This is a genomic window from Paenibacillus sp. FSL H3-0333 (assembly GCF_038002805.1).
Taxonomy (GTDB): Bacteria; Bacillota; Bacilli; order Paenibacillales; family Paenibacillaceae; genus Paenibacillus_AQ; species Paenibacillus_AQ silagei.
Window position 1 is genome coordinate 7,426,693 of sequence record NZ_JBBODG010000001.1, and the last position, 57,671, is coordinate 7,484,363.

Consider the following 57,671-nt stretch of genomic DNA (forward strand, 5'->3'; position numbering starts at 1 on the left):
CTCCGCCGCATGACGGAAGGTCTTGGCGATATCCGTACGGCCGCTCTGCTCACAAATATCCGCCCAGACCATACACGCATACGCGGTAGCGATGGTCAGCCAGCCGGACACGCCTTGCCCCCGGTACCCTACCATATTCATCGGGTCGCACCAGTCCCCCTGATTGATATAGTTCAGGCCGCGCTCGTCCCGCTCATGCAGCAGCCACTGCACCGCCCGGTCGATATGCTCATGCACAGGTCCTGTCTCCAGGCCGCCCGCATACGATACTTCCTCATCCAGAATGCTGTAATCATCGGTCTCATCCAGATAGGTACTGAGGCAAATCGGCAGCCAGACACAATGGTCGGTATGCGGAACCTGATTGATATATTTCAGTTCAGCCGCTTCATGCAAAATAATGCCGTCCGGCATCGCTCCGCTGGCCTCCTGCTGGCTTAAGGCCGTCAGGAACGCTTCTCTTGCCGTCTGCGGCTTAAGATAGCTCATCCCCATATTATCCTGCAGATAATTCCGGGTCTGCGGGTCGGTGGTCAGGCGGTTGGTCTGCCCGTGATAGTACATCTGCCGGGGCAGCCAGTGGTTGACCAGATTGTCGAGGTCCGCATCCGGGGTGGAGATCTCAATGCTCCCTCTGCCTTCCGCAATGTACTGCGCATATTCCCGCTCGGCGCGCACGAATCCGTCCTCGCCCGCCGCATTGGTATCCAGGAACAGCTTCCGGCGGATCTCCGCAATCTCCTGCTCACTACGGGCCGGGCCGAAGATGAAGCGGTATTCACGCTCTTCCCCTGCAGCCAGATCCAGACTGTATTGCAGGGCGGCAACCGGGGTCTCATAACGGGCTTCGCCTTGCGCCAGCCGTTCGCTCTTAAGCGCTGACGGCAAGCCGATTCCGCCTTCGCCCTCGAAGGCTTCCTGATTCACTTCCCAGGAGGCCGGGGCATGATCGGCCAGCAGGAAGGTTTTGTCCTTCAGATGCTTGATTTTGGCATAATCCTGATATTTCTGATAAGGGGTGACCGCTGTAGCCACGATTGCCTGCAAGGCTTCCTTATACTCGCCGGACTGATTCATCCATGACATATATCCGACAGTGAAGTAGGGATAGATGCTGATCTTGCGGGGGGCGTCGGACAGATTGGTCACCTTCACCCGCCACAGCTCCATCGGGTCATCCTTTGGCAGGCTTAGCGTCATCTCTATCGCGATTCCGTTCTTCTCGATGGTCCATATAATATTATGTTTACCCACCGCAAAAGTGTAATGATCCGGAGGGGTGCGGACAGGCTCATAAGGGGCAGAGAACACCTCTCCGTTCTCTTCATCCTTGACATAGACGAAGCGGCCGGGGTGATGGGCATAATAAGGCTGCTCCGGCTGCATGAACGTCTTGGCCTCCAGATTCGGCGCATAGGAGTACTTGGCCGGCTCCGGCTGCATGAACTGGGCTACCGCATATCCCCGGCAGTTCATATGAATCATCATCTGCTCATTCCACAGGAACCCCGAAGCCTTAGGGAGAATGGTGGGACTGGACAGCTCATAATATTCGTTATCTTCAGATGCTCTGATCATTCTCTTGCCTCTCTTTCCAGAATAAATATCCATCATTCTAGTAACCTTTATTCAAGAATACGCTCTCATAGGTTTGGGGGCAAGTCTACCGGAAGAGTTTCAATTTCATCGATTTGGTTTTTATAGTAGAATATACCCAATTAACTACAGCTAAATGAGAGGTGCATCCTATGAAGCAATCATACATAGCCAGACTTGAATTATTCGTAACCAACGCCCAGCAGATTAAACAGGAATTCCCTTGGCAAAATGCCTCCGTGAACCGGCTGGCAGCCTTGCTCTACGCAGTGGAGGACAAGATGGCCAATGTGAAGGCGATCCGCCTGTACCATGAGATGGTCAAGGATAACACCCGGGGCTTCTCCTCCTTCCGTGGAACCTCAGCCATCTGTATTGCAGCGCTGCTCTCCCTGTCTCCCCAGCCGCAGCAGCAGCTTGCGAATACGCTGGCTGTATATGACTTGCTCAAGGAACGCAAATTCCGGGCCTCCGACTACCTGGTCATTGCCGCCTATCAGATCGCTGCCCATACTCCGTACGATCAATATGCCGCAGCCTTAGACCGCACACAAGCCTTCTATGAAGGAATGCGGTCCAAGCACCGTTTCCTGACCGGACGGGATGACTACATCTTCGCTGCCATGCTCGGACTCTCCGATATCCCTGTAGAGCAAGGGCTGGAGCAGCTGGAACAGCTATATGTTACGCTCAAGCCCGAGTTCTTCTCCGGCAACAGTGTCCAGGCGCTGACACAGGTCCTGGTGCTGGGCGGCGAGGATCTCACAAGCCGGGTGCTAAGCCTGCGTGAGGCGTTCCGGGCACAGGATATCCGGCTGGATAAGGAGTATACACTTTCTTCACTTGGCATCCTGTCCCTGATCCCCTATGAGCAGCAGCAGCTGGTAAGCGATGTCTCGGACACCTATGAGTTCCTCCGTCCGCAGAAGGGCTTCGGCGGCTGGTCGATCAACAAGCAGGAGCTGCTCCTGCTGTCTGCCGCACTCGTCTCCTATCAATATGTCGATGATGTCAGAAACGGCATCATTGAATCCACGCTGTCTACCAGCCTGACCAACATCATCATTGCCCAGCAGACAGCGATTGCTGTAGCTGCGGCCTCTGCGGCGGCGGCAGCTTCGTCTTAAGGGTTGACATGCAAAAGGCTTCCGGAGCGTAGTTTGCTTCGGAAGCCTTTTTATTAACGATACATTTGGACATACCACATCTTGAAGCCATGCCGCTCATAAAATCCGACACTTCGTTTCCAATCCAAATTAGAGGAACCTACGAGTGCATGAGCTACACCGTGTAGCTCAGCTTCACTTATGATTTTGTCCACCAAATGATGACCTGCTCCATCTGCCCTGTACTCTGGATGGACGTATACTTCATAAATCTCTAGAAATAAAGCGTTTATAGGGAATACCGAATACTGGGATGTTTGAATGGCTCCATGAGTATATCCAATGACCCGTCCATGCTTCTCGGCAATCCAGAAATAATCCCCTATACGCTGAGCAATCTTGTCAGTGTTCGATGCTGGATAAGCGAAAGTAACCGCTTCTTTTGCCCACATCTCAGATAATTCAGCTACCTGAGGAACATCCTCCATGGTACATTTCCTTATCGTTACCATCATTCACCCTCCAGTGATTAATACTACAGCAATCCATATGCTTCTTATGCTTATCAATTCATTATGTTAATGGTGGTGTATATTCGTCAAAAAGGAACAAATCCCCTCCCCTCTCTAAGTTTCAAACTTTATCCTGGTAGCATGCGTCCTCAATAGTTGGATTTCCGGCACTTGTTGATGAGCCATTTCCAGGGTGACGGAAGTTAGTTGGATTTATGACACTTAATTCTGCCCTATTTGCGATGTTACCTGTATTCGGCTGGAGTAGGTGTATAATTTCCAACTAAACTTCCCCAAACAACGATTTTTCTATAATCAGATGACGTTTATCCACTTATTTATTATGTTCAGTTACTACAGCCACTCCACTGTTTGATTCATACGCCCCGGTTACAGGCGGCCTCCTAACGCTCAAATTAAAGAGCATGTCCCGGACTTGCCGGAGACATGCTCTGTTCGTTATAAGAAGCCTACACTTCCTCCCCATCCCCGGGCATCCGGCGTCTGCCGATCCCAAACGCATAATACCCCGCCACAACAATAGCCAGGAACGACGCGCCGACGATCAGCGACAGATGGGTATCCGGGTTGAACCACATGCCGATGATGACCAGCGACAGGAAGATAATGATAATATAGTTACTGACCGGGAAGAAGCGGGATTTGAACGGATGGGCGGCCATCTCGCCTGCCCACCGCTCCCTGAATCTGAACTGGCTGAAGGCCAAGGCGAACCACGGAATCATTCCCGGAAGCACGCTGGCACTGTAAATATAGAGAAACAGCTTGGAGTCCGGCATCAGATAGTTTAACAATACGCCGACCAGCAGCAGGGAGATCGTTGTGATAATGCTGTTGCGGGGTACTCCGCTGGCCGAGACTCTGCCGAAGAACTTCGGAGCCTGTCCGTTCTGGGCCAGCGTGTAGAGCATTCTGCCCGCGCTGTAGATTCCGCTGTTGCAGCCCGACATCGCCGCTGTAAGCACCACGAAGTTGATAATGCCTGCCGCAGCGACAATCCCCACCTTGGCGAAGGTCAACACGAACGGACTGCCGATCTCGCCGATTTCATTCCACGGATAAATGGTCACAATGATGAAGATGGCCCCCACGTAGAAAATCAGAATGCGCCAAATGATATTCTTGATCGCTTTTCGCAGCGTTTGCTTCGGATTCTCCGCTTCCCCTGCCGTAATCCCCACCAGCTCAATCCCCTGATAGGCCGCCGTGACAATGCAGAGCGCGAACAGGAAGCCCTTCAGTCCCCCGGCAAAAAAACCGCCATGGCTATACAGATTGGACAGTCCGAGCGGCTGCCCGCCATTCCCGAGACCGAAGAAAATCACCCCAGTGCCAATCACCAGCATGACCACAATGGCAACCACCTTGATCATCGCAAACCAGAATTCAAACTCCCCGTATAGCTTCACCGCCGCCAGATTGGCTGCTGCAATGATGCCCACACCAATTAGCGCCGGAATCCACTGCGGGATATCCGGGAACCAGTACCCGACATAGATACCAATTGCCGTAACCTCCGCCATTCCCACTGTCACCCAGAGGAACCAATAGCTCCAGGCGGTCAGGAAGCCGGCCAGCGGGCTGATATATTTGTGCGCAAAAGTGGCGAACGAACCCGTCACCGGCTCCACCACCAGCATCTCCCCCATAATCCGCATCACAAAAAACATAATGATGCCTGCCAACAGATACGCAAGCAGCACGGAAGGCCCTGCCCACTTAATCGTGCTTGCCGAGCCCATGAATAATCCCACGCCAATCGTGCCGCCCAGTGCGATCAGCTCGATATGCCGCGGCTTAAGTCCTCTGGTTAACTGTTTGGATTCCAACGAAATGCTCCCCCTCATATGTACACCTGTACACCTCACATGTACTCAACGCAATCTATCTTAATATGTAAGCATCATTGTATGCTGTGACATACATTAACGCAATGCAGAATTACTCCATCAGAAAGTTTCACCATTTGTAACAATAAAATTGCCCGAAAACCTATACATTCTGAACCATAGTGTTATAATCACTTTGTTTATTCACAAGAACAACAGGAAACAGGTGATCAAATGTTTGAAATCAAATGGCTGTGGCAGAACCTGGAGGGCAACCGGGCGCGGTATATCGTGGCGCTCTGCCTCTCGGTGGTGGGATCAAGTCTTACGATTGTGAACCCCTACATCAGCCAGCGCATCGTCGATACGTTCATTGCCGGTGACCACGCAGGAGCGAATCTTGCTACAGGACGCGGGCTGCTGATTGCGCTCTGCCTGGGCATGATCGGCTTCTCTCTGCTACGTACAGGGCTGGCATACTTCACGACCATGCAGTACGAAATTTCTTCACAGAATATGATGTACAATATCCGGATTTATCTGTACAACAAGATTCAGGGCCAGGACCGGGAATATTATGACCGCAACCGCACCGGGGACCTAATGACCAAAATGACGGGGGATCTGGATATGGTCCGCCACTCGATGGCATGGATTTTCAAGACGATTATTGAATCGCTTACGATTTTCCTGGCAGCCGTCATTTATTTCCTCACGATTGATGTGAAGCTGACGCTGTGGATGCTGATCCTGTCACCGCCGATTTTTGTGGTGGCCTTTATCTTCGCCAAAAGAGTGCGCCCGATGTACATCGACCTGCGCGAGCGGCTGTCCCAGCTCAATACGACGACACAGGAGAATATCTCGGGGAACCGTGTGGTGAAGGCTTTTGCCCGTGAGGAGTTCGAGATTGCCAAGTTCACAGAGAAGAATGTCAACTACGCGGTGGCGAATAAAAAAGCGGCCCTCGTCTGGCTCGACTACTTCCCTTATCTGGAGTCGTTCGCACAAGGCTTCAACGTGGTCCTGATGCTGGCCGGCGGTTACTACGTGATGGAGGGGCGGATTACCTTCGGTGAGTTCACGGCGTTCTCCTCGCTGATCTGGGCCGTCTCGAACCCCATGCGCAATATCGGCATTATTATTAATGATATTCAGCGCTTCTTCGCCAGCTTATCCAAAATCGTCGATATCTATTACGCCCGTCCGGCGATTGCCAATGACCATAACCCGGTGGAGCGCCGCCGCTATGAGGGACGGATTGAATTCGACCATGTCCGGTTCAAATATGATAACGCTACCGTTCTGGATGATGTGAGCTTCACGATAGCCCCCGGCGAGACCATTGCGATCATGGGGGCCACCGGCTCCGGCAAAACCTCGCTCATCAACCTCATTCCCCGCTTCTATGATGTGGCTGGCGGGCGAGTGCTGGTAGACGGCAGAGATGTCCGGGAGCTGGAGCTGGATGAGCTGCGGGGGAATATCGGGATGGCTACGCAGGATGTCCTGCTGTTCTCCGATACCATTGACGGCAACATCGCTTACGGCGATCCTGATCTGCCTGAAGAGGATGCGAAGGCTTACGCGGCTCTGGCCGCTGCCCATGATTTCATTGTCAAAATGCCTGAAGGCTACGATACCGTAGTCGGGGAACGCGGTGTCGGGTTGTCCGGGGGACAGAAGCAGCGGATAGCGCTGGCCCGTGCGCTGGCGGTCCAACGTCCGATTCTGATCCTGGATGATACGACCTCTGCGGTCGATCTGGAGACGGAGGAGCATATTCAGCGCAGCCTGCGTGAGCTGGAGTATCCCTGCACGAAAATCATCATTGCGCAGCGGGTATCCACTACCGCCCAGGCTGACCGCATTCTGATTCTGGAGGGCGGGCGTTTGATTGAGGAAGGAACCCATACCGAGCTGCTGGCGAAGCGGGGGTATTACTATGATGTATTCATGCTTCAGAACGAGGGCATTGGAAGGCAGGTGACCGAAAGTGGCCAGAAATAAATTCGATGTCGATGAGAATCTGGAATCGCCGTTCAATATCAAGCATTTCCGGCGTGCGATGGTCTATATCAGACGTAAGAAGAAGCCGATGCTTATCGCATTCGCACTCAGCGCATTGTCGGCGGCGATCGCCCTGTCGGCTCCGCTGATCATGCAGCATGTCGTGGATGTGACCATTCCGGCCAAAGACATGGGCGCACTGGCAGGCTGGTCCCTGCTAATGCTGGCGACCATCGTGGTCAGCGTCATTCTGGCTACGATCCGCTCGCGAATTATGACGAGCGTCGGACAGGATATTATCTTCGATATCCGCACCGACCTGTTCAAGCATCTGCAGGATTTGCCGTTCAAATATTATGACGACCGTCCGCAGGGCAAGATTCTGATCCGGGTCGTGAACTACGTCAATGCGGTATCCGATGTATTGTCCAACGGTATTATCAATTTTATCTTAGAAATCGTGAACCTGATCTTCATCGCCGTGTTCATGTTCGCCGTGGATGTACGGCTCTCCTTCATCATTCTGGCCGGACTGCCTGTCTTCCTTGGCATCATGCTGCTGATCAAGACCCGGCAGCGCCGGGCGTGGCAAGCCGTATCGAACAAAAGCTCCAACCTGAACGCTTATCTCCAGGAGAGCATCAGCGGCATCGGCGTTACCCAGATGTTCTCCCGGGAGACACGCAATGAGGGTATCTTCACCCGGCTGGCCGGCAACTTCCGCACCGCCTGGATGAAGGCGCTGCGTTACAACATTCTGATTCCGTTCAGTGTCGATAACCTGTCTACCATTGTTACGGCTATGATCTTCCTGGTCGGCCTGCTGACCCTGGACCCGCAGAACATGACGCTGGGCGTCATTCTGGCTATGAGCAGCTATGCGGCCCGCTTCTGGCAGCCGATCCTGAACCTGTCGAACCTGTACAACAACTTCATTAATGCAGTGGCTTACCTGGAGCGGATCTTCGAGACGCTGGATGAGCCGGTAACGGTCAGCGATGTTCCCGGTGCGAAGGCGCTGCCGCCGGTTCAGGGCCGGGTGACGTTCGATGATGTCACCTTCGCCTATGATCCGGGTCTGAATATCCTGGAGAACATCTCCTTCGATGTCGCAGCTGGAGAGAGCGTTGCTCTGGTCGGTCCGACCGGTGCGGGCAAGACCACGGTCGTCAACCTGATCTCGCGGTTCTATAACCTGACCGGCGGACGCATTCTGATCGACGGGCAGGATATCTCGCAGATCACGCTGAAATCGCTGCGCAGCCAGATGGGGATCATGCTGCAGGACAGCTTCATTTTCTCGGGAACCATTCTGGATAATATCCGCTACGGCAGACCGGATGCGACCGAGGCAGAGGTTATCGCCGCCGCGAAGGCAGTCTGCGCTGACGACTTCATCCGCGAATTCGATCAGGGCTACCAGACCGAGGTGAACGAACGCGGCTCCAAGCTCTCCCAAGGGCAGCGGCAGCTGATCTCGTTCGCCAGAACGCTGCTGGCCAACCCGCGGATTCTCATCCTGGATGAGGCCACCTCCTCCATCGATGCACAGACCGAGCGTCTGCTCCAGAAGGGGCTGAACGAGCTATTGAAGGGACGCACCTCGTTCATCATCGCACACCGCCTGTCTACGGTGAAGAACTGCGACCGGATCATGTATGTCTCGAACAAGGGCATTGCCGAGAGCGGATCCCATGACGAGCTGATCGCCCGCCGCGGCCTGTATCACAGGCTGTATACGGCGCAGAAGATGGAAGCCTGATGTATAACGCAGGTTAAGGCTTAGATACCAATAAGAGTATGCCAAAAACCGCAGCAAGGGTTCGCCCCTGTCTGCGGTTTTTGGCGTGCTTTGATGAACCATACAGCACATATTCAGTGAAGAATATGTCCGCATGCACGATCCGTTACCACCTAAGTCTGCTGGTTGCTGGCTTCATCAATTTGTGCAATTAAGCAGCACTCCTGCTGCGATCCATGCGGACTGGAGAGCCGCTATTCCTGTAAATTGCACCATTTTGGGGGCTAAGCGGACTCACATGCACTTAACTAGTCGCTCTTGCCTCATTTCCATCACCAACTGGCCTTATAACGGCCTCTCAGTCCGCGGGCGAGCGGTAAAGCTGTCTTTTTCAAAAGATAAGGGCCTCATGGTCCGGTTGTAGAACCTTCATATACTCTTCCCTAAGCATGCTGTAGATCTCCAGATCGACCACTCCCTTGCCGGACCAGAGGGCCGCTTGCCGCAGCATCCCTTCCTTGACATATCCATTCTTCAGCAGTACCTTCTTGGAAGGCTCATTATTCAGCATCACTTCCGCTTGAATCCGGTTCACCTGCACCTGTGCGAACAGGAATTCCGTCAGCAGAGCCACCGCTCTGGAGGCAAGACCCTTCCCCCAGTGGGCTTCCGCGAGGAAGTAGCCAATGGTGACCATATTGACCCTCTGATTGAAGTCACAGGCTTCAATAATCCCGAGCAGGTGCGTATCATCTGCTGGGGCGAAGATGCCCCACTTGATCCGCGATCTTTTGAGATAGTCCCGTTCATAATGACCAATCATGCTCTTCACTGTCAGCTTGTTGTGCTTGGGGATGATGCCGCAATACTCAAACACATGATCATTGCTGTAGATCTCGAACAGCTCATCCAGATGCTGCTCCTCAATCTTGCGCAGTACAAGCTCCCCTGATCTTAGGACAGGGAACTGGTCAAACACAACCTCCATGTTCATTCCCTTACACTCCATTCTCTGCTTCCTGCATGCCTCGCCGGATGGGGACGTACAAATCAACCATGCACTTGCCCTGCGGGTCTTGCGCAGGATCATTCAGACAGAATTCCAGACATGGCCGGTCATCGGCTTCATAGCCGCTGCGAGGTAACCATACGCTGAACATAGTATCGTACGCAAGGACAAATCTATCTACCGTATCATAGTAGGAATACACCGCATACAGCCCGCCGGATAGAGTCTTGTATTCTACCTCCTTCCGGGGGGCTTCCCGTTCGAATCCCTCCGGGAGTGTAACACAAGCATCATAGCGGCAGGCAGACTCTTCCGTAAGTTCCCCGTCGTCCAGTGAGATTCCGATGAACTGCTGATTCGCCGGATGGAACCCTTGCTGAGCTGCCCAGCGGCTTAGCTTGTCCCATGCGTTATGCGTGTCCAGGTAACTCCCAACATGCCTGATATAAGCGACTTCAACCTCAGGGATTTCTCTGAGTTCAACCATACTGTCCCATGCCCTCCTTAACAGCGGATTACCTTCTGCTTTATTGTAATCTGTCAGGGCTGCCGGCTCTGCCTGCTTATTGCTGAGGACTGACGGGAAATTGCTATGTTTACGGTTCCTGCTTCTGATGGTACCCGGCGAGCAGCCGTAATGCCGCTTGAAATGAACGCCCAGCGCAGATACGGACTCAAACCCGCAATTCCCCGAGATTTCCAGAATGGTCAGGTTCGTCTCAGTCAGCAGCACCCATGCCCGCTCAATGCGCTTCCTGGTTACAAAGGCCATAGGCGTCATTCCAGTGAAGGCTGTAAATATTCTGGTGAAATGATATTTGGAGAAATGGGACACCTCCGCCAGCTGATCCAGCCGCAGCGGCTGGCTGCTGTGATTTTCTATGTAGGCAATAACCTGCTTGATCCTCTCCCCATACTGCTCCTTCATCGCTGAATCCTCCGTCTCCTTCGTGTTACAATACTGTACAAATATAAATGGATGAGGCGATAGTCAATGGTTACCACTCTCTACTTCGTACGACATGCCCACTCTACTTATTCTACCGATGAATTGAATAGACCTTTATCTGAGAAGGGGCGGGCAGACGCCTGGAGAGTTAACCGACTACTCCTCCATGAGAATATTAATATTCTAATCTCAAGTCCCTATAAACGGGCTATACAGACCATTCAGGGACTGGAGAAACCGCTTGGGACTACGATTGTAATCGAAGATGATTTTAAAGAAAGAGTGTTGTCTTCAGAGCCTGTCACCGATTTCGGGCAGGCAATATCTAAGGTGTGGGAGGACTTTTCCTTCGCCTGGCCGGGAGGAGAATCCAATCTAGTTGCCCAGAATAGGGGCGTACAAGCACTCTATAAAGTTTTTCAGCAATATAAAGGAAATTCGATCGCTATCGGAACGCACGGTAATATGATGGTCCTGATCATGAATGCTCTGGATAAGCGTTATGATTATAGCTTCTGGAAGCAGTTAGAAATGCCAGACATTTATAAGCTAAGCTTCCGTGAGGACAAGCTTGTGGGCGTGCAACGTATTTGGTAATCACTCTCCATCCATCCTATTAAACTGGACAGACTGTTGTCACAACCCTGTGGTATAACCAGAGGAAAGGAGTGATTGTTATGGCAAGCTATGAATACTCGTCCCGTCAGGAGCTGATAGACACGATCCATAATCTGTACCTGCTCTTGGATGCCGAGTATGACGGAATTAACAATACATATAAGGATACGCGAATTCCCGAGGTGGACAAAACCCCGGCCGAGATCATCGCTTATCAGCTGGGTTGGCTGGAGTTGGTGCGGAGCTGGGAGAAGGATGAGCTGGCGGAACGAACAGTCCAGATGCCCGCTGCGGATTACAAGTGGAATCAGCTGGGCGGGTTGTATCAGTCCTTCTATAGTAAATATGCGGAGTATTGCCTATCCGAGCTGCGTGAGCTTTTCCGGCAATCCGAAGAGCAGTGGCTGGATTGGATCGCCACCTTAACGGAAGAGGAACTGTTCATCCAGGGCGCACGTCAATGGACCGGAACCAAGGAGAACTGGCCGATGGCCCGGTGGATTCACATTAACTCGGCGGCCCCGTTCAAAACCTTCCGGGGAAAGATCCGGAAGTGGAAAAAGCATTGTCCTGAAGGACTGGCAGAGTAAAATAGTGGCAGTATGACAAATTCGCATAGCAGCATAGCATCCAATGCTTAGCGTCCACTGCTTCGCAATCATTGCGTGCTGTCTGCCCTCCCGTCTGGCGCTTGCATCCCCCTCCTGCCAGGGCCTTCACGGTTCATTCCCCTGCTCCCGTCCTTGAAGTTGGTGCCGCCGCCATTCATGCCGGGGAACCCGCCGGGCCGGGAATTGAAGTCTGCACTGGTAATATTCTGAGCCGTGACTGCTTCGCAGGAAGTGAGCAGCAGCGAACAGCTAAGCACACTAATGATTAAGGTGATGTAATATTTCTTAGTCCGCATGATTAGACCTCCTTGTGCCGGTCAGCAATACATATACGTCTTGGACACCCAAGTAGGATAAGACAAGCAGCAGCGGATACACGGGATACAGATACCGCGACTTAATCTCCCAGAGCAGGTAGAACCCGATGAAGCCAAGAATCACCAGTAGGAGCGGGGTCTCCGCATAGCGCTTAGCCCGCAGTCCCCGGATTAACCGGATCAGAATGAAGACGTACATCAGGAAATTCTGGACATATAAGGCCCACAGCAAGCCGCTCCGGTACATAGAAGCACCTTCAAACAGTCTGCTTGCAGCTGTGGAATAGCTGTAATGGCCCATCACCATGCCGCCCCTCCCGCCAATAGAGGCGGCTCCTTCATTGCCAATCCCGTAGCGCTCTATCTGGTAGGTCCCTTCCGTCCAGGTCCAGACCAGCTTTTTATAATACATTCCTGCAAGCTCGGTTAAGGTCGCGCCGGAGAGCTTGCTGCGGATAGACGCCTTGAACAGTTCTACACTCTCCGCCTTATTATAGCCGGCCTCCTGTTGGTAGATATTATAGCTCTCCCGGTCATCCCAGAACCCGAGTGTCTCCAGATTAATCCCCATATTCAGCCACATGTACACTGGAGCAGAATTGCCGGACGGCGATTCGTCCACAATGCCTGTTGCCTGAAGCGCCGTATTCTGAATCCAGGCAGGAAGAACCCACAGCAGCAGGGTTATGCCAAAGGCAGCAATAACCTTCTTCACGCCAATTGCCCGCAGGTTGAGAAGCAGACTGAGAACAATGGCAATCAGGAAGATCATACCTATACTACGGAAGTAGTTGCCGAGTGTCAGCAGTACTGCCGCGAACAGCATATCCTTCATGGATCTTCTGCGGATGAACCTGACTCCGAAGTAGAGCGCGCTGGTGAGCAGAGCCGTGGCAATTCCATCATTATAGATGAAGTTGCTCATGAACAAAGCCGGAACATAGGTCGCAGCCACAATCAGAAGGCCATAGTTTTTTTGCGGGCTTGAGGGCTAAGCTCTTGGCAGAGCAGATAGATAACCAGCGTGGTGACGAGCGAGAAGAGGATATTGAAGCTTTTGATCACCAGATAATTGTCCGGGAACAGAAGCAGCAGCGTCTTCAGATACAGCACGATGGAGAAGTTAAAAGGGAACATGTACAGGTATCCCCCTGACTGAAAGGAGGAATAGTCCTTGTCATAGAGCATAGCCCAGGCCAGGGACAGCACTGTCTGTGAATCATCTGTAGGCATGCGGGTGAACAGGAAAATAATCATGAGCTGCAGGATACCCGACAACAGCAGAACGGCAGGAATAACCTTGACCCGGCTATACCCTTCAAGCTTCCGTGAGAGTCTGTACAGCACGTAGCCCAGTCCCAGAACAAATACAATCCATAGCAGGAACACAAACAGCTGCTGCCCTTCCAGCACTGCCCGGTCACCATACACGGAATAATTATATTTCGCCCGAAAAAAGAAGGATGAAGCGATGAACAGCCCAATGAACAAGGCGAGGATGAACGTTATGATTTGCTGGATTCTTTTTACCATGATACCCTCCTGATCGGCAGCGTCCGGCGAGTCTTTCGCATGTGTCTTAATCCATATACGGAGTATACATAGTGAATCTGAATGTTAGTTGAAAGGATGCTGCCTGAGCATAAAAAAACCTCCGGGTCCTCTCCAGCCGCCGCATTCATAGATGCGCTCATGCCGGAAAAGCTTCCCGAAGGCTTGCTGCTAACCTATTCTGTTCCTGGTGAATACGTACGGGTGAATCACTTGTCAGCAACAGCACGAACCACACGAAACCCCTGGTCATTCCCCCGGCTGCTCGGCTCGTATTGACCCCGGAAGGATACCTCAGTGTTGTTCACCCCACCGATCCAGCCGCCGCCCTTCACCAGCCGGACCGAGCCGGTCTTGCTATTCGAATCCCCTTCTCCGTACCAGTTCCAGCACCATTCCCTTACGTTGCCTGACATATCGTACAGTCCCAGCTCATTGGGCTGCTTGAGGCCGGTATTTCTCGGCTGGCTATGGTTGTTCTCAATCGCAGGCCAGTTCCAGTCCCCGGTCAGGAATTGGTCGCCGGAATTCCGCCAGTACCAGGCTACCTCCTCCGGGTTATCGCTTCCGCTATACGGATTGCTTGTGCTCATCCGGCCTCCGCCTGCTGCATATTCCCACTCGGCTTCTGTCGGCAGACGGTAACCGTCCGCCCCTTCATTGGCCGTTACAGTCCATTTCATGAAATCCCGGTCACTTGTATTATTCGGATCGACCGTGTTCTTGTCTATAATATAATAGGGGGCCAGGCCTTCCTTCACACTCCGCTCATTGCAGTACTCCACGGCATCATACCAGGTTACGCTCTCTACCGGCAGCTTATCTCCTTTGAACTGCGAGGGGTTATTCTTCATCACTTCCAGCCATTCTTGCTGGGTGACCTCATATTTACCGATGTAGAAGTCCGGGAGGATCATCTCTGTCCCGTAATAATTGGATTTCGTATCCTTAAAAGCACCGCCTTCCACCCGCACTAAACGCTCATCAGCGGCAGGCTTCTCCTGCGAGCAGGCACTGGCTATAACCGCGATTGCCATGCACAGAATCAGAATCATTAATGGTTTTCTCATGAATACCTCTCCTTTGAGCAGATGGGCAAGGTACAGGACCTAAGCACAGTTCAGTGTGTGAAAATGATAAGGCCGGCAGCTTGTACACCCGGCCGGCCTTAGCCTGTTAATGGTTAGCTGAGCTTACGCCACTGCCGGAACGGCAAGGTGCCGGTCAGCTTGTCCATTACCACACGGTTACGTTAGAGCTGCCGCTGCTCTGATATCCTTCGGTAGCCAGTACCTGATATGACCAGCTGCTTCCCAGATACATCGATTTGCTCTGCCAGGCGTTCACGTGGTTGCTGAACGTAATTTGGACATTGCTGCCGATTGGCCGTTTGGATTGTCTTACACTCCAGTACTGCGGGAACGTAGCATTTCCGTCAATGGAAGGAGCGTTGTAACGCATCGTACGATAGATATCATAAGTACCGCCATCACTGTTCACCGTGCCTTTGTAATCGCCGGTGGGTCTGTAAGTTCCCCAGTTGTCTACCACGTAATATTCAATAAGGGCATTCCGGGTCCATCCGTATAAGGTCAGGTAGCCGTTGCCGGAAGGCGAGAAGACTCCCGCGTTATAATTCACCACCCGGTTCGGGGAACCATAGGTCCAGCCTTTACCTACAACGAAGTTCCCGGTATTGTACCAGTTTACGCTATAATTCCCACCGCTTCCGTTAACCGCATTCACGGTTCCGCCGCCATCGGTCCAGTTCTGCCAATAATCTGTTGCGCCTGCAGTAGCTGCGAACGCGCTGAAGCTAAGTGCCGCTGTCATTAATACCGTAAGAAGTTTCTTTTTCATTGTAAATTAATACCTCCCGATTATAATGTGTTTGCTTACAGCTTACTGCTCCCAGCAGAATATAACTTATCCTGATGGTTATCCCATATATTTACTTGTCCTCCTTTCGAGATGATTATATCTAGTAAGCGTTTACATTTCTCTCTGCAAACTAAAGATTAACCCCCAATTTTTATTGATATTATGAAATTATTGGGTCTAATCGACGGGATCTTTGCTCTCGCGGGAAGCAAGTGGCGGAAATTCGGGAAATTTCGGCAGCGGCGGACTAACATTGGCTCCTTCTGCCTGCGTTTGCTGGAATCAGGTGCACTAATGCTCTTCGTAACCTGAGAGTGGGCCTTTCAGTTCATCCTCCGGCCCACCTTCAGCCCACCAAAGGGATCGGTCCCTTTCTTCCACCTCGTCCCGCCTTCATATCCGTCCAACGCCAAAAAGCCGCCCCGGAACGGGACAGCTCAACACTCAGCTATAGCTCACTTGTCACTACTGTCACTATTCATCCATCGCTACATACTAACCGTTCGCCTGCAGCCGCTTAGCCCATCTTAATGACCGCCTTAACCACATCCTCCTTATTGTTGATTACATAATCGAACGCTTGCTGCGTCTCCTCGAAGTCAAATTCGTGGGTGACGATGCCCTTGACGTCAATCTTGCCGTCCGCGATGGCCCCGATGGCTGCCGGATACAGGTTGCGGTACCGGAAGACTGACTTGATGTCGGCTTCCTTGAACATAATCTGCATGAAGTCAAAGTCGATGATATCCTTGGCAGCCAGGCCGACCAGGACGATGGTTCCGCCTCTTTTGACCAGATAAGGGGTCTGCTTCACCGTATGCTCGCTGCCTGCCGTCTCGATGACCTTATCCACGCCCGCGCCGTCGGTCCATGCCGCAACCGCCTCCAGCACATCCTCCTGTCTGGCGTTAATCACCCGCGTAGCCCCTAGCTTCATCGCCGCCTCCAGCCGCTTCTCAATGATGTCCACCACTACAATCTCCGTAGCCCCGTATGCCTTGCAGGCCAGCAAAGTGACCAGCCCGATGCAGCCCGCTCCCAGAATCACCACACGGTCCCCCAGCTTAACGCCGCCCTGCGCCGCAGCATGGAGTCCCACCGCCAGCGGTTCCACCAGCGCCCCCTCCTTCGAAGACACATTATCCGGCAGCTTGAAGGCCATGTTCTCGGGGTAGGCGATATAATCCATCAGACAGCCATGATACGGCGGCGTAGCCAGGAACTGTACATCCGGACACAAATTATACTTGCCGCTCTTGCAGAACTCACATTGTCCACAGGTCACACCAGGCTCCAGGGCCACCCGGTCCCCCACCTTCAGATGCTTCACGCCAGGGCCAAGCTCCACCACTTCTCCGGCGCATTCATGCCCCAGAATGAAATCTCCGTCTACCACAAAATCGCCGATCCGGCCATGCTCCAGGTAATGCACATCCGAGCCGCAGATGCCGACAACCTCCAGCTTCACAATGATCTCGCCCGCTCGGGCTACAGGCATGCCGATTTCCTTCATTGCCATTTGCTTCAGATCTGTCATATAAAAAGCTCTGTTCTTCATTCATTTCTCCTCCTCAGGAACATTAGGTACTCTTAGTATAATAATATACTTTTATAAAACTATTTAAATAAGATTATAATCAGATTTAAAGTGAAGTCAACAAAAACTCCCCCAGATAAGGACAGTGCCGCGATTGCAGCAACGTCCCTCTTCTGGGGGAGCGGGGAAAGCAGATATTGTATTTGGGTAAAATCAACCCGGATCTAGATGCTGTCGATAAACTCCGTCACCAGCTCCAGAGCAGCGCCCACAGCGGTGGCTTCAAGCTTATATTTACAGACCCGCAGGTAGGAACCGTCCTGTTCGAAGGTGTTCTTGCTCGCTGCTAACGCCTGAAGATCATCGATGTATTCCTCCATGTAAGCTCCGGCATAGCCGCCGAGAATCACATCGCAATCGTACAGCATCCGCAGGTTATTCACTGTAATGACCAGATAGCCCACATACTCCTGCCAGATGGCCTGCTGCTCCTTCCTGCCCTCTCCCAAGAGCCTGAAGAATTCCACAATACTGCCCCCGGTGCTGTCCGAGAGGAGTCTCGCGGAGCAGTAGGCATCGACGCAGCCCTTCTGCCCGCAGTAGCAGGTCCGGCCTCCAGGCAGAATTGTCATATGCCCGAACTCCCCGCTGCGGTAATTCTGGCCTGTATAGATCTGATTACCTACTATAATGGCACCGCCCACGCTATTGTTAAGGGACAGATAGACCACATTGTGTATGTCCTGCTCTCCCCACAGTTCAGTGAGTCCCGCCGCATTCGCATCATTGCTCAGGACGCAGGGATAAGGGATGTATTCGGCGAACCGCCGGACACTGCCTCCCTTGAAATCTATGACTGTAGCATAGCTCACGGTCTGCCGGTCCCCGGATAGAATCGCGGGCAGCGCAATGCCTACACCGAGAATCTGGCTGCGCTCCAGCTGACAAGCCTCTATGAAATCCTCCACCAGCTTGCCTACTCCCCGGAAGTAAGTCTCCTCATTCGCAAATGGATAATGATTCCTGACATTCTTAATGATCCTGCCGCTCAAGTCAATGACGACAATTCCCACATGATTCAGGGTAACATCCAATCCGACAGCATAACCCGCCACCCTGTTGCAGGCCAACGACTTGGCCTTACGGCCTCCGGTGGATTCATACAGCCCGGTCTCCTCAATCAGCCCGCGTTCCTGCAGCTCCTTGAGATTCTGTGTCACGGTGGGAAGACTTAGACCTAGCGCCTGCGCAATCTCCTGAATGGAAGTGGATTCACGTTGATACAGGTACCGGTAAATGGCGTTCCGGTTCATCTTTTTAACTTCCATACTGTTCAAGCGATGTGTCGCCATTCGAATCCCCCTCACTTTTACAAATGTACTTTATAATTTTATACATATAATATGCAATCACACCCGTTATAGCAATCATTAGCCGCTTTAATTGTGAATAATTTCACGTAAGCGGTTTTATTGTATCAAGAATTGGAAGTCCCGTCATTAATCTTTTGGGACATCTCGATTCTTATTTATTCTTAATGCTACCGGATTCTATGAACATTTAGGCTTCCGGATCTACGCCCGCTCCGAACAGGATGAGCAAGGCAAGCCTTGGCCCATCCTGCATATGCGGTTATAGCATGAACAGCCGGGATTCCCCCGCCGTCCAAATATTCAGCGCCTGTGTGCGGACTGCGGGATTCCCATAATTCCTGTACTCCCGCAGACGCTCTGACGTTTCCGGGCTCCAGCGCAGCGCGTTTCCCGCTGCTTCCAGCAAGGACAGTCCGAGATACGGAGCTTCATAAGACGGTTCTGCCCGCAGCACATCCACAATCTCAAGCAGTGTCTCCGGTGTCCAGTATCCGGCGCTGTTCTCCAGGCTGACGGCAAGCCCGCGGTACAACTCGCTCAAGAGCTGCGGCTGACGGGTTACCTCCTGCGCGATCCGCTTCACATACACGGACGCTTCCTCAACGTTACTCCAATCGATCACTGCAATATATAAGGTCAGGACCAGCTGTTGTAATGTCTCATCGGCGGCCAGAATATTGATCAGCTCCAGGTACAACGGGGTAAGCTGCACCCTTGTACTCTTGGGCAGACCTGTAAGCTGGTTGATGAGCACCTGCAAGCGTTGCCGGTGGGGCAGATCTCTGTCCGCTGCTGCATTCCATTCCTTCCTCATGGCGGTAGCCGCCAGCTGCCGGCAGATCCCGGCCACAACCGCATTCACATTGCCGTCCCGGGCGGCTTCAATCAGTGTCATCATCGCGAACTCCCAGCTGGAGCTGTCCTTCAGACTCGCAACCGCCTGAGCCGCAGCCGCCGCAACGGTACCTTCATAACCGCTTGTCCACCACTTCATGGAACTATAAGCCTGGCTGCCGACGGATACATCCGGGTGATCGGCAATGGCTATGATTAAGTCCAGATAGCGCGGTCTGTAGGCAAGCGGAAGTGCATCAGGCTGCTGGGACAACAAGCTCACTGCGATATCACGCTCTGGAGAAGCCGCGATGGCGCGCAGCACCTCCCAGCTCCGTTCATCGTCCAGCAGCCCTCTGGCAGCATGCCCTATAGCAATCACCACATCCTTATGCACAGCAGGCTTCGTGAATTCATTCAACAGCAGCGAAAGACTATCCTCACTTCTATACGCACCAAGCAGGCGGATGGCTTCCTTGCGGACGGTGATCTTCAGCTTCTCCCGGCTCAGCAGCGCCTTCAGTGCCTGAGACAGCTGCTGCGGACTGACCCGGCGGATACACCTCGGGATGGAGTACATCGCTACACGGGCCCGGTCGCTATCCAGATGCTCAAGCAGCACAGGCAACGATTTCTCCGGCTCCTCCAGCAGGGACAGGGCATGAAGCGCTGCCTCCGCTACCGCCACCTCTTTGTCCTGTACCAGCTCATACAGCAGCTTCGGGTTCCTATCCGGCATACTCGCCATGATTCTAATCGCTCGCGAACGCTCAAATAGGCTGTACTTGGGACCTAAAGCGATTGTGCTTAACAGGGCACCATACGCCTCCTGCTGGCGCGGCAGCCAGCGGTGAAACCCGTCCGCAGCCGGAACAGGATATACCGTTTTGCCTGAGAGGAACTTACCCTTGATCGCAGCCCCCGACAGGTAAGGGTCCAGCCATTCCTGACGCTTCAGATGCAGATGCAAGAATACCTCGTGGATGGTAATATACGATGGATCTGCATCCAGCAGCTCCTTCACCCGTTCATCCCGCGTCTGCAGTGGCTTCAGCCAGAGCCTGCTTGCCTGTATCGCGGTTCCCTCGGTTTTGGCCCGGGTGGCTTCCCGTAAGAGCTGCTGTAGCTTGACGATGCCATAGCCTCTTTTACCAAATGAAGTTGCCAGGCTCAGCACCAGATTGTAATTCTCACGCTTCCCCGCCTGTGCGGCGTAGGAATAGATACTGTCAAAGATGATCTCTTCCACGCCCTGCGGCATATTCTTCGCAAGGGACGGCAAAGAGAGCTGCCCGTCCTGCTTCGCCAGCTTCTGGAGCGTGTTCAGCGCGAACTTGAACAGCTCCCCGCCCGGCTCCGCCGCCTGATGGCGCAGAATCGAGAAGGCCAATTGCTGCACAGAGTACCTGGTACCGTAGGAAGTGTCTCTGGCATCAATCACACTGTCCACCAGCACAGTAAGCGCAGGGACATGAGCAGCCTCGTACACAGACGCCGGACTCTCCGACAGCTCCTTGAACACCGCCCCCCGCACAGGGTCCTGATCATTACGGATGCGGCCTAAGGTCAGCAGTGTGGCATCCATTCCCTGCCTTGCAAGAACCGTGCTGCGGATTAGCTGCATCAGCGCCGTGGCGCGTTCGTCGGCATTCGATACCCGGGTGGCCTGCTCAAGCTGCTCACGGACCTGAAGAATGGAGCGGGCAGCAGTAATGCGCAGGGTACACTCGCGGTTTTCCTTGATCTCACGCAGGCCCAGCATCCGGGCGGCCTCCCGCTCACGCAGCTCATGCGGCAATACATATAGCAGCCCCTCCGGGAAAATCCACTCCCCGCGCTTCTCCTCCTCATACACCGCATCAAAAATCTCCTGGCGCCTGGACGGCGCAAGATGCTCCAGCAGCCGCGCCACATGGTAGGGCTCGTCCGCCAGCAGCTTGGCAAGCTGCGCCCACTGATCCATGGAGAGAAGCTTCGCCCGCTTAAGCATTGCTTCCGGCACACCGTAAGCCATAAGCTCACCACGCGTCTGTGTCCGGATCAGCAGCTCATACACCGCGCCTGGTCTCAGGCGCATCAGTGTGCCGAGATTCGCCTTAAGCGCAGGCGGCAGCATGTCTGCCGGTCCATGGTTCACCGCATAAGCCAGCACCAGGTCAGGCTTGTGATTGCATAGATGCTCCAGCGCGGAGGAGAACCGTGACCAGACCGTCCCCTTGGCCCTAAGCGGAGCTGCTTCCAGCTCTCTGGTGAAATACTCCGCGACCACCTCCAGGTGGCGGCTGGCCAGCTTTTTCCAATCCTTAATGGCGTACCCCAGCTCAACAAGCCGGGCGCGGACGGTTGCCGCAGAGCAGGCCTGCAGCACAATCGCTGCCTCCTCCGGGCCCCACCGGGCCTGTACCACAGGCAATAACCGTTCCGCCAGCTCCTGGCGGTTCATCAGGGCTACCGTGCGCAGCAGCTTGCGGCGGCAATCCTGTGACAGCTGCGGAAGTTCGCGCTCGATTTCCTCCACTGAGGCTATTTGAGCTGCCAGCCCTGCAGCCATATTCCGGATGCTTGCCATGGGGTGCTTCAGCCCCGCCAGAATCACAGAAGCATCCAGCGTAGCGATCGCCCCCATCAGGGCCAGACGCGCTTCATAAGCCCCGTCCTCCAGTAAGGAGGTAAGTAACTGTGAATATTCCGGGGACCCCAGGTGATCGCGGCCCAGTCCTGTGATTGCTTTGATTCTATCGGAATACCCCAGTGCATCCAGCTCCTTCAGTAAGCGCTGTTTAGTAAGCGGGTCTCGTCTCCTAATCATAAGTCCTCCTCTTGAATCTGTTCTGAGTTATTCCTTATTTTACAAAAAGCGAGCTTCCGCCCGCAACAAGTGGAAACGGCTTTGCCGTCCTTTACAGGACGGTACCGTTTCAGCGAGAAATATAAGGATAAGTTATTGAGTGAAACATATAAATCCTTATATTTCAAACAAAAGGGTAACCCCGAATCCGGTGCTTCCACCATCTTCAAGATTACCCTCTATACTGCTTGCTCTATCAGTCTACTCTTTGTCTTGCTTAGCCTGAACGAACACATACGTGTTCTCGTCCGACAAGGCCGCTTCATACCGGAAATCAAACCCGTTGTAGCCCTGAATCTCCTCGACGCTGGTAATCTGCTGCTCCGCCATGAACCGGACCATCTCGCCTCTGGCCATCTTGACCAGTGTCGCCCGCTCCACCACCTTGCCGCCGATTTCCTGACCGAATACAACGCTAACCATCCGGACATGGCTGCCCAAGTACGGAGAGATGCATTTGCTGTATTCCTTGGAGGCCAGATTTACAATCGTGTCAGTCTCTGCGAACAACTGGTCCGCTAATCTTCTGTTCCAGAACTCATAGAGGGTACTGAAGCCCGGCCCGCCGAGCTTGGCCTGCATCTCCAGCCTGTAAGGGACCACCCCGTCGAACGGCCGGACGATGCCATAGAACCCGGATAGTATCCGCAAATGCTGCTGCAGATAGTCCAGCTCCTCCGTCTGAAAAATCCCCGGCGCCATGTACTGGTACTGGATGCCCTCATAGGCAAAGATCGCCGGGGTCAGATTCCGGGTTAGATCCATCTCTTCAATCCGCTGCATATTCAGCGCAGCAATAGCGTCATTGCATTTCCACAGCGCCTTGGCTTCTGCGTAACTGAGCTTACGAAGCAGGGCCAGGAGCGTCTGTGACTCGTTTAAGAACTGCGGAGCCTGGCGGGATTCCAGGAAATCCGTGTCCGTCTTCATCTTTTTGGCAGGTGAAATGATGATTCTCATGATACGCTCTTTTCTACCCCTACGGGAAAATAAATGTACCTCTATACTATCATATTATCCCCCTGGCGGACCCTGGCATAGGCATTCCTCCGGCAGATGATATATTACATCAGATCTTCATATTTGCGCTTCCCTCATTGCTCACATAATCAATAATATCCTGCAAATCAGTTAGTGCCAATCTCAGATACCGCAATTTATATTCTTTATCCATATGTCCCTCCCCTGATTATTTATTCATGCCGATCTGCTCCAGCAACCGCTCCCTTTCCGTTCTGAATCTCTGCTCTGTCTTTTGAAGCTGATCCTCATATTCCTGCCTATTCTCTCTAAGTTCGGCTCCCACATGGTTCATCAATTCCATTGGGAACAGGGGGACTTCAAGTTTCTCTAATTTGGACGGATTCATTAATTTAATTGTAGTCCCTGTCTGCAGACCATCGAGCATCCTGCGTCCTACTTCACTTTGTAAAAATTCATACAGCACATAAGCATTATATCGAGCCGGATTCACCCGAATAATGGATAGATTGCCGCTCACAAACGCTTCTTCGTGCTGCTCGTCTACCATTGCAAATTTGACTGCAGACCCTTTGGAAGTCATAACAATATCCCGTGGACGGATCGCATATTTATCGAGCCATTCCTTCTTTTTATACCTGATTCTTAACGCTTCATCATAGGTGATTCTTCCATCCTCAATATTTTTAATATTTAATAAAAAATGGGTGGCCGTAACCGATAGCTCCGACAACTCCTCTGTGGTTAGCTGCACCCCGCGCCTAATGGAAGCAACATCCCCAAGCTTAAAAGTTCGGCCGAGAGAATATTTCAGCACATCAAAATCCAGATATTCCTTAGGGTTAAGGCTATAGTTGTACTCCCTGATCTTTGCCAGATCAACAAATCTGCTGAAGCCCTCTTCTTCTGTACCGTTCCAGTATGCAGAAATAATCTTGGTGATTCCCTCTCCGGTAATCATGGCTTGGTTCCTGTTCAGTCTCTTAGCATACCTGCTGGCATCGATAAACAACACCTTGCCCCGCCTATCTGTCGGCTTAGACTTATTAAATATAATGAGTTCTGTACCTACTCTAGTTCTCAGATACAGGTTGTCCGGCAGAGTAATTACCGCCTCTATCCAATCCTCTTCAATAATTGCTTTGCGTATATGTACCTCGGCATGCCTAACCAACGTTCCCTTGGTTCCCGTTACGGCTGCCCGTCCCCGTTCATTTAAATGAAATAGCGCATTCTGACAATAAGCCCAATCTGCAGAGGACTTGGGAGGAAGACCATATACATATCTGGGATCATGTTGACTCTCCTGTGGATTCCACGGCATTCCGAAAGGAGCATCTGACCAGACAAAATCGGCCTTTGAAGGTTCATCTTCCCATTGAATTCTCTCCAGCACATCTTTATTTTCAATTTGAAAATAGGGAATACGATTAAGATTTAACAGCAATTTGGAAATCAAATAGTCCGCTGCATTCCGCTCTTCTCCATAATAGGAAACAGGCTCCCCCCATCCCTGAGCACGGAGATTCGTATACATTTCAATGGCAAAGCTGGATATTCCCGAACAATACTCAGCAACCGTTACAATATTCTGGAAGTCCATCAACCCGATAACCAGCTTAAGAATGCTTTCCGGCGTCTGATTCATTTCCTCACTGCCGCTGTATTTCAAAGCAATTAAATGAATGAACCTTAAGACTTCCTCTTGATCATTGAACGAAAATCCGGCAACCTTCCCAATCATTGTCTTCAGGACCCTATCAGGAATATTACATTGGAGAAAAGAGGGGACCAAGCCCGTAAGTACTCCTTGAAATTCCTTCTGCCGATGCTCGAGCCCAAACATGATTTTATCCAGGATATGAGCAATGGAGTCTGACTCTGAGAGCATTTCCCCGGCACCTTGATCATCTTCGACTTCCCGGAACTCTCTTAAATAAACAATAGTCACAAGAACCAAAATCATACGGCCTATCTGTTCATTTCTATAAAAACCTTCCAAATCCCCCGTTATCGATTCAATTAAGCACATAAATTCATTTTCTCTGCTATTCATTAATCCGCACCTCTTTTATGTATGACCATACCTAATTATTACTCTTCAAAAAAATACGCCTTAAAAAAGGCGTTTCCACTTGTTCACTTGGTCCTATTCCGAATCTGCATTCGTAAATTATCGATTACCTCGGAGTGACTATAGCGTTCCTTTGAGGTATCCGCTTCATGTTCAGCTTCTTTAAGTTTCATTATAATCTCTTGGTTCTGTTGGATATTCTCATATTGCTCAATACTCATGACTACCATATCGCCATAACCGTTTTTGGTAAGGAAGACTGGTTCCTTGCTCTCATGGACAATCCGGGAGATCTCAGAGAAATGGTTACGCAAATCGGATACAGGCCTGATCTGTGGCATATAACCCCTCCTTCTTTGCGCTATCATATCATAATTATGATAATGATTCAATTCCTCCCCATCACCCGAATCACCGTATCAAAAGCTTCCAGCTCCACAACCTGCGGACCATAGTCCGTCTCGATGGTGGTCTGCTGCGGCTGGCCGCTATTGTTGATCACAACCAAGCGCTTGCTCTGCGGATAATACGCGCACTCGGTGTAGAGATTATCCGGGAGGTAGCGGGTCTCCTCCAGCTCATTGCCGGCAAAGCGGATCAGATTCAGCAGCAGACGGGTATTCTCCCAGCTGAAGGCAAAGGACGGCAGGTAGATGCCCTTCCCTCTCCCGAAGCTATTCACAGTCAAGGCCAGCTTGCCCTCTGCCTCACGGACCACCGCAGCAGCCCCGTCGATCAGATAAATCCCGTTCTTCGGCGTGAGGCTGACGCCATCCGGTACCAGACCTGGCACCGGATGAACCTCATAGGCCCATTTGCCATGGGCTACCCTTGCGCCCGTATCCTCATCCACCCCGAGAATATGCGCCAGCCGGAAGTAATGATCGTAGCCGTCCACGGCGGAGGGTTGATTCACCCCGATCAATGCGCCGCCCTTATACACCCACTCTGTCAAGGCGTCCACTGCCTGACTGTCCTTCCAGTGGTCCCCGCCGCTCCATGCTGAACCGGCGCTGCCTGCATTGATCACTACATCCACCTCCTGCAAGATACCCTGGCGGACATCCTCGAAGTCGATGAACCGCACCTCCACCGGTAAGCCGGACAAGGCCTCATTGATATGAACCAGATCATGCATATACGTCTCATGGAAGTGGCCCGACAGGGTCCATGACCGCAGCTTGCCCCACGAGTGCAGAACAGCTACCTTAGTCTTGATGTGATAAGGCTGCCCCTGCCGGTGCAGCTCCTTGATCTCCCTGAATTCATCTGCAATCTTCTCAATATACGCACAGAAATCAGGGTAAGGCTCGACCAGATGCAGATAGCCGCCCAGGCCGATCCGGTCAACCGGCTCACGCAGCAGGGCGCGCCGGATGTTAATCCAGTATTGCTTCGCATCGAGTGTGGGATTGCCCCCTTCCATGAAGGTAGGTGCGCCGCCCAGGCCAACCGGGAACAGATACGGATGCAGCCGGATCTCATGCGTCTCTACCTTCACCCCTGAGCAGAGTCTGGCTTCATAGCCCGAGAACACGCATTTAATCATCCCGTCGAAGCCGAACTCCCCGAAGCGGTCATTGTAGGGCTCTGCGCCCACCCAGCTGTCATCGTAGAAGACATAAGCCAGCTTGCCGTGCTTATGGACAATATCAATTAACTGCTTGCCGAACCCGATGACGAAATCATTGATGAAAGCCATATAGTCGAGCTTACGCTGCTCTGCCGGAATATGACTGACACGGTATTTGCCGCCGTTCACGAAATCCTCTGCGGTCAGCGAATAGCCGTATTGCTCGGCGAACCGATCCAGGCCCAGCGCACTCACCGTGAAGTCGTAGGACCCCCAGTCCGAGAACAGATGGCGGTTCTGCCCGCTGCTGCCCCAGATCCAGGCGAAATTGTAGAACAGGGAGGTGAAGCGGACCACTGTCGTCGCCTGATGCTTCCCGCACCAGTCCTCCATCCAGTCCAGCAGGTACTGCCGGGTCCCCTTATACATCGGATCGATCTGCATCAGATGCTCTTTGTCCCAGTGATTCGTCGTGTGGTTGTACATGGAGATCTCTTCCCAGATCCGGTAGGCCATGAAGCTGACGGTATATTTATGCCAAGGCGTAATGCCGGTCAGCACCACATTGCCGGACTCCCGGTCGTAATTCCACTGCTCCCCCGGCACCTCCGCCCCGGTTGTCCGGTCGTACACCTGCCAGTACTTGAATGCCTCACGGGAATCATTCACCCTAAATTGCTCTGCGAAGAAATCCTCCAGCAGATAGATGGATATGTAATCCTGCACAGCCACCTTCGGACTCGTAATCAGGAAGGTCTGCTGCAGCTTGTCCGGGTTCCTCGCCGCCCAGCCGTTATGGTCGCGGATGATGCACAGGGTCGAATAGATGCCGTAACCGGCATTAATAATCTCTTCTGACAACTGCGTACCGTCACTGTCACGAATGACATCGGCCCCCCAGCGTTCGGCAAGCTTCAGCGTCAGTGCTTCATAACCGGCTTCCCCCGGCAGGGTAAAAGCTCCTGTGGAGCCTGTAGATAATTTCGGCAACGGGAATTCCTCCTATTTCAGCAGATCCGACAGGAACGCAAGCGCGAGGCCCTGGCCCCAGCCTTGAGTCCAGTCCTTGGGAATATGGCGGTACCCTTCACGGTCCTTCATGACGGCGGTGCCGCCCGATACGTTCAATACGCGTCCGTCTTCAGTAATGTTCTCCAGAATGCCCTTCAGGGCCTTTTGCACATATTTGGTATGCAGCGGATTTCCGTTATTCACCATGGCCGCAGCGATCCCGCAGGATGCCGATACCTCTTCATAGGACTCCTCATCGTCCAGCAGCGTACGCCACAGGCCGTCCTCCGTCTGTACCAGCTTCAACGCCGCCAGCTGATCCCGGAGCGAGCACTCCACATCCATACACTGCGGGTACAGGTACCACTCCTTAAGCAGCGGCTTCACCTGCGACATCGTATAGGCTCCCCAGGCGTTGGCCCGGCCCCAGTACAGCCCGGACATATGGTCCTGCTTCACATGGTTATAGCCGTGGAACCAGAGGCCGGTGCTGGGGTCCTGTAAATATTTGATGTGCCAGTAATGCTGGTTAAGCGCGTCCTGGATCAGCTCCTGATCCTCCAGCTTACTGCCCACACGCAGCAGGAAGAACGCAGCCATGAACAGCGTATCCGCCCAAGCCTGCTCCGGGAAGTCATTGGACACCGAGACCGTATGCTGCAGCACCTGATCCCCGAACCGCAGCGCGCTCCCCCGGATATAGCCGATTTTACTCATGACAATATCCCAGTATTTCTGGTCCCCGGTCTCTTCGTACAAGGTGATCAGCATATGGCCCATGGCACAGGTGTTGACCGTCCAGTCGGGCAGCCCCAGCTCAATATATTCATCTACCCACTTCACCAGCTGGTCCAGGTACTCCTGGTTCCCCGTGGTCTGGTAGGCTCTGGACACCCCATAATAGGCAACGCCGCAAGGCCACTCCCATGTTAAATCCATCGCCAGTGTCTTCCTTGCCACTTTATCGATTACGCTTAAGATTTCTTCCCGGTTATATTTAACTTGAAGCATGTGTATTCCCCTCTCCTGTTCCCTGCGTCTCTGAAGGCAGCTATTATCCGTCCATCCGTTTGGAAGCGCTTTACAGAATCTATTGTAAGCAGTAAAATGTTCTACATCTAAGCACATTCACATCAAAACTGCGCAGTTTCGACCCTTTATTCTACATTCCTATTCTAACGCAAGAAGGACAGGAGCTGTTGAAGATGCCCAGAAAAAAGAAACCCGTCATTGAGTACCGCCACTACAGCCTGCCGATCCATTTCCCTGTCCTGCTGCTCAGCGGCGAACGCTGGAAGATCTCTGACATCAAGAGCGAGCACCTGCATTTCCACAACCACCTGGAGATCGGGATCTGCTATTCAGATAGCGGGATTATGGAGATTAAGGGCGAGAACGTGCCTTTTGCCGCCGGGGATGTGACCTTCCTGCCGCGGTATCTGCCCCATACGACGTACAGTTCACCGGGAGAGGCCAGTCTGTGGTCCTATCTGTTTTTCTCGCCGGAGGATCTGTTTCAGCATTCCTTCAAGAGTGCCTACGCTGGCTTCGAGCCGAATCTCTGGGCAGTGCAGGGCAGGAACTGTATTCTGAGCAGGGAAAAGCACCCCCTAGTCTATACGCTGGCTACCTCCATCGTCCTCGAATTGCAGCAGCAGAAGCCTTACTATCAGGAGAGTGCGTACGGCTTATTGCTGTCCCTGTACATTGAGCTGCTCCGCATTCATTCTACGAACGAAGCCTTGAGCGGCCAGGAGGCCGGGCATACGCTCCTCGGTGACTTCGCTATCGCCCCCGCGCTGGAGTATATCACCCGCAACTATATGGCGCCGATGACCATCGATGACCTGGCCGGGCTGTGCCACTTGAGCACCACCCATTTCCGCCGAAAATTCCATGATACGATGGGCACCGCCCCCCTGGATTTCCTGAGCAGCACCCGGATTGAGGAAGCCTGCAAGCAGCTTAAGAGCACCGAGGATTCAATTCTGGAGATCTCGGAGAAGGTCGGCTTCCACTCCATCTCCAGCTTCAACCGCTGCTTCTCCAAGCTGATGGGCGTCCCGCCCAAGGAATGGCGCAAGGGTGCGCAGTCGGAGGCGCAATCGGCGAAGGCGAGTATTCTGGAGTTCACGGGGTGGGTGTGAGGGCAGGTTATTTTCTTGCCAGTGCTACTCTTCTTATGCTTTCTTTGGTCCAGGGAGGGGTCAGGGGATGATCCATGATTTCCTCTTGGGTCATCCAATGTACGGCTTCCACTTCATCAGGACTCCGGGTGGTTGCTGTACCACTCTCGTATTCACATAGGAAGACCATATTGATGACATGACGCCCATCCTCAGTTACGAAAGAGGAGCTATACACAAAAGTAACCGCATCCTTGATCACAATGCCAACCTCCTCATCGCATTCGCGCTTCACCGTCCGTTCGAGGATTTCGAGCGTGTTGCCCTCAATATCCACTTTTCCCCCTACAAGAGCCAGAGTTCCTCCTGCATGCTCTTCTTTGGTACTCCGTGTAATCACAAGCCACTTATCTTCCTTACAGATTGCTGCTTCTACGTTAACAATGAACATACCGCCATGCCCCTCTCCTGAAAATTCTGTTAAAGCCAATTATAGCAAATACCAGACCTCATATAGCAAATACAAGGCTTCCAATCGCCCGGGTAATCAGCAAGTGGACAAATGTATCTTAATTTATCGCTTTCTGGCGATTGTACGCAAACAGGTGGAAAAACAACAACTAATTCAAGTGATTGTGCCAATTCCGCTGAATTGTGATTCAATAAGTAACATTTATCCAACTACTGTCCCTTCAGGACTCGTCCGCTCTACAGCAAGTGTTTAAAATCCAACTGCTTCCGCGCAGCACCCCGCCCCTCCCAGCTCGAAATCCCCCTATTATTGGGTACACGCTAAATGCCAAAATTCTAACGCCAAAAAAAAGCGAATTCAGCCTATGACTGAATCCGCTTTTTCTGGTTTGCCCAGTTTAATTCATACTATTAATCAATCAGCTCTGACTTCTGGAGCAGACGCTGGATCAGCACCGCCACTTCTGCGCGGGTAACGTTGGCTTTGGCCTCCAGCTTATTGCCGCCGCGGCCGGTGATTAAGCCGGCGGATGCTGCGAGCGCCAGACTGTCCTTCGCCCAGGTGCCAATGCGGCCTGCATCTGTGAAGGCTGCAAGCACACCAGCGGTGGCCACTGTGCCGGTCTGTTCTGCGAGACCGGTCAGCTTCATCGCCTTAGCGATGATGTTCATGGCCTGCTCGCGTGTGATCCGGTCACCGGGACGGAAGCTTCCATCCTCGAAGCCGGTAATCAGACCCGCCCCGGAGGCTGTTCCGACTGCTCCTGCATACCAGCTATTCGCCGGAACATCTGCGAATTTCGCAGCTCCCTCTCCAAGCTTCAGGCCCAGACCGCGTACGATGATCGCTGCGAATTCTGCACGGGTGATGTCAGCGTTCGGGTTGAACGTGGATTCGTTCACCCCGTTAATGACCAGACGGGAGCCCATGTCATTCACTGCATTCTTCGCCCAATGCTTCTCCACATCCGCGAACGTCAGCGGATGCCAGACCACCGAATAGGTGCTGTTCGTCAAACTGTTGATCTCTGCGTAGTATTTACCATCCTTCTGGATGATTCTGGTCGGTACATGACGCACCGTTCCATCCGGATCAACAACGATACCAGTTGTAAGCCGGTTCGGGTTAACCCCCTGCGGAAGCGCTACTGTCCGCGATACATATGCATTGAACCGGCTCACCTCTACTGTTGAGGTTCCGAAAGAAGCAGTAACTGTGAAATCCAGGATAGGCGCTGCAAGGGTCAAGCCGCCCCTGCTTGCCGCAGCGGTGACCACCTGATTCATGGCAGCCGAAGCATCACCAATGGTAATTCTCAGCGTAATGTCCTCCAGCTTAGCCCCGTTACCTAATCTTGCGGCCAGTGCGCCGATGTTAATCTCGGATGCAGGCAACGTATAGCTGCCCTTGCTGGTCTGAAGCACCAGGGTGGCCGCCACATTCTCCATATTCTTGATCATCTGGCCGCTCAATTCGCCGGCAATCACATTCGAATCCAGCATCATCGGGATAGTTACTACAGCTCCGTTCCCCTCGGCATCCAGCTTCGCCTGCAGTCTGGCCGGATCTACCGCGATGGTCGTCGTTCTAAGGTTACCGGAGATCGTGGTCGTTGCTTTGCCCGCGTTCTCCTCCTTGCCGTTCACAAGGACAATCACATCGGTAACCGTACTGGCCGCATTCCCGGAAGGGGTCCCGCTGTTCGGGTTACTTCCGCTGCCCGGGCTGACCGGATCGGGAGTCGGCGTTACGGGAGTAGTCACTGCAACTACTGCAATGACGCTGCCGTATTTTACCACCATATCTTCAGCATCTACCTCAGCAATGCCAATTGTATCCCCATCGGCTGCCGGAATCAGCCCTTCACTGCCTACAAGCGTGTATCCGGTCAGAAGGTCTCCCACATTCGGCACGATGATGCTGCCAGAACCAAAGTTCTTATACAGCAGCTTATGTCCATCAGCCGGTGCAGGGGTAACCTTGATTTGTGTATAGCCGTTACTCTCTGCACCACCCGGATCACTGGCATTCACAGCCAAGCCCCCGGCCGGGATCAAGACATTCGTTGTAAAAGTCAGCGCAGTTGCCGGTCCCGCCGGAACCGATCCGCTCGCCGCCACCCGTACCTTTACGGCATGCTCGCCGCTGAGGTCCGGCAGGTTCGTTCCGTCATAACGTACGAAGGGTCCGTCATCCACGGAGAATTCCATGCTGGTGTTCAGGCCCACAATCGTATTATTCAGATCATCCGCCACCACTTCTGGAGCCGCCGGGATCACGGCATCTGAGTCATGAACGGTCACCTGAGCAATAGCAGAAGCAAAGTCCGTTGACGTAGCTTTCACCCGCACATAATACGTGCCTGGTGCAAGACCGGTAATCGTAGTGTCTGTAACTTCTGTCCAAGCCCCTGTGTTCCCCATCTGGTATTCCATCTGGACGGTCAAATTCTGCAGTGTTCCGTCATTGGCTCCGTTATAGGTCACATCCGTGACACTCACACCCACCGGAGCGGCCTGGCGCGCGGGAACACTTAATATTTGCGCATCACTATCGGTGGTGGTCACCCCGTCGCCCGTCTTCACGATATTCAGCACGCTTCCCAGCCAACTGCTGTCTAGCGGTAGCGTTCCATCTGTGGCGGCCGTTACAGCCATACCATTTACGGTGTATACCCCTTCTGGAATCAGACCTGTCAATCGCTCAGCGGTGTAATCAATCACCGCCGCGGGCGTTACTTCCGCCGCTGATGCAAATGATGTCACCGTCACTTCCACCGCAGCTGAGCTGAAGGCAGTTGCTGTCGCCTTCGTGCGGACTTCATAGACGCCTGGTGCAAGGCCTGTGACGGTGGTGCCTGTAACATCTGTCCATGGGCCTGCTGTACCTTTTCTGTACTCCATGGCGGTTGTCACATTCGTGAGCGTGCCGTCCTTTGCTTGAATCGCCGTTTCGTCTGTTGAAGCTACATCCGCAGGTGCTGCCGGACGGGCTGGAATAGTCAAGCTCTGCGCCGCACTGTCAACGGTTGTGGACGCATTCCCCTGCTTCACAAGACTAAGGGAGCTGCCCAGCCAGCCGTCATCCAGTGCCAGCTTGCCGTCTGCATCCGCTGTTACCGTTAACGAACCATTTAGTATATACATACCGTTCGCCGTCAGACCGCTCAACTGCTCAGCTTCGTAGTCAATGACCGCTGCTGGTGTGGCTTCCGGAGTAGGCACGTAGGCACTCACCGTGACAGCTTGTGCTTCCGAGGCAAAAGCTGTCACCGTACCCTTCGTACGGACATAGTACGTATCCGGCGCCAACCCGCTTACGCTGGTGCCTGGAACATCTGTCCATGCGCCTGCTGTACCTTTTTTATACTCCATGGCTGTTGTCATATTCGTAAGCGTACCGTTCTTCGCGTTAATCGCCGTCTCATCCGTTGCCGCTACTCCGGCAGGCGCTGCCGGACGAACAGGAATAGTCAAGGTCTGCGCCCCACTGTCAATGGTCGTTGACGCATTCCCCTGCTTCACAAGGCTAAGGGAGCTGCCCAGCCAGCCGTTATCCAGTACCAGCTTGCCGTCTGCATCCGCTGTTACCGTTAACGAACCATTTAGTATATACATACCGTTTGCCGTCAGACCGCTCAACTGCTCAGCTTCGTAGTCAATGACCGCTGCTGGTGTGGCTTCCGGTATCGCTACATACGCTACCACATTCACGCTGTGTGCTTCCGAAGCAAAAGCCGTCAAAGTCGCCTTGGTCTGGACGAAATACGTACCGGGAGCAAGCCCCGACACTGTTGTGCCCGTCACATCCGTCCATGCGCCTGCGGCACCTTGCTTGTACTCCATGGCCGGAGTCACATTCGTAAGCGTACCGTTCTTCGCGTTAATCGCCGTCTCATCCGTTGCCGTAACTCCCGCAGGTGCTGCCGGACGGGCAGGAATAGTCACGGTCTGCGCCGCACTGTCAATGGTCGTTGACGCATTTCCCTGCTTCACAAGGCTCAGAGAAGTTCCGAGCCAAGAGCTGTCCAGTGCCAGCTTGCCCGCCGCATCCGCGTGTATCGATAACGTGCCATTCACCGTATAGAGACCATTCGCCATCAGACCGCTCAGTTGCTCGGCTGCGTAGTCGATCACCGCTGCCGGGGTTGGCTCTGCTAATGGCACATAAGCATTCACCGTTACACTATGCGCTTCCGATACAAAAGACGACGCCGTCAATCTCACACGGACCTCGTACGTACCCGGAGCAAGCCCCGTCACCGTTGTACCGGTCACATCCGTCCATGTTCCCAATGCGCCTTGCTTATACTCCATCGCAGCAGTCACATTCGTAAGTGTACCGTTGTTCGCCTCTATTCCCATTTCATCCGTTGCCGTCACACCTGTTGGTGTCGCCGGACGGGATGGAATGCTCAGCACCTGCGCCGCACTGTCTACGGTTGTCGAAGCATTCCCCTGCTTTACAATACTCAGGGACTCTCCCAGCCAGCTTTGCTCCAGCGCAAGCGTACCATCCGCCGTCGCCGTTACCGCCGTACCGTTCACGGTATAAGCGCCATTCGCCGTCAGACCGCTCAGTTGCTCGGCTGCGTAGTCGATCACTGCTGCCGGGGTTGGCTCCAGCGCTGGCTTGAACAGCGATACGTTTGCCGTCAGCGGTGAACCGCTGACTGTGTATCCGCTTGGCGAATTCACAGCCACGGATACATCGCCCTCGGCGGTCACTGAAGTAAGTGCAAGGCTCCAGGCCGTCCCCGATCCGGTCAAGGAACCTTTTACCGCAGAGCCTGTGCCGTCTGTAATCGTGATATCGTCTGCCGTCAGTCCGGTAATCGCAGCATCAAAAGTCAGATCAATCTTCGTTGATGTCGTTGTTCCCGGCACACCGTCCGCTACAGCCGATTGCAGCACTACCGGGACTGTAGGTCCGGGGACATACTCATACGCTCCGATATCTACCGTTCCACCATAAATACGCGCTCCTCCCGCCAGATCCAGGGCTCCAGCTGTTTTCGTGTTATCCCCCTGATCAATTGCCGATACAGCAGAGCCCTTCAGACTGAAGTTGCCGCCAGCCGCATCAACAAACGGATCGCCGGAAATGACATTACTCCCGCTCTGCACAAGGGTATCGTTATTATAATTGTAGAATAATTCCTCCAAAGTGCCTGCCGTAGCGGCCTCCAGCTTGTTACTAATCAGCACATTATTGTAAATATCGAGTGAGCTGGAGCCGGGGGAACTGGACACAGCATACATTGCCGGACCATAAGATGCCCCCGTCCCGGTATTGTTCACATGGTTGTTATAGAATGTATTATTCCAGACCTTCAGATGCGGATCTAACATTACACCGATGGCCGATCCGTAGGAATCTTCTGTAGAATTACTGTTTGAGCGATTATTAGCAAACAGAGAATTGCTGATTACGCCATCCATATAACTATTGTAGTATAGCGCAGCCCCCTGAGTTGTTTCAGTTGTGGCGGTAGCTGTGAGTACATTATCTGTGAATACTACCCGGTCAAGATCGACTTTGTATGGAGCAGTAAGTGCCGCTAGAGAGGCGATCGCGCCGGTCTTCTTATACGTCATTGTATTTGCTTCAAAGATTACGTTATTTAGTTGAATGCTGCTATAGAGATTGCCGCCGACTCCCAGCGCAGAGCCGAAGGAATCATACTTGCCGCTGCTGTCGGTGATATCAAAGCCAGTCAGACGGATATCCGACATTTCGAATACCCCCGAACCGGTGGCCAGAATGCCCCGGTGTCCATTGCCGTTAATCGTTATGGCCGGATGACCCGTTGCATCCTGCAAGCCGGTAAGCTTGAAGCCGCCGGATGAAGCGTCGCCGATGGTCGTACCTTTCCAGTCCTGATCATTCCAGCCCGTCAGATCCGACTGAAGCGTAATCGTCTGGCCCGCAAGCGAAGGGTCGAAATCAACCTGCCCGCCGCTGACTGCCCCCGCCTGTTCAATGGCCCAGCGCAGCGAACCCGCACCGCTGTCATTCGTATTGGTCACCGTAAACACATGATTGCCTTGAGGCGGGGCTCCATTATCAAACAGCTTGCCGGTTATCCTGTAATGGCTGGCATCCGTATTATCTGTTTTGATGAAGACAACTTTATCGCCGAAGGCGGGATACAAAGAGAATTTCGGATAATATTCCACAGCGTACATCCAGCTCTGCTCATCATACCCCTGCATAACCACCGGAGCGGAATCGACCGGTTGAGCCGAGGTAAGGATCAGATTCCCGTCATAGCCATAATAATTCAGGTAAGCATACTGGGTCCCTGACCAATCCTTACCATTGTAGTACGCATCGTTGATGGCATCATTTGACGCAGAATCCGTACTTACGGTTACGAACCCCGGCAACGCACCGCTCCTGTACACAGCAGCTGAAGCCTCACCCATATAGCCGTTTACCGTAAATCCTCCTTGGCTCGTTCCAGCGTTATCATATAAGGAAACTTCGGAGCTTCCCGTTTGCCAGTGATATTGGCTGAACATGAAATTCCCGTTGTTCAGCGTAGACAGATATAGCTGTTTCTCATCTGTTCTGGCGCCAACAGTAATTGTATTTAAGAGCGCTCCATTATTGCTGAACAGCTTCAGATATATATTATCGTTCGGGCTTCCTGAATTATATGCAACCATATATACGCCGTCACCAGCGGATACATAGGACATGCTCGCATTAGCATCTACCAGAAGCGTTTCGCTTGATACAGGTGTACCCGCAGCGGTGAACACACGGGTAGCCGTGCTTACATTGTCATTTCTTTGCCAGGAAAAAGCTATATTCCCGTCGGATAACTCCGTCGCAGATACATTGCGCGTAAGCTGCGGAAGAGTTCCGTCGCTGAATGTATTGAGCTTAGTCTGAGCGGTAACTTTCTGTCCCGCCTTGTTAAGCACCATGAAATAGGCAATCGGAGTACTCTCCGTAACTGTTCCTAATTGCACATTGTTTTCGTTGGCATCGCTTTTATAGTACGAAATCAATAGATTCCCGTTATTTAGCGGAAGCATAGTTACATCCGTCATTTTGTAATAGGTATCCATTAAGCTGTTCAGGTTAACGTCCGTTACAAGCGTTCCTGAGCTGTTGTACACCCTCAAGTAATTAGATATGATATACGAATTTCCTTGATATACGAATGAGTTCAACAGAACGGCTATACTTCCATCCTGAAGACCTTGGGCAGCTGAAATACTCTTGCCTGTGGTGCCCGTAGCAGGAGGCTCAATTACAAAATCAGCCGCTTCATTGAATGACGGCACCGCCGCATAAGCACGGAGTGACATCATGGGCAGCAGCCCGATCACCAATACCAGAGCCAGTCCGATCTTCCCCATTTTCTTAAACATCGCTTTCCTCCTTGTCGAATGAACATTTCCATAATATTGATAACGCTTCCGTAAAACTCTGAACATGCTGCACACACTCTGCACATGTCCGGCATTAGCAAGCATTAGTTTTCCATACTGGTTTATCGACATTTTCCGCGCTAAAGTTAACTAATTCGACAAATTATTATAATTAATTTTGATATTTATGTATCTTTATTACTTGCATCTCTCATGACGTGGCTCCTTCCGTTCTTAAGCAGGACGCTTAGCAGAAAAAGCGGATTCAGCATGAGCTGAATCCGCTTTTTTCACTTTCCATCTCCATTTAGTCAATCAAATCTGACTTCTGCAGCAACCGCTGCATGAGAACCGCCACTTCTGCACGTGTGACATTAGCCTTGGCTTCCAGCTTGTTACCGCCGCGGCCGCTAATCAGGCCGGCCTTGGCTGCTAGTGCCAAACTATCTTTTGCCCAGCTGCCTGCAAGTCCTGCATCGGTAAAGGCTGCAAATACACCTGCTGTATCCACTGTGCCGGTCCGGTCTGCTAGACCGGTCAGCTTCATCGCCTTAGCGATGATCGTCATCGCCTGTTCGCGTGTAAGCTTGGCATCCGGACGGAAATTTCCGTCTTCGAAGCCGTTGATCAGACCATACTCCGAAGCCGTTTGTACCGCCCCTGTATACCAGGCATTCACTGGCACATCTGCAAAAGAAGTTGCTCCTTCTCCGAGCCTCAGTCCCAGACCGCGCACAATAATTGCTGCGAACTCTGCCCGGGTGATATCCGCATTCGGGTTAAACGTCGTTTCGTTCACCCCATTAATGACTAACCGCGAGCCCATATCATTTACTGCAGCCTTCGCCCAATGCTTCTCCACATCTGCGAAGGTCAACGGATGCCAGACTACGGAATACGAGCTATTCGTTAGACTGTTTATCTCAGCATAATATTTACCATTCTTCCGGATGATTTGGGTTGGTACATGACGCACCGTTCCATCCGGCTCTACAACGATACCTGTTGTAATCCGGTTCGGGTCAATGGCTCCAGGAATCTCCACCGTACGTTTCACATAAGCGTCAAACCGGTTGATTTCCACTGTGGCATTACCGTAGGTCCCAGTGACTGTGAAGTCTAGAGAAGGTGCAACCAGGTCAAAGCCGCCTTTGCTTGCTGCTACGGCTATTACTTGATTCATTGTTGCAGAGGACTCGCCGATCGTAATCTTCAGCTTGATATCCTCGAGCTTCACACCGGTGCCAAATTGCCGGGCCAACGCCCCAATGTTAATTTCTGCTGCTGGTAAAGTATAGGAAGCCTTGCTGGTCTGGAGTACAAGCGTTGCCGCCACATTCTCCATATTCTTGATCATCTGACCGTTCAACTCGCCAACGAAAATATTGGAATCCAGCATTACCGGAATCGTAACCACTGCCCCAATGCCTTCCGCATCCAGCTTGGCCTGAAGCTTGAGTGGATCTACGGTAATGATCGTAGTTTTTGTATTGCCGGAAGTAGTTGTCGTCGCTGTGCCGGCATTCTCCTCCTTGCCGTTCACAAGGACGATCACTTCGGTAACCGTACTGGCCGGATTCCCGGAAGGGGTTCCGCTGTTCGGGTTACTTCCGGAGCTTGGGTTATTGCCGCTGCCCGGGCTGACCGGATCGGGAGTCGGCGTTACCGGAGTAGTCACTGCAACTACTGCAATGACGCTGCCGTATTTTACCACCATATCTTCAGCATCTACCTCAGCAATGCCAATTGTATCCCCATCGGCTGCCGGAATCAGCCCTTCACTGCCTACAAGCGTGTATCCGGTCAGAAGGTCTCCCACATTCGGCACGATGATGCTGCCAGAACCAAAGTTCTTATACAGCAGCTTATGTCCTTCAGCCGGTGCAGGGGTAACCTTGATTTGTGTATAGCCGTTACTCTCTGCACCACCCGGATCACTGGCACTCACAGCCAAGTTCCCGGCCGGGATCAAGACATTCGTTGTAAAAGTCAGCGCAGTTGCCGGTCCCGCCGGAACCGATCCGCTCGCCGCCACCCGTACCTTTACGGCATGCTCGCCGCTGAGGTCCGGCAGGTTCGTTCCGTCATAACGTACGAAGGGTCCGTCATCCACGGAGAATTCCATGCTGGTGTTCAGGCCCACAATCGTATTGTTCAGATCATCCGCCACCACTTCCGGAGCCGCCGGGATCACGGCATCCGAGTCATGAACGGTCACCTGAGCAATAGCAGAAGCAAAGTCCGTTGACGTAGCTTTCACCCGCACATAATACGTGCCTGGTGCAAGACCGGTAATCGTAGTGTCTGTAACTTCTGTCCAAGCCCCTGTGTTCCCCATCTGGTATTCCATCTGGACGGTCAAATTCTGCAGTGTTCCGTCATTGGCTCCGTTATAGGTCACATCCGTGACACTCACACCCACCGGAGCGGCCTGGCGCGCGGGAACACTTAATATTTGCGCATCACTATCGGTGGTGGTCACCCCGTCGCCCGTCTTCACGATATTCAGCACGCTTCCCAGCCAACTGCTGTCTATAACCAGCGCCCCGTCTGCTGTCGTCGTTATCGCCGAGCCGTTCACGGTGTATAAAGCGTTCGGTATCAGTCCCGTTAGTAGCTCAGCGGCATAATCAATGATACCAATAGGCGTCACTTCCGCCGTTGCCGCGAATGACGTTACCGTCAATGGCACCGAAGCTGAGGTGAAGGCAGTTGCTGTCGCCTTCGTGCGAACATAATAAGTATCCGGTTCAAGTGACGTTACGCTTGTACCCGCAACATTCACCCAAGCGCCTGCGGCCCCCCGCTTGTATTCCATCCCCGAATCCACATTCACCAACGCGCCATCTTTCGCATTAATCGCGGTTTCATCGGTCGCCGTTACACCTGTAGGCGCTGCCGGGCGGGACGGGACATTCAGCGTCTGCGCCACGCTGTCTGTAGTCGCTGAACCGTCTCCCTTTTTCACGATGCTTAATGGTGTTCCCAGCCAGCTGCTAACTATAGCCAGCTTGCCGCTGCTGTCTGCCGTTACAGGCTGACTGTTCACGGTATACGCACCGCCTGGCGTCAGGCCAGTCAGTTGCTCGGCAGTATAGTCAATGACAGCTGCCGGGGTAATCTCTGCCGTTGGCACATACGCATTCACCGTCACACTATGCGCTTCTGACACAAATGCAGTTACTGTCGCCTTCGTGCGAACATAATAAGTATCCGGTTCAAGTGACGTTACGCTTGTACCCGCAACATTCACCCAAGCGCCTGCGGCCCCCCGCTTGTATTCCATCCCCGAATCCACATTCACCAACGCGCCATCTTTCGCATTAATCGCGGTTTCATCCGTTGCCGCTACACCCGCAGGCGCTGCCGGGCGGGAAGGAACATTCAGCATCTGCGCCACGCTGTCTGTAGTCGCCGAACCGTCTCCCTTTTTCACGATGCTTAATGGTGTTCCCAGCCAGCTGCTAACTATAGCCAGCTTGCCGTTAATGTCTGCCGTTACAGGCTGACTGTTCACGGTATACGCACCGCCTGGCGTCAGGCCAGTCAGTTGCTCGGCAGTATAATCAATGACAGCTGCCGGGGTTGCTTCCGGCGTTGCCGTGAATGCATTCACCGTCACACTATGCGCTTCTGACACAAATGCAGTTACTGTCGCCTTCGTGCGGACATAATAGGTATCCGGTTCAAGTGACGTTACGCTTGTACCCGCAACATTCACCCAAGCGCCTGCGGCCCCCCGCTTGTATTCCATCCCCGAATCCACATTCACCAACGCGCCATCTTTCGCATTAATCGCGGTTTCATCCGTTGCCGCTACACCCGCAGGCGCTGCCGGGCGGGACGGGACATTCAGCGTCTGCGCCACGCTGTCTGTAGTCGCTGATCCGTCTCCCTTTTTCACGATGCTTAATGGTGTTCCCAGCCAGCTGCTAGCTATAGCCAGCTTGCCGTTAATGTCTGCCGTTACAGGCTGACCGTTCACGGTATACGCACCGCCTGGTGTCAGGCCAGTCAGTTGCTCGGCTGCATAGTCAATGACAGCTGCCGGGGTTGCTTCCGGCGTTGCCGTGAATGCATTCACCGTCACACTATGCGCTTCTGACACAAATGCAGTCACTGTCGCCTTCGTGCGAACATAATAGGTATCCGGTTCAAGGGTTGTTACGCTTGTACCCGCAACATTCACCCAAGCGCCTGCTGTGCCGCGCTTGTATTCCATCGCAGTAGTCACATTCGTCAGTGTTCCATCCTTCGCATCAATAGCGGTTTCATCCGTTGAGGCTACACCCGCAGGCGCTGCCGGACGGGAAGGAACATTCAGCATCTGCGCCACGCTGTCTGTAGTCGCCGAACCGTCTCCTTTTTTCACGATGCTTAATGGTGTTCCCAGCCAGCTGTTAGCTATAGCCAGATTGCCGCTGCTGTCTGCCGTTACAGGCTGACCGTTCACGGTATACGCACCGCCTGGCGTCAGGCCGGTCAGTCGCTCGGCTGCGTAGTCAATGACAGCTGCCGGGGTAATCTCTGCCGTTGGCACATACGCATTCACCGTCACACTATGCGCTTCTGACACAAATGCAGTTGCTGTCGCCTTCGTGCGAACATAATAAGTATCCGGTTCAAGTGACGTTACGCTTGTACCCGCAACATTCACCCAAGCGCCTGCTGTGCCGCGCTTGTATTCCATCGCAGTAGTCACATTCGTCAGTGTTCCATCCTTCGCATCAATAGCGGTTTCATCCGTTGAGGCTACACCCGTAGGCGCTACCGGACGGGAAGGAACATTCAGCGTCTGCGCCACGCTGTCTGTAGTCGCCGAACCGTCTCCCTTTTTCACGATGCTTAAGGGTGTTCCCAGCCAACTGCTAGCTATAGCCAGCTTGCCGCTGCTGTCTGCCGTTACAGGCTGACTGTTCACGGTATACGCACCGCCTGGCGTCAGGCCGGTCAGTTGCTCGGCAGTATAGTCAATGACAGCTGCCGGGGTAATCTCTGCCGTTGGCACATACGCATTCACCGTCACACTATGCGCTTCTGACACAAATGCAGTTACTGTCGCCTTCGTGCGGACATAATAGGTATCCGGTTCAACTGACGTTACGCTTGTACCCGCAACATTCACCCAAGCGCCTGCTGTGCCGCGCTTGTATTCCATCGCAGTAGTCACATTCGTCAGTGTTCCATCCTTCGCATCAATAGCGGTTTCATCCGTTGAGGCTACACCCGCAGGCGCTACCGGACGGAAAGGAACATTCAGCGTCTGCGCCACGCTGTCTGTAGTCGCCGAACCGTCTCCCTTTTTCACGATGCTTAATGGTGTTCCCAGCCAACTGCTAGCTATAGCCAGCTTGCCGTTAATGTCTGCCGTTACAGGCTGACCGTTCACGGTATACGCACCGCCTGGCGTCAGGCCAGTCAGTTGCTCGGCAGTATAATCAATGACAGCTGCCGGGGTTGCTTCCGGCGTTGCCCCCACTCCACTGTCCAGTACAATTCTTGTATTGTCGTTACCTACAATATAGAATTTATCATTCTGGAACCTAACCTGGTTTAATCCGCTTCCGCTGACTCCCAGCGCCTGCTCGTCATATTGGGTCCAGGTAACCAGATCTTTAGAAGAATAAGCCACATGGGATTCCCGATCGTTGTACACCATACCTGCAGCAACATAATAACCGTTACCATAATCTATGGATCGCAGCTCCGTCCAGGCTGAGTCTGCATCAATCCCATGTTCCGTCCAGACAGAGCTGCTGCTTAACACACCGCTTGTCTCCAGCAGCTGCGGAGTTCCATCATTGCCATTCGTAGCCATAACGGCATATTTTCCATTTGCATAAGTGATATCATAGAAAGTGAAGTAGCTGGAGGGCTCGTAATTCTTCAATGAGTCAAGTGAGCTCCAGCTTGTTCCATTCGTAGAGGCCCAGATTCCTCCATCACCAAAAGCCACATAACCCCCGTTCACAGCCTTCACATGATTGAATGAAGCTCCGCTTAAGGTTGCTACAACAGCCCATGAGACTCCATCAGCAGATTGTAGAACATTATTGGCAGTCACAGCAACAAAACCGTTAGTGCCATAAGCTAATCCTTTTACAAGACCGGCAGCTCCGGCTGGAAGATCTGTAACCGTCCAATTCTCTCCATCTCCAGAGACACCCAGCTTCTTCCCCGCTGCAACGAAAACATTGTTTCCATAGGCAATTTCAGCGAATCCCAGATTAGGCGGCAGGTGGTTAGACACACTCAACTGATTCCAGCCGCTTGAAGAGGACATGAATATATTATCCTGAACCTCCGTACCAAAGTCTGACAGAACGTTTCCAGCTACCACCCACTTGCTTCCATTATACGTGCTTCCTTGCAGGTTCCCGCTGAACCTGACCCAGCGGGTCTGATCTGGCGTCACGACAAGACTATGTGCTGACTTCGTTATCAGAACCATTCCTGTGCCGTTTGAAGCGGCCGATATAATGGTATGATTCGTTACGGGCTCCGCCGCTGTCCACGCCCCTCCACTATTGGCCGAAGTATACATTTTACCTTCCCTGCCATATCGGTAGAGTAATGATCCCGTCTGCACAACGCCAAGCATATTATCATAAGAAGAGTCTGCGGCAAAGGTCATTCCATTGCTGCTTACATAACCGTTCTCCCAGTTTTTCGATACATAGAGCTTACCGTTATACACAGCTAATGCATCCAGTCCAAACGTTCCGCCCAAGAATGCAGACGTCCAGCTTGACCCGTCATCCGAGTGAGCATAAGAGGCGAATACATTGCCCGTAATCACATATTTTCCATTGAAATTAATAATGTCTGTTAGAAAAAAAGGACTGCTGGTGGTCGATTGGGCTGGCCAGAGCGCAGGAACCGTACTCCACTGGCTCCAATTCTGTCCGTCTGCAGAAGAATAGATAACCCCCAGGTCTTGCGCCCGATTAGTGGCACTCCACCTTCCGCCGACAGCATAAAATGTCCCGTTAATGTAACGCACCTTTTGCAGGATGTCAGCATTTACAGATGAGGATTTATCACTCCAGGTTCCGCCTCCGTCCGTAGAGACAATGACCTTAGCCTTTGCAGTGGAGTTTGAATAATCTACACCTACCGCTACATAAGTACTTGAAGTAAATGCAATACTCCTCCAAGAAATCTTGGCATTAGATGACGGGGTGCTAATCTTGCTCCAGCTCATCCCATCTGCCGATTGTACAATTCTCCCGCCCTCTCCTACTGCGGTATAAGTTCCGCCCGCATAGATTACACTGTTCAGATTCGTATCCAGGTTCTCTGCCACCGCCGATGCAACAGTCAAAGTATCCGCCGAAGCCTGTGCTCCGGCAATGCTCATATTCGGGAATATCAGCAATAATATAAGAATGAAAATCGAGCTTTTTTTCCATAACAACGGTCTTTTCATACACATGTCCCCTTATGTCCATTAAATGTGCCGTCCAATTTATCCGTTAGTCAGCCCTCAACCCGTTAGTAAAAGTGCCCTCCTATGAGCAGAATGTAATTCTCCACATTGGATTCGACAAAAATCGCCATAAACCTTCAAAAATACTATACTAAAATTTAAAATACATCATTATATTTTTTAGCTGGATTTGGAAGGCGCTCTTGCAAAAGAACTCCAGCTTCGCAACATGATGCGTTACCATAAGCGCAAAAAAAGCCCGCTCTGTCGATTGAACAGAACGGGCTGATAAATCTCCTCTACATTTCTTCCACATACCGCTTGGCTTCTCCAAGGGGAAGATCGGTATGCTGGCGGACCAGCTTGATGGCCAAAATGAGCTGTCCATCCTTTTTTAACTGCCGGACATGCTCCTGGACCTCTTCGGGAACGACCTTCAGTGTAGTGCCTGCTGCCTCCCGGCGCTTCAATTCAGCCGCTACCCGCTGCTCCATCTCCGGCGTCAACGCCTCGTCTACCGTCGCGGCAGGCACCGGCCAGCGTTCTGGCTTATTCCCCCGGATTGCTGCAAGCAAAGTACCTACAATCGAATAGAGCACCAGATACTGAGCGCACCGGTACAGGTATAACCATACTGTACTTAGCGTAACCATCTCCCCGCCTGGCTTCAGAATGGAGAGGTTATCCGAAATGACGTACTGGCCTGGCGCATAATTATTGATATCCTGGTCCAGCTGCAACTGACCTATAGGTGAGACAATCCATTCCAGCGGCTTGTTGGTTACGGGGTTCCCTGCTGTATCGATCATCATGCCCAAGAACGAGAATATGGCGACAGCAAAAACTAGATAATTAGACCAATTCAACCTTTTGACTAACACCACCATACTGAACACAACCAGCAAAGTCAGACTTCTTATGTAATCGTTATGTAGGAATAATTGAAAAACTACCGGCAGCCCCCACCCGAACAGCAGCACCATAACAGCCGCAAACCCAAAGAAAAACAATAAAACCTTAACATTCTTCATCACTACCTTCATTCCTCCTCTCCTGCCTCCTATCCTATATTTACCCAGAATGAAGTCATTTGAGGCGATCCTGTTTATAGTACAATTATAGCTGTCAGCCGACATGTTATAAATGCAGTCTATAATTAACCCAGGTGAAGGAGGATTTACTTACTATGAATGAATTGTTAGATATGAAGGAATTGTTCAAGCAGATCATCAAGCAGGACGTCAAACCTTTGTTCTCCGCACAGGGCTATCGTACAAAAGATCTGAATTTCTACAAAACAGAAGGCCAACTCAGCTATAAAATCAATATCCAGAAATTCAAGTACAATACACACAAGCAACTCAGCTTCTATGTGAATTACAATCTTCATTCCGAAGAGCTTGCGCAATATAGGCCTGCTTCGTCTCTGGGCTTGCCTCACTTCTATGCCCGGATCAACCAAATCGTCCCCGCCGCCCCGGAACGCTACTTCCTGACGCCGGAGGTAGATGTGGACAGGTTCACGGCAGACCTGCTGCTCCACTTGGATCAGGGTCTCCAATTCATGTACACCCTAACCGATGCCAGGGCCATTATTGAATACTATATGCCGCGGATAGCACTGCATTTAAGTGAGGAGACCTTCGGGTACCTGCTGGATACAGGGGATACAGAGACTGCGGAGCAATACCTGCAGCAGCTCCAAGCGAAATACGGCGCCGAGAAGCGCTGGGCGATTTGGGAGAAGAAGTTTGTGGCGGTCTGGGAGAAATACGGAAGCTCTTCCTAGCGCAACACATTGTGTTCGGTTTTTCGATTACATTCTCGCCTTCGCGTCGCACACGGTCCAATTGTGGTCGCTTTTCCGACTACATTTCGCCTACCCGGCGCACCCGGTCCAAATGTGGTCGCTTTTCCGACTACATTTCGCCTACCCAGCGCACACGGTCCAATTGTGGTCGCTTTTCCGACTACATTTCGCCTACCCGGCGCACACGGTCCAATTGTGATCGGTTTTTCGATTACATTTCGCCTGCCCAGCGCACACGGTCCAATTGTGATCGGTTTTTCGATTACATTTCGCCTGCCCAGCGCACACGGTCCAATTGTGGTCGCTTTTCCGACTACATTTCGCCTACCCAGCGCACCCGGTCCAATTGTGGTTGGTTTTCTGTGAAAATACGTTTGGTACAACCTGCGATAAACTCCCGCTACTCATTTTCATGCTGGCGTTGTGCCTTGAAAGGCAGGTTTGTTTTCGCATACATTCGGCGCGTGCGCGCTCGTACCGGCCCTACACAAAAAGGGCTTCCCGCTCTCGTAAGGAGACATCGGGATAGCCCTTTTACAATATACATGTGTACAGGTTAGGATAAGTTCTCTGTCAGCAGCGTAAAGCCTTCGATCACCGCATCTTCATCAATCTCAATCATGATGCAGCGCTTGCCCTGATAATTCACCTGCCGCACATATCTCAGGTCCTGCGGGCTGATCGTGATGGATGCAACCTTCGTATCGATCTTGATCGACTTGGAGGTGAACTTAGGGATGACACTGCTGGCCTTCAGCTCATAGTGCTTATTGTTCACGATGGTCTCGAATGCGCGTTCCACCTTCTCCGCCGTCACATCCTCCACACCGCTGGCCTTCAGCACACGCTCCACATCGCGGTAATCAAGTCTCGGCGGTTCTTCCTCCTCCGCGTTGTCCTCAATGACCTGGTGAATCTCTTCGTACACCTGAGCAATGGTCGCCACATCGATCTGCTCGCCCGCCACTTCCTTCACGATATCCTCAAAAATAGACCGTTCCTCCAGAGCCGTCACCGACCGCTCCGCATTCAGCACCTGCTCGATGAACTGCGGGTTCGGATTATTCGCGCTTCCCGTGCAGTACAGCACCCGGTTGATATCCGAATAGTTGTCGGTCACACTCGGGTAGAAGAAGCCCTGCTCCGGCGTGCTGAGCTTGATGATGGGATCCACCATGATATTGTATTTGAACTCCCGCTCCACATAATCGAACAAAAGCGTCTTACGCTGCTGCTCCGTGGAATTCACGCTGCACAAAATGAACGGATGCGCGAATACCTCGTCCTTCCCGGTCTCCTCGGCCTCATCATTACGCGCCTTGGTCGGCCGGAAGTATTGTCCCCGCACGAAGGTGATGACCGCATCCTTCTCATACTTGGCATCCACCAGCATTTTGTCCACCAGCATGAGCATCAGGTCCTGCCACTCCTCCGGGTCACCGGTTATCAGCCCCTGGTGCAGCATCACTTGCGACGGCTCCTCTGCTTCCTCCAGGAACTTCAGCTCGAACAGCTTCTGGTCCAGCTCGCCCGTCAGCAGCTTCCGGAAGTTACTCATATACAGCTCCTGCTTCTCGCGTTCCAGCATGGCGAACGGCTGGCGTTCGAAGTGGTAGATTTCATTCGTTTCTTTCATAATATAGACATTCAGAATATCGTACAGATTCAGCTGATCATGGTCCATCTTGAACTGCTTGCGTATATGTGCGGCTTCTTTCTTGATCATGGTATGTGACACAGCTCCTAAGTAATCAATTGGTCTAATCAGTATATACGATTGTAAAAACCTTCGCCAGACACCCCCGAAGCCGGAGCGCTGCCTGGCGGATGATTCAATTATCGCACACGGAGTTCAACCTGCTGATTCACCTGGACCTGCTCGCGCTGTGTCACGGCATTAATTATTTCCACTTCATACTGCTTCTGCTCAGGGGCCGCAATCCAGACCTCATATTCCCCGCGTCCTTCCTGAGCCTGTAGAATGTTCTGCGCGAAGCCCGCCTGATCCCTGTTGCCCGCATAGAACTTGTCATACAGCTCCTGGGACTGAAGCACCTTAGCCATATAGCCTGGGATATTGAAGTCAATGCTCATGCGGTTCTGCGCATCCTGCTTAAGCTTCAGCTTCAGGAACCCGTCTTCATAACGGCTCTCGGTCAGGAGCATCTGCTTGCCGCTGAACAGGATCAATTTGGGCAACATTTCGTCCATGGCCAGAGAGAAGGAGCCTACCTCTGAGAGCTGGACATGCCCGATCTTCAGGTTCAACTGATCGGCTTGCTTACTGAAATACGGCGAAGAAGCAAACTCCAGCCGGATCGTATCGGAGCCGCTGTTGCTGCGTCCTGGCATAGAGTTCAGGCTAGTGTAACCTTTGAACTGGTAGGTGCCGCCTGCGTTATCCGTCAATTCGATGGACGGGTTGCTCCAATCGATATCCAGCAGGCTCTGGTTCTTATTGTTCAGGTGGAGGATAATGTAGGTGCTGAGCGGCGTAATTTTGACCTCCTGCACCTCAATCGCCCGCTGCTCGGAGTGAACAGTAACCGGTATGGACGCCTGCTGCGGGATGATCCGGTCCTGCTTCCACTGGCTTTTGTCAAAAGGTACATCCATGCTATGCTTCAGCGGAATCGCGCTTCCCGCCTGAGGCTCATAGAAGGTAAAGCTTAGCTTGGACGGGTTCCCCGCCAGGAAATCGGCCACCTGCTGCGGCGACAGCTGCTGCTCGGTCGGCAGAACCAGAATCGGCTCGCCGGTCTGCTCGTCATGGATAAGCTTCATTACCCCGCCTGCTCCAGCACTCGGGAAGTCCTTGCTCGTTACGTGATAACCCGCGTTGCTATAGTCGATCCCTGGTGTTCCGTCCGGCCAGGTAGTTACGCTTCTGCTAATTTTGTCCGACTGGACAAAGACCTTGTATACCAGCCTGTCACTGGTCAGGTACACATCGCTTAGACTCACCTTGGTATCTCCGAAGCTCAGCACGACCGGCTGGAAAGGCCGGTATTCATGATTGCCCGCATTCTGCACACCGTCACCGGTACGCAGCATAGCCAGCCAGTCGGAGGCCACCGAGAAGCCGGGAATGTATTGCACCAGGCTGGCGAAGGCCGGCGATACCTGGGCAGAGAATAGCAGCATGGCAGCGGCCGCTGTACCGCAGGCAGCACCAATCAGCCGCCGCTTCGTGCGGGAGCGGAACGGACGGCTAGGGGCAGCAGGCTCCGCAGCAGCCGCGTGCATCGCAATATTTTTCGCAAAATCATGCAGACTCTGCGGCGCAGCATGAATGCTCAGCATACCCCCCATTTCCTTAACTTGCTGTTGCGGTTCGCCCTGTATCCCGTTCTTGAACTTAGACATCGAAAATCACCTTCTTCGGATTAATGGATTCATTCAGATTCATCAGCTTCAAGCGCGCATTATGCAATCTGGACTTCACGGTCCCGGTCTTAATGCCCAGCACGTCTGCGATCTCCTCTACGGACATCTCCTGATAGTAATACAACACAATCACTGAGCGGTGGCGCATATCCAGCGACATGACCTGGGCCAGCAGCCGGGCTTGCTCTTCTTGCTTCAAAACAGCCTCCATAGGCTGCTCCTGTTCATCCGCCGGCTCCTCATGATCCCCCAGCGCTTCTGTCTGTCTGAACTGCCTGGAGCGTGTTCTCGCCAGATCCAACGCCCGCATCGCGACCAGCCGGTTGAACCAGCTTCGGAAGCTGCGGATTTCTTTGCCGCTAATAATGGCTCTATAGGCTTCCAGCATCGCATTCTGGACTGCATCCTCGGCATAGTGCGGGGAGTTCAGAATCGCTCTGGCCGTGCTGTAAGCCCGGTCCAGATAAGGCTTCACCAGCTGGTAGAATGCATCCTGTTCCCCGTCCCGGCACTGCTGCAGCCATAACTGCTCCTGTTCCATCCGCTTCACCTCCTTTTGACTTGTTATACTCTATAGGCGATAGCCGGGCTGATCCGGTTCATTCCTCTCCTGAGGATGACTATGGTAACCCTCCACAAATCAGGACCACCCGTTCAACGGGTGGTCCTGATTTGTGAGAATATAAATCGATAGCCTAGGTAGTTTATTAATATATCTTTATTCAGTGAATGTCCGACCTTTTTCTTACTACATTTAGCACATTAATACTGCCGCTCAATCATCCCAAGATAACGATCTAATTTCTAGAAGGGTTAACGTTTTCTTTTCCTAACGGCATTTTTTAAAAAAAACAACATATCTACTACACAACAACCATATCCAAATACCGCCGCAGCCCCGCCTCAGTACCAGGGTCCCTTAGCCACGCCCCCAAGCTCCAAGTCATATAACGCAGGCCGAGATACCATGAAGCAGCTCTATAGCTCTGCCCGAACGTATCCGCAGGAAGCTCCCATCCCAGCGAAGCCAGCACTTCACGGTATTCTCCAGCCTGAGACCGGTCAACTCGCATAGGGATGTCGAGGAACAGAGAACCGTACCGCGCTTCTTCCCAGTCAATGAACATGACGTCATCATTATTGTGTACCAGTACATTTCCGGGATTCAGATCATTATGTATAAGCGTGTGAGTGGTCTCATCCTTCCAGACGGCTTCGAGCTCGTCCACGATTTTCCCCGATACGGCATCGATCTCTGACATATACGTCCCGAAGGTCTCCACGAACCGTTCATTGTGCTTGGCCTCTTCCCATGCGGGTCGCCATACTCCATGAATTATATTCTCTATGTATGTACGGCTAACCCTAGGGAGCCAGGATAACTCCTCCTGTAATCCCCGATTACGGTTATGAATATAAGCCAGCGCCTGCATCTCCTTGTGCTGAAGCATCCCGGTATCCAGATTCTGATAATTCGTCTTATAATCTACGTCCTGAATACATAGGAGCAACCGATGGTCCGAATCCAGATTACCCGCTCTATTAAAAGGGACATTAGCCCCCTGATCCAATAACCGGTTCATTACCCGCCTTTCAATTCCATTCGCCATTTTGGTAATCACAGAGCTGTACTCTTGCCTGCCTTCACTCTCCACGAGAATCCTGTGCCGGAATAAATCCACCGCCTGATAGCCAGAGTGTATCGGAGTGCTGTCGATATCAAGGACCTTTGCCTTATCAGACAGGAATTGCCGCACAGTCTCCTCAATTAAATCCATCCCTCCGCCAATCTCAAATCTCATGATTTCCCTCCGCCTCTCCCCGCTTGATCGCATACATCCGCTTGTCGGCTTGGCGCAAAAGAGCATCCGGAGCCGTTCCGTCCTGCGGATACAAGCTGATGCCGATGCTCATATCGATCTTCAGCTCTTCGCCTTCATAATCCAGCATGGCATGTGCAGCCTCCGCCAGCAGCCGGTGCTCCAGCTCTGCGGCGGTCAGCCCGTCCCCGCCCACAGGGCAGAACAGCACGAATTCGTCTCCGCCGAAGCGGGCCGCCAGCCCGTCCGGCTGAACCACCTGATGGATCATGGCCGCTACCTTGCATAACATCTGGTCTCCGGCCTCATGACCCCAGCGGTCGTTCACCTGCTTGAACCGGTCGAGATCAAGCAGGAGGATGGCTACTTCCCCGCCGCCGCGCTCTGCTTCTGCAAGAGTCTCCTCCAGCTTATCATAGAATTGCCTGCGGTTCGGCAGCCCTGTGAGCGGATCATGGTAGGCCATGAAGGCAATCTGCCGTACATGCTGATTGCGCAGCCGGATGTCCCGGATGAGCAGCACCGCATGGATCTCATGATCCACGGTCACGTAATCTCCGTTAATCATCACCTCGACCGGACTCTCCCCGTTATGCAGAACCATTTCCAGCTCACCGATATCGTCCTGTGCCTTAAGCTTCGCCACGATCTCTGCACCGCCCAGATCGGTAAGGTTAGCCTTCCCTAGGGCTGGGCGGTCAAACATCTTACCGGCACTCGGATTCGCTTCCTTAATGCTGCCTGACAACGAGACGAGCAGCGCAGCCTGTGAATTGATCTGGAACATCTTCTTGTAGCGCTGTCCCGCATGATTAAGGAACTCATACCGCTGCATGGACAGCCGCAGCACGAAACACCATATCAGTCCTCCGTAGATATACGTATAAGGCGGCAGCACTTCATTGAAGCGGAAATAGCCGAACACCGCTACCCAGAGGAATGTCACCCAGGAGCCATACTCCAGCAGTTTGAAGATACCGCCATGCTCCTGATAATCAGGATCGGCGGCACTCCACTTGCGCCTACTTCGCAGCATGACGATGGGGATGAAGCTAAGCAGCAGACTTGCCGTTAAGGTCCCGTAGTAGGCTGCATTGGCTATCGGCCATTTCCAGACCCCGGATACCATGAACAGCTGGACGGAGGTATAGGAACGTTGACCAATGAGTCCCGCCGGGATCGCCAGCGTTAGGATATGGAACAGATAGGGGTACCACGGCCGGGACATCCGCTTATGTAAGCCGATTAACCGGGCAATCAGATGGAAGCCCAGCCCTGGAATAAGGATACCGACATTGGCGAACCAGACCGCAGCCAGCAGCGGACTATATTCCATGGGCAGCATATACCGGAAGTACTCCTCCAGGAACATCAGGAAATAGCACAGAATTGTAGCGCTTACCAGACGATGTTCGATCTGCCGCGGGTTGCGCAGCAGCACATCCATTCCCATGTAGAAAAAGAAGAGCATCGGCAGCCAATAAAATACGACAGGTATCCATACATGGGTCGGGCTCATTTCTCTTCTCCTCTACAGTCTGTCACGGACATAGTTAATCTTAATTTTAATATATTACCGGGCGGAGACGCCGTCAATGAACAAGTTCTGTGGTATGGCTTAAGGCGGCGTATTGGCTGTGGAACAGCAGATCATAGGCTTCATTCCGGCCACGCAGGTTAGCATGGGTATCGCAGGCTGCCACCTTCCCGGCTTGCAGAACCAGCACCTTGTCACAGTCTTGAATTGTAGAAAGACGGTGCGCAATCGAGATCATGGTAGTTCCGGCAGACAGACGCTTCAGCTCATTCCTAATGCCGCTCTCATTCTCAGGGTCCAGGGCGCTTGTACTTTCATCGAAAATAATAATGTCCCGCTTCTGCAGCAGCGCCCGCGCAATCGACAGCCGCTGCTTCTGGCCCCCAGAGAGCTTCACCCCCTTCTCCCCGATAACCGTATCCAGCCCCTCCTCCAAGGATGTAATATAGTCATAGATATTGGCGCTGCGGCAGCAGGCAATCAGCTCTGCTTCCGTTGCCCCGTCCCTCGCCAGCAGCAGGTTCTCCCGGATCGTCATATTGAACAGAACAGGCTCCTGCACCACGATGCTTATCTTGGCCGCCACACTCCCGCTGTTCACCGCATGCAGATCCGTGCCGCCGATGCTGACGCTCCCTCCCTGAGGCTTCATCTGTCCGGTCAGCAGCCTGGCAAGGGTAGACTTGCCGCTGCCGCTCTGCCCTACGATGGCTAGATGTTCCCCCTTCCCCACCGAGAACGAAATCCCGTCCAGTGCGAAGGCATCCTTCCCCTCATAGCGGAACCACAAATTCTGAACCTCAATCTTTTGTCCGCTAATGCGTTTGTAAGGCCGCTGGTCCGCCTCTGCCTGTAACAGTCCGATCACTTTACTGATATTCACCGAATCATTCTTGTAATTCATCAGGCCATTGCTGATCGTCTCGATGAACCCGAAGAACTGCCCGTAGAAGCTGATGAACACCAGCAGCACACCGACCTCCGAGTAGCCCTTAATCACGAAGAGTCCGCCAATGAAATAGATGAACAGCTGGGTAATGAAGTTCTTGGTGAAGAACGAATACGTAACGCCCAGGTGCTGGTAGAGCTGGCTGCGGAACCACACCGGACGGATAGCCGCATAATGCCCGTTCAATTCCTCTAGCCGGGCCTCCTCCAGGTTATTGGTCTTAATATCCTTCCAGTTCTGCAGACTCGCATGTAAAAAAGATTCGTATCTGTTCTGCAGCCTCCAGAGCTCCTCCCCCGCCTTCCTCGTCTTCTCGCCCAGGAGATTCACGGTCAGCAGGGAGACCGGAACGAAGACGAAGCTGAGGAGGGCGATCCGCCAGTCATAGCTTACAAGAATCGCAGCCAGCACAGCAGCATACAGGACAGCGTAGCTGAAATCTAACAGATGTACCGTGAAGAACCGCCCGGCTGCGGCTGAATCCTGCTCGATCCGGCTTTTCAGATCACCAATGCTGTACCCGCTATACTCCTCATAATCCAGGCTGTGCACTCTATTCAGCAGTTTGCGCTTAAGCCTGAGGTCATACTTCAGAAGCAGCTGGTTGGAGTAGCGCTTGCTGACCGCAATCCCGGCCGTCGTAAGCACGAATACTCCCAGATAACCCGCGATAACCGGCCATAGCCCACTCAGCTGCTTCTCCACCAGCACGCGGTTGACGAGCAGAGAGTACAGGAATAACGGAAGCAGTCCGCAGACCAGATTCCACAGCTTGAACAGCACGAGCGCCAGCAGCGGCTTACGGACACCTTCAATTCCCTGAGTCAGCGCTTTATAGGCGGCCCATCTTGTCATAGTCATACCGCTTCGCCTCCTGCACGCTGTTCGCTGAATAGATCTATATACGTTTTGTTGCTTCTGATCAATACATCGTGAGTATCGTAGCCTGTGACCCGGCCATCCTCCAGCACTGCAATCCGGTCACAGCCTCTAAGCGTGGACAGCCGATGGGCGATGATGATCAGCGTCCGGTCTTGCGCAAGCTCACCGGTCATCTGCCGGATCAGCGCTTCATTCTTGCTGTCGAGGGACGAAGTCGCTTCATCGAAGACCAGAATTTTCGGATTCTTGACCAGGATTCGCGCAATAGCCAGACGCTGCTTTTGGCCGCCCGATAATTCCTGCCCGGAAGTCCCCAGCACCGTGTCCAGCCCGTCCGGCAGATTCAGGACCAGCTCATACAGCGCAGCTCTCTTAAGTGCTTCGAGTAACAGGCTGTCCTGATCACGGTTATTCGTAAAAGACAGATTATACCGCAGCGTGTTATCGTACAGAACCGTCTCCTGATGGACCACGCCCACCTGACTCCGCAAGCTGTGCAGGTTATATTCATTCACGTTGCGGCCATCGATCAGAAGCTCGCCGCCGTCAACGGGATACAGGCTACAGAGCAGGCTTCCTAGCGTTGTTTTCCCGGCTCCGCTCCTTCCGGCAATGCCCACGGTGCTTCCTCCCCCGACACGGAGATTGAACCCGTCCAGTACCGGCCTCTCCTCCGTATATCCGAAGCTAACATTACGAAATTCAATCGTCCCCTCCTTAATCAGTGTGGGCAGACGGGCTTCCCTGTAGTCCTCTTCCTCTTCATTCAGAAGCTCCGCAACACGCTGCAGGGATACATTCTGGCCCCAGGTATCGGTAATCTTGCTATTGATCGAGCTGAAGTAGGTCACCGCCATATTGAAATAGCTGGCGGCAGCCACAAAAACACCAAGCTGCATCTGCCCCTTCACAATGAGCCGGGCGCAGATAATGAACAGCAGCAGTTGTGCGGCAAGTGTGATGAATGCATTCACCCGCTCGGTGGATACCTCAATTCTTCCATTATCCACATTCTTGTGATGGATAGAGACTGTCCGCCTGAGAAAGGTACGGGTTACCAGCCTCCCGGCATTCAGCAGCTTGATCTCCCGCATATTGGCCACAATTTCAAATAAGTACGAGGACAGCCTCCCCTGCTCTGCCGCCAGATCCCGGTTGACCCGGAGCGCTCTCTGCTTGAAATATCTGGAGGCCATGAACACCACAGGAACCAGCACCACCGTGAACACGCCCAGCAGGACATGATAATAGAACATGAAGCCCACGGCGAACACAATATGCAGCAGATTGGAATACCCCCACAGTCCGCTCCAGAAGAGGAGATTCATAATGTCCTTAGCATCGCGGTTCATCCGGCTGATCAGATCGCCGCTGTACATCCCGGAGAGATCCTTCCCCTTCTGATGCAGAATCTTGCGGAATAGCGCCCGCCGGATATCGAACACGAACCCCGTCATGATCTGGGAGGAGATCAGATTGTTCAGCGTCGCCACAATGAACTGATTGAACAGGAGAATTCCGGCATAGATCAGGCACAGCTTCAGGAAGGCCTTCAGATCCTGGTCATAAAAAGCGATATTAATCAGCCTCCCGCCTAGGAACGGATATATTAGATTCACCAGGGTCATTAACGTAGTCACAAAGAAACCGCATACAAATACCAGCTTGTGCATCCGTATGAACGTCATTACCCACCGTCTTGCAGTCACTGCCCCACCGCCTTCCATATATTCACAAGAAATATTGTAGCACGGACGTTCGTACTCTACTATTAATATTCCTTTTGGTGACTATTGTTGAAACGTGATTTCGGATGGATTGCACAAAATACAACGGCTATGAACGATATCCCCAGAAGCCCGTGCTCAAATTAATCTATTGACACAAAAGTG

The 57,671-nt window shown here is 52.6% G+C and carries 36 protein-coding genes (1 of these 36 running past the window's edge); 7 read left to right on the plus strand and 29 right to left on the minus strand.

Annotated features, from left to right (window positions below; translation table 11 throughout):
• On the minus strand, window positions 1-1,578 hold the 5' portion of the coding sequence (locus MHH78_RS32405) for a GH36-type glycosyl hydrolase domain-containing protein (protein WP_341170115.1). It extends 816 nt beyond the left edge of the window; the window shows 1,578 of its 2,394 coding nt (coding positions 1-1,578); the start codon lies at window positions 1,576-1,578; its stop codon lies beyond the left edge, outside the window.
• A gap of 170 nt (window positions 1,579-1,748) precedes the next feature.
• Here MHH78_RS32405 and MHH78_RS32410 point away from each other — a divergent pair, with 170 nt between their 5' ends.
• The gene (locus tag MHH78_RS32410) at window positions 1,749-2,723 is read left to right on the plus strand and encodes a DUF4003 family protein (protein WP_341170116.1); all 975 of its coding nucleotides are present in this window, start codon (window positions 1,749-1,751) and stop codon (window positions 2,721-2,723) included.
• A 53-nt stretch (window positions 2,724-2,776) separates the two neighbouring features.
• On the opposite strand, the gene MHH78_RS32415 is transcribed toward MHH78_RS32410, so the two are convergent.
• The gene (locus tag MHH78_RS32415; RefSeq protein ID WP_341170117.1) at window positions 2,777-3,217 is read right to left on the minus strand and encodes a GNAT family N-acetyltransferase; all 441 of its coding nucleotides are present in this window, start codon (window positions 3,215-3,217) and stop codon (window positions 2,777-2,779) included.
• A 467-nt stretch (window positions 3,218-3,684) separates the two neighbouring features.
• The gene (locus tag MHH78_RS32420) at window positions 3,685-5,064 is read right to left on the minus strand and encodes an amino acid permease (protein ID WP_340756865.1); all 1,380 of its coding nucleotides are present in this window, start codon (window positions 5,062-5,064) and stop codon (window positions 3,685-3,687) included.
• 234 nt (window positions 5,065-5,298) lie between these two features.
• On the opposite strand from MHH78_RS32420, the gene MHH78_RS32425 reads away from it, so the two are divergent.
• Both MHH78_RS32425 and MHH78_RS32430 read left to right on the plus strand, forming a co-directional pair.
• Window positions 5,299-7,074 (plus strand): ABC transporter ATP-binding protein, encoded by a 1,776-nt coding sequence (locus MHH78_RS32425; RefSeq protein ID WP_341170118.1) that lies wholly within the window; start codon window positions 5,299-5,301, stop codon window positions 7,072-7,074.
• The gene (locus MHH78_RS32430; RefSeq protein ID WP_341170119.1) at window positions 7,061-8,836 is read left to right on the plus strand and encodes an ABC transporter ATP-binding protein; all 1,776 of its coding nucleotides are present in this window, start codon (window positions 7,061-7,063) and stop codon (window positions 8,834-8,836) included. The genes MHH78_RS32425 and MHH78_RS32430 overlap by 14 nt, the downstream gene beginning before the upstream one ends.
• Window positions 8,837-9,206: 370 nt before the next feature.
• Here the strand turns inward: MHH78_RS32430 and MHH78_RS32435 are convergent, their stop codons facing one another.
• Together MHH78_RS32435 and MHH78_RS32440 are read right to left on the minus strand one after the other, a co-directional pair.
• Window positions 9,207-9,809 (minus strand): GNAT family N-acetyltransferase, encoded by a 603-nt coding sequence (locus tag MHH78_RS32435; RefSeq protein ID WP_341170120.1) that lies wholly within the window; start codon window positions 9,807-9,809, stop codon window positions 9,207-9,209.
• 4 nt (window positions 9,810-9,813) lie between these two features.
• Entirely contained in the window at window positions 9,814-10,752 is a 939-nt protein-coding gene (locus MHH78_RS32440) for an AraC family transcriptional regulator (RefSeq protein WP_341170121.1), read from the minus strand.
• A 66-nt stretch (window positions 10,753-10,818) separates the two neighbouring features.
• On the opposite strand from MHH78_RS32440, the gene MHH78_RS32445 reads away from it, so the two are divergent.
• Both MHH78_RS32445 and MHH78_RS32450 read left to right on the plus strand, forming a co-directional pair.
• Complete coding sequence (locus tag MHH78_RS32445; RefSeq protein WP_341170122.1) at window positions 10,819-11,370, plus strand: histidine phosphatase family protein; 552 nt, start codon at window positions 10,819-10,821, stop codon at window positions 11,368-11,370.
• 80 nt (window positions 11,371-11,450) lie between these two features.
• Entirely contained in the window at window positions 11,451-11,981 is a 531-nt protein-coding gene (locus MHH78_RS32450) for a ClbS/DfsB family four-helix bundle protein (RefSeq protein ID WP_341170123.1), read from the plus strand.
• Between the two features lie 68 nt (window positions 11,982-12,049).
• Here the strand turns inward: MHH78_RS32450 and MHH78_RS32455 are convergent, their stop codons facing one another.
• The 13 genes from MHH78_RS32455 to MHH78_RS32515 all read right to left on the minus strand — a co-directional run bounded on the left by MHH78_RS32455 (window position 12,050) and on the right by MHH78_RS32515 (window position 28,993).
• Entirely contained in the window at window positions 12,050-12,298 is a 249-nt protein-coding gene (locus tag MHH78_RS32455; RefSeq protein WP_076081958.1) for a hypothetical protein, read from the minus strand.
• Window positions 12,288-13,274, minus strand: coding sequence for a hypothetical protein (locus MHH78_RS32460; protein WP_341170124.1), 987 nt, complete (start codon window positions 13,272-13,274; stop codon window positions 12,288-12,290). The genes MHH78_RS32455 and MHH78_RS32460 overlap by 11 nt, the downstream gene beginning before the upstream one ends.
• A gap of 2 nt (window positions 13,275-13,276) precedes the next feature.
• Complete coding sequence (locus MHH78_RS32465; protein WP_341170125.1) at window positions 13,277-13,852, minus strand: hypothetical protein; 576 nt, start codon at window positions 13,850-13,852, stop codon at window positions 13,277-13,279.
• A 227-nt stretch (window positions 13,853-14,079) separates the two neighbouring features.
• A complete protein-coding gene (locus MHH78_RS32470; protein ID WP_341170126.1) occupies window positions 14,080-14,940 on the minus strand; it encodes a formylglycine-generating enzyme family protein in 861 nt (286 codons plus the stop codon).
• A gap of 166 nt (window positions 14,941-15,106) precedes the next feature.
• Window positions 15,107-15,730, minus strand: coding sequence for a glycoside hydrolase family 11 protein (locus tag MHH78_RS32475; RefSeq protein WP_036730699.1), 624 nt, complete (start codon window positions 15,728-15,730; stop codon window positions 15,107-15,109).
• Window positions 15,731-16,268: 538 nt separating this feature from the next.
• Window positions 16,269-17,309, minus strand: coding sequence for an NAD(P)-dependent alcohol dehydrogenase (locus MHH78_RS32480; protein ID WP_341170127.1), 1,041 nt, complete (start codon window positions 17,307-17,309; stop codon window positions 16,269-16,271).
• 203 nt (window positions 17,310-17,512) lie between these two features.
• The gene (locus MHH78_RS32485; protein WP_076081963.1) at window positions 17,513-18,640 is read right to left on the minus strand and encodes an ROK family transcriptional regulator; all 1,128 of its coding nucleotides are present in this window, start codon (window positions 18,638-18,640) and stop codon (window positions 17,513-17,515) included.
• Between the two features lie 280 nt (window positions 18,641-18,920).
• Complete coding sequence (locus tag MHH78_RS32490) at window positions 18,921-22,304, minus strand: HEAT repeat domain-containing protein (protein WP_341170128.1); 3,384 nt, start codon at window positions 22,302-22,304, stop codon at window positions 18,921-18,923.
• Window positions 22,305-22,544: 240 nt separating this feature from the next.
• Window positions 22,545-23,303 carry a peroxide stress protein YaaA gene (gene yaaA, locus MHH78_RS32495; protein WP_341170129.1) on the minus strand — a complete coding sequence of 253 codons (759 nt, stop codon included), beginning with the start codon at window positions 23,301-23,303 and terminating at the stop codon, window positions 22,545-22,547.
• A 229-nt stretch (window positions 23,304-23,532) separates the two neighbouring features.
• Window positions 23,533-25,380 carry an N-6 DNA methylase gene (locus tag MHH78_RS32500; RefSeq protein WP_341170130.1) on the minus strand — a complete coding sequence of 616 codons (1,848 nt, stop codon included), beginning with the start codon at window positions 25,378-25,380 and terminating at the stop codon, window positions 23,533-23,535.
• 83 nt (window positions 25,381-25,463) lie between these two features.
• Window positions 25,464-25,739: a type II toxin-antitoxin system Phd/YefM family antitoxin gene (locus tag MHH78_RS32505; protein WP_076081967.1), complete on the minus strand. Its 276-nt coding sequence runs from the start codon at window positions 25,737-25,739 to the stop codon at window positions 25,464-25,466.
• Window positions 25,740-25,786: 47 nt separating this feature from the next.
• Complete coding sequence (gene gnpA / locus MHH78_RS32510; protein WP_341170131.1) at window positions 25,787-27,961, minus strand: 1,3-beta-galactosyl-N-acetylhexosamine phosphorylase; 2,175 nt, start codon at window positions 27,959-27,961, stop codon at window positions 25,787-25,789.
• Window positions 27,962-27,973: 12 nt separating this feature from the next.
• Window positions 27,974-28,993 (minus strand): glycoside hydrolase family 88/105 protein, encoded by a 1,020-nt coding sequence (locus MHH78_RS32515; RefSeq protein WP_341170132.1) that lies wholly within the window; start codon window positions 28,991-28,993, stop codon window positions 27,974-27,976.
• Window positions 28,994-29,187: 194 nt separating this feature from the next.
• On the opposite strand from MHH78_RS32515, the gene MHH78_RS32520 reads away from it, so the two are divergent.
• A complete protein-coding gene (locus MHH78_RS32520) occupies window positions 29,188-30,129 on the plus strand; it encodes an AraC family transcriptional regulator (protein WP_341170133.1) in 942 nt (313 codons plus the stop codon).
• A gap of 7 nt (window positions 30,130-30,136) precedes the next feature.
• Here the strand turns inward: MHH78_RS32520 and MHH78_RS32525 are convergent, their stop codons facing one another.
• The 4 genes from MHH78_RS32525 to MHH78_RS32540 form a co-directional block, all read right to left on the minus strand.
• Window positions 30,137-30,559 (minus strand): NUDIX domain-containing protein, encoded by a 423-nt coding sequence (locus MHH78_RS32525; protein WP_341170134.1) that lies wholly within the window; start codon window positions 30,557-30,559, stop codon window positions 30,137-30,139.
• 431 nt (window positions 30,560-30,990) lie between these two features.
• Window positions 30,991-37,965, minus strand: coding sequence for an S-layer homology domain-containing protein (locus MHH78_RS32530; protein WP_341170135.1), 6,975 nt, complete (start codon window positions 37,963-37,965; stop codon window positions 30,991-30,993).
• Between the two features lie 307 nt (window positions 37,966-38,272).
• Complete coding sequence (locus MHH78_RS32535; protein WP_341170136.1) at window positions 38,273-45,394, minus strand: S-layer homology domain-containing protein; 7,122 nt, start codon at window positions 45,392-45,394, stop codon at window positions 38,273-38,275.
• 299 nt (window positions 45,395-45,693) lie between these two features.
• Window positions 45,694-46,428, minus strand: a complete 735-nt coding sequence (locus MHH78_RS32540) for a hypothetical protein (RefSeq protein WP_341170137.1) — start codon at window positions 46,426-46,428, stop codon at window positions 45,694-45,696.
• A 152-nt stretch (window positions 46,429-46,580) separates the two neighbouring features.
• On the opposite strand from MHH78_RS32540, the gene MHH78_RS32545 reads away from it, so the two are divergent.
• Window positions 46,581-47,183 carry a DUF4304 domain-containing protein gene (locus MHH78_RS32545; RefSeq protein ID WP_341170138.1) on the plus strand — a complete coding sequence of 201 codons (603 nt, stop codon included), beginning with the start codon at window positions 46,581-46,583 and terminating at the stop codon, window positions 47,181-47,183.
• 577 nt (window positions 47,184-47,760) lie between these two features.
• Here the strand turns inward: MHH78_RS32545 and MHH78_RS32550 are convergent.
• The 7 genes from MHH78_RS32550 to MHH78_RS32580 form a co-directional block, all read right to left on the minus strand.
• Window positions 47,761-48,930, minus strand: coding sequence for a DUF4317 domain-containing protein (locus MHH78_RS32550; protein ID WP_341170139.1), 1,170 nt, complete (start codon window positions 48,928-48,930; stop codon window positions 47,761-47,763).
• A 110-nt stretch (window positions 48,931-49,040) separates the two neighbouring features.
• On the minus strand, window positions 49,041-50,570 hold the full coding sequence (locus tag MHH78_RS32555) for a hypothetical protein (RefSeq protein ID WP_341170140.1): 1,530 nt from the start codon (window positions 50,568-50,570) through the stop codon (window positions 49,041-49,043).
• Entirely contained in the window at window positions 50,563-51,132 is a 570-nt protein-coding gene (locus MHH78_RS32560; RefSeq protein WP_341170141.1) for an RNA polymerase sigma factor, read from the minus strand. Before MHH78_RS32560 ends, MHH78_RS32555 begins: the two co-directional genes overlap by 8 nt.
• 322 nt (window positions 51,133-51,454) lie before the next feature.
• Window positions 51,455-52,393 carry a phosphotransferase family protein gene (locus MHH78_RS32565; protein ID WP_341170142.1) on the minus strand — a complete coding sequence of 313 codons (939 nt, stop codon included), beginning with the start codon at window positions 52,391-52,393 and terminating at the stop codon, window positions 51,455-51,457.
• On the minus strand, window positions 52,383-53,930 hold the full coding sequence (locus MHH78_RS32570) for a sensor domain-containing diguanylate cyclase (RefSeq protein ID WP_341170143.1): 1,548 nt from the start codon (window positions 53,928-53,930) through the stop codon (window positions 52,383-52,385). The genes MHH78_RS32565 and MHH78_RS32570 overlap by 11 nt, the downstream gene beginning before the upstream one ends.
• A gap of 73 nt (window positions 53,931-54,003) precedes the next feature.
• A complete protein-coding gene (locus MHH78_RS32575) occupies window positions 54,004-55,758 on the minus strand; it encodes an ABC transporter ATP-binding protein (RefSeq protein WP_341170144.1) in 1,755 nt (584 codons plus the stop codon).
• The gene (locus MHH78_RS32580; RefSeq protein ID WP_341170145.1) at window positions 55,755-57,488 is read right to left on the minus strand and encodes an ABC transporter ATP-binding protein; all 1,734 of its coding nucleotides are present in this window, start codon (window positions 57,486-57,488) and stop codon (window positions 55,755-55,757) included. Before MHH78_RS32580 ends, MHH78_RS32575 begins: the two co-directional genes overlap by 4 nt.
• Window positions 57,489-57,671 lie beyond the last annotated feature (183 nt).

Coding starts and splice junctions, on each gene's coding strand:
- MHH78_RS32560 (WP_341170141.1), bottom strand. CDS start 51,132: ATGGAACAGGAGCAGTTATGGCTGCAGCAGTGCCGGGACGGGGAACAG.
- MHH78_RS32455 (WP_076081958.1), bottom strand. CDS start 12,298: ATGCGGACTAAGAAATATTACATCACCTTAATCATTAGTGTGCTTAGC.
- MHH78_RS32440 (WP_341170121.1), bottom strand. CDS start 10,752: ATGAAGGAGCAGTATGGGGAGAGGATCAAGCAGGTTATTGCCTACATA.
- MHH78_RS32530 (WP_341170135.1), bottom strand. CDS start 37,965: ATGTTTAAGAAAATGGGGAAGATCGGACTGGCTCTGGTATTGGTGATC.
- MHH78_RS32565 (WP_341170142.1), bottom strand. CDS start 52,393: ATGAGATTTGAGATTGGCGGAGGGATGGATTTAATTGAGGAGACTGTG.
- MHH78_RS32475 (WP_036730699.1), bottom strand. CDS start 15,730: ATGAAAAAGAAACTTCTTACGGTATTAATGACAGCGGCACTTAGCTTC.
- MHH78_RS32505 (WP_076081967.1), bottom strand. CDS start 25,739: ATGCCACAGATCAGGCCTGTATCCGATTTGCGTAACCATTTCTCTGAG.
- MHH78_RS32410 (WP_341170116.1), top strand. CDS start 1,749: ATGAAGCAATCATACATAGCCAGACTTGAATTATTCGTAACCAACGCC.
- MHH78_RS32515 (WP_341170132.1), bottom strand. CDS start 28,993: ATGCTTCAAGTTAAATATAACCGGGAAGAAATCTTAAGCGTAATCGAT.
- yaaA (WP_341170129.1), bottom strand. CDS start 23,303: ATGAGAATCATCATTTCACCTGCCAAAAAGATGAAGACGGACACGGAT.
- MHH78_RS32445 (WP_341170122.1), top strand. CDS start 10,819: ATGGTTACCACTCTCTACTTCGTACGACATGCCCACTCTACTTATTCT.
- MHH78_RS32570 (WP_341170143.1), bottom strand. CDS start 53,930: ATGAGCCCGACCCATGTATGGATACCTGTCGTATTTTATTGGCTGCCG.
- MHH78_RS32425 (WP_341170118.1), top strand. CDS start 5,299: ATGTTTGAAATCAAATGGCTGTGGCAGAACCTGGAGGGCAACCGGGCG.
- MHH78_RS32550 (WP_341170139.1), bottom strand. CDS start 48,930: ATGATCAAGAAAGAAGCCGCACATATACGCAAGCAGTTCAAGATGGAC.
- MHH78_RS32525 (WP_341170134.1), bottom strand. CDS start 30,559: ATGTTCATTGTTAACGTAGAAGCAGCAATCTGTAAGGAAGATAAGTGG.
- MHH78_RS32500 (WP_341170130.1), bottom strand. CDS start 25,380: ATGAATAGCAGAGAAAATGAATTTATGTGCTTAATTGAATCGATAACG.
- MHH78_RS32450 (WP_341170123.1), top strand. CDS start 11,451: ATGGCAAGCTATGAATACTCGTCCCGTCAGGAGCTGATAGACACGATC.
- MHH78_RS32520 (WP_341170133.1), top strand. CDS start 29,188: ATGCCCAGAAAAAAGAAACCCGTCATTGAGTACCGCCACTACAGCCTG.
- MHH78_RS32415 (WP_341170117.1), bottom strand. CDS start 3,217: ATGATGGTAACGATAAGGAAATGTACCATGGAGGATGTTCCTCAGGTA.
- MHH78_RS32545 (WP_341170138.1), top strand. CDS start 46,581: ATGAATGAATTGTTAGATATGAAGGAATTGTTCAAGCAGATCATCAAG.
- MHH78_RS32465 (WP_341170125.1), bottom strand. CDS start 13,852: ATGGTAAAAAGAATCCAGCAAATCATAACGTTCATCCTCGCCTTGTTC.
- MHH78_RS32535 (WP_341170136.1), bottom strand. CDS start 45,394: ATGAAAAGACCGTTGTTATGGAAAAAAAGCTCGATTTTCATTCTTATA.
- MHH78_RS32435 (WP_341170120.1), bottom strand. CDS start 9,809: ATGAACATGGAGGTTGTGTTTGACCAGTTCCCTGTCCTAAGATCAGGG.
- MHH78_RS32490 (WP_341170128.1), bottom strand. CDS start 22,304: ATGATTAGGAGACGAGACCCGCTTACTAAACAGCGCTTACTGAAGGAG.
- MHH78_RS32485 (WP_076081963.1), bottom strand. CDS start 18,640: ATGGCGACACATCGCTTGAACAGTATGGAAGTTAAAAAGATGAACCGG.
- MHH78_RS32480 (WP_341170127.1), bottom strand. CDS start 17,309: ATGAAGAACAGAGCTTTTTATATGACAGATCTGAAGCAAATGGCAATG.
- MHH78_RS32575 (WP_341170144.1), bottom strand. CDS start 55,758: ATGACTATGACAAGATGGGCCGCCTATAAAGCGCTGACTCAGGGAATT.
- MHH78_RS32470 (WP_341170126.1), bottom strand. CDS start 14,940: ATGAGAAAACCATTAATGATTCTGATTCTGTGCATGGCAATCGCGGTT.
- MHH78_RS32555 (WP_341170140.1), bottom strand. CDS start 50,570: ATGTCTAAGTTCAAGAACGGGATACAGGGCGAACCGCAACAGCAAGTT.